Here is a 56954-nt window from a genome sequence, read left to right as displayed (position 1 = left end):
ATTCACGACGGCGGCTTCCGTGGTGCCCTTGAGCGCGTTCACGGTCTGGTTGCTGTCGACGGGGACAACCTTGACCTTGCTGGAGGTGATCTCGGCCGGGGTGGACAGCGAGTTGCCGCCATCCTTGAGCTGCAGAAGTCCGGCAGTCTGCAGGTTCAGCAGGGCACGGGCCTGGTTGGTGGGGTTGTTCGGGATGGCAACCTCGGCATCGGCGGGAAGCTCGGCCACGGACTTGTACTTCTCGGAGTAGAGGGCCAGCGGGTACACGGCAGTGGCGCCCACCGGAACCAGCGTGCCGTTGCTGTTTACGTTGAACTGGGACAGGTACTTCAGGTGCTGGAACAGGTTGATGTCCACTTGGCCCTGCTGGGTGGCGGTGTTGATCTGTGCGCCGTCAGTGAAGTTCTTGACCTCCAGGTCGACGCCCTGGTCCTTGAGCTTGTTCTTCAGGATGGTCCAGTGCTCTTCGGCGCCATCGTCCACCCCGATGACCACCTTGGTGTTCCCGGAATTCGAAGAGCCTCCCGCAGCACCCCCGCACGCGGACAACGACAAGGCGGCAATGAGGCCGACGGCGGCGACTAACAGGCGGTTCTTCATGGTGCTTCTCCGTACAAGGGTATTGATGCGAATGAAAGGTACGGGGTGTTCCCCCTGCCTCACGCTAGGCAGTTGCCGGCACTGGAATCGAACGGACCCGCAACACTTCGACGCCTGCCGTCAAGGAAAGAAACCGCAGGTCACAAGGGGTCACCGGGTTCGATCCGGGAGTGGTGCCGCTGTTGGAATGAGGTCCCAAACAACCTCAAGGAGGCTCCGTTGAGCGCCATCGTCTCCCTGCGCGGAGTCAGTAAACAGTTCCCGGTACCCGGAAGCCGAACCCTGGCAAAGGGCGCCGCTCCGGTGCGCGCCGTCGACTCCGTCACCCTGGACATCGAGGAAGGAACGGTCGTCGGGATCGTTGGTTACTCCGGCGCCGGGAAATCCACGTTGGTTCGGCTGCTCAATGGGCTCGAGCGCCCCACCGAGGGGCAAGTGATCGTCAAAGGCCAGGACATCTCCTCCCTGCCGGAGAGCCAGTTGCGGAAAGTCCGGTCCGGGATCGGAATGATCTTCCAGCAGTTCAACCTGCTCAAGTCCCGCACCGTATACGAAAACGTCGCCTACCCCTTGAAGGTTGCCGGCTGGCCCAAGGACAAGATCCGCCCCCGCGTTGAGGAACTCCTTGAATTCGTGGGGATCGCCGACAAGGCAGGCACCTATCCACGCCGGCTCTCCGGCGGCCAGCAGCAACGGGTGGGCATTGCCCGCGCCTTGGCCAACGACCCCGACATCCTCCTCGCCGACGAAGCCACCAGCGCCTTGGACCCCGAAACCACCCGGGATGTCCTGCGCCTGCTGCGCCGTATCAACAAGGAACTCGGCACCACCGTGGTGGTCATTACCCACGAAATGAACGTGGTCCGCGAGATTTGCGACACCGTGGTGATGATGGAATCCGGGCGGGTTGTGGAATCCGGGCCCACCTACTCCGTGTTCGCAAACCCCCAGAGCCCCTCCACCCAGCGCTTTGTGTCCACCGCGGTCCACGGAACCCCCGAGCCCGAGACGGTCCAACGGCTCTCGGCAGCGCATCCTGGATTGTTGGTCTCGGTTGGCATCTCCGAAGCTGCGCCGACTCCCTTGGTCGCCGCCACGTTTGAGCGCCACGGCGTCGGCTCCAGCGTCGTCTTCGGCGGCGTCACCGAAATCCAGAACCGCATCCTGGGCACTCTCACCTATGAGCTCACTGGCAGCGACGCATCGATTGACGCGGCGCTCGCTGAACTGGGCGACGTCACCGCCGTCGAACGTCAAATTCCGACGGCGGCACCCACCGAAAGTGCCGTACCGAACCTCGCCACTGTTGGAGAGAAAGCATGACCACCGACTGGACCACCCTCCTGCCCGTCCTGGGCGAATCCTTCCAGCAGACCATCTACATGGTGGTCATCACCGTGCTGCTCAGTGGCCTGGCCGGGTTGGCGCTCGGTGTGACCCTGTACGCCACGCGACCCGGGAACCTGTTTGCCAACAAGGCCGTGTTTTCCGTGCTCAATTTCCTGGTGAACATCATTAGGCCGATTCCTTTCATCATCTTCATCACGGCGATCGCTCCTCTGACGCTGATCATCATGGGAACCACCATCGGCACCACCGCGGCGATCCTGCCCATGGCGCTGATGGCTGGCGTCGTGATCGGACGCGTTGTGGAGCAGAACCTGGTGGCCTCCGATCCGGGCGTGGTGGAAGCTGCCCGCGCCATGGGCGATAGTCGCCTGCATATCCTCTGGGCCGTGGTGATTCCCGAGTCGTTGGCGCCGCTGATCCTGGGCTACACGTTCATGATCATCGCGATCGTGGACATGTCCGCCATGGCCGGGTACATCGGCGGCGGCGGGCTGGGCAACTTCGCCATCATGTACGGCTACCAGCAGTTCAACTGGGAAGTCACGCTGGTGACCGTGCTCATCATCATTGTCATGGTCCAGGCAGCGCAGTTGCTGGGCAACTTCCTGGCCCAGCGCATCCTTCGCCGCTAAGTTTCTTTGGAGATTCCTTATGCCTATCGAATTCCTCGGCATGGGTGCCGGCAATGACTCCACGGAGACCTCGCCGGCCACTACGCCCTTCTTCGACCCTTCCTATGCTGTGAAGATCGCGCGGATCCACGAAGACAACAATTGGGACCATGTGCTGTTTGCCTACAACTCGGCGACCCAGGACCCAGCCGTCCATGCCACCTGGGTTGCGGCCAATACAGAGCGGATTAAGCTGCGGTTGGCACACCGGCCCAACGTGTCGCATCCGACGTTCGCTGCGCGGTCCTTCCTGACCCTGGACCACATAGCGCAGGGGCGCTTGACCGTGCACTTCATCACCGGTGGCAGCCAGGCGGACCAAGCACGGGAAGGTGATTTCCTGGCGAAGGATGCCCGGTATGGCCGGACGCAGGAGTACATGCAGATTGTGCGGCGAGCTTGGTCGGGCGATACCTTCAGCTGGGGCAGTGAGCACTACCGCTTTGAAGGGTTTGCCTCCGGGTTGGGCCCATTTGCCGGGAAACGTCCTGGCATTTCCTTTGGCGGCTCATCCGAGGCAGCTTGGTCCGTGGGTGCTGCCGAAGCCGACATCTACGCCCTGTTCGGGGAGCCTTTGGCCGATGCCGCGTCGCAGCAGGAGCAGATCCTCTCGCGGGCCGCAGCTTTGGGCCGTACCTCTCCGCTTCGGTGGCAAATAGCGTTCCGGCCCATCGTTGCCGAGACGGATGCGTTGGCTTGGGAGAAGGCCCGGTCCATTCTGGGTACGTTTGAATCGCGCCGGTCCGCCGGCGAAGTCATCGATCCTGTCCGGCACTACGCTGTGAAGCCGGAAGCTGCAGGAACCCAGCGGCTTTTGGCAGCCGCCGAACGGGGAGACCTGCACGACCGCGCCTTGTGGACGGCCCTCGCCAAAGCTGCGGGAGGCGGAGGAGGAAGCGCGACGGCGTTGGTTGGCTCCTATGACACCGTCACCCAGGCGATCCTGGACTACCACGACCTCGGCTTTGAGATCTTCGGCCTGCGCGGGTACGACTTTGTCCCCGACGCCATCGAGTTCGGCCAGCACGTGATTCCGCAGCTGAAGCAGGAAGTCGCGCACAGGGAACGCGGCCTCAGTGCCGAGGACCGCCGGGCCGCGCACGCCGCTGCCCGCACCCGCACCCTCTCTCACTAAATCCCCCTTTTTCGGCCACGCTCACTCACGTCCCGCGTGTTTGATCCGGTCGCTCGCTCACGTAACACCGGTTAGGTCCGGACGCTCGTTCACGTACGGGGGTGCTTTCCCGGACCCTCGCTCACTGGATCGATCCTTCCGCCCGGTTCACCCGACCCCTTTTCGACGCGCCCGGCCAGCTGATGTGAGAGAGAGTCAGGGGAGCGTTGCGGCGATCCGGCCGTCGATCAGGACCCCGATGACCTCCGCGCCCGCTGCATCTGGCGCCGGGAGGCCGGCCCCAAGCACGCTGTAGGCGAGTCCCGCAGTGACGGCCGGGGCGGCGTCGTCCGCGGCACTCAACGACTCCAGCGTCACTACCGCCACAACCTCCCGTGGGTGCACGGTTCCAAAGGTCTCGCCCCGGTCCAGGACAAGGAAGGCCGGCTCGCCAGGTGCCAAGCCACGGGCGTAAAGTTCGACGGCGGCCTCCGCCGCGGTCAGTCCGCTCGCCAGGAGCTGGACTCCGGCAGGCGCCTCGGTGAGCAGCGCTCGGACGGTTCCTTCCGGCGTCGTGGGTTCCAGGAACCCCAGAGAGGTGAGCCAGTTGTCGTCGAAATAGGTTGAGAGGTAGTTCCGGCCGGAGTCGGGCAGGACCACCACAATGGTGTGGTTCTCGTCCAGGGTTTCGGCGAGCTGCAGGGCGGCCGCGAGTGCTGTGCCTCCGGTCGCCCCGATCAGCAGGCCTTCCGCGCGGGCAGCGCGCCGGGCAGTAAAGATGGCGTCGCGGTCGGTGATGCTGAAGTATTTGTCCACGAGCACGGTGTCGAACGCTTCGGGCCAGACGTCCTCAAGGGAATCCGGGTGAAGGGGATGCCCGGCGCCTTCGGTGTATTTGAGCGAGCCGTTGCCGCCGCCGTAGCGGGAGTGCTCGGGGTCTGCGGCGATGACCTGCACTGCGCCGTCGCTGGCTTGCTTCAGAAACCGCCCGGTCCCGCTGATGGTCCCACCGGTTCCCACGCTTGCCACAAAGTGCGTGACGCTGCCCGCGGTGTCGGCCCAGATTTCCGGTCCAGTGCCGACAAAGTGTGCATCGGGATTGGCCGGGTTGTCGTATTGGAGCGCGAGCCAAGCTCCCGGCGTCGAGGCCGCAAAGGCCGCTGCACGGTTGGCGAGGTGCCCGGGGTCCGAACGTGGCACGAAGTCGGCCACCAAATGGACTTCGGCTCCAAAGGCCTTGAGCAGCCGGATCTTCTCGGCCGCTGTGGCGGCCGGTGCGAAGATCACCGAACGGTAGCCCAACTGCGCAGCAACCAGGCTTAGCCCGATGCCGGTGTTGCCGCTGGTACCTTCAACGACCGTCCCGCCGGGCTTCAAAAGCCCGGCTTCCTCGGCCGCTCGGATCATGGACAGCGCGGCCCTGTCCTTCACGCTTCCGCCGATGTTCTGGAACTCCAGCTTGGCGTAGATGCGTGGCCGGACACCCGCTCCAAGCTTCTGGAGGCGTAGCAGGGGCGTGCCGCCGATGGCGTCGAGGACTGATTCGTGGACGGTCATGCGGCCAACGCTAGGGGTGCGGGAAACACCCGGCAAAAAGCATTGAGAATCGTGTGCTGATGCGTCGCCCGGACCACATACAACAGTCACGGCAGGTCAACGGGAGTAACCCAAATTCATGCCCCTTAACCAGGTGACTCGCGATGCCTTCCGCCGGACCACGCGGGCCTAGAGTCACAAACATGGGTACAAACGCCACTCGTTCCGCCCTATGGCTTTGCCTGGGTGCCGGATTCATCACACTGCTGGATCAATCGGTGTTCGTGCTCGCTGTCCCGGCGATGTCCGCCTCACTCCACGCTGATTCCGGGTCCGTCCAGTGGATCCTCGCGAGCTACTCCCTCGCATTCGGCGTCGCGCTCGTTCCCGCTGGGAGGCTCGGCGACATCGTTGGCAGGCGCACTCTCTTCATCGCAGGCATTGCGGTCTTCGGCGCTTCCAGTTTGCTGGGCGGCCTGGCGACGGACTCTTCGTGGGTGATCGTGGCGAGGCTCCTCCAAGGGCTGGGCGCGGGCACGCTCAATCCCCAGGTCCTTGGGTTGCTGCAGGACATTTACACCGGCCACGACCGCGCCAAAGCGCTGGGCGCCTACGCCGCCGCGGGTGGTTCGGCAGCGGTGTGTGGTCCGCTGATCGGCGGGTTGGTGTTGTCCTTGGGCGACCCGGCGATCGGCTGGCGCATCCTGTTCCTGGCCAACGTCCCGCTTGTGCTGATCCTGGTCCCGCTGGCCTTCGCACTGTTGCCCAGGACCGCCCGCACCAGGGGAGGCAACACCTCAATAGACATCCTCGGCGCGCTTCTCCTGGGCAGCGTAGTGGTGGCCTCGCTCATTCCCACGATTTACGGCGCGGGTGCGGTCGCGGTGATTTGCCTGGCAGTCGGAGCCGCGGCACTGTTGGCCTTCACCGGCTGGGAAATCCTCTACCACCGCCGCGGCAAGACGCCGCTGCTCAGCGCCGCGCTCGCCACCTCAAAGGGTTACGCGCTGGGGACGGTTGTCGCCCTGTGCCAGTTCGGAGTCGGCGCAGGAATGGCCGCCGTGACGTCCTTCTACTTTCTCTCCGGCACGGGTATGGCACCCCTCGCCGCCGCAGCAATCCTCGCCCCGCAAGCCGCCGGTATGCTCCTGGCATCAAGCTTCAGCTGGCGGTTCCTGGCCCGTTACAAACGCGCCGGGATCGTCTTCGCGCTTCTAGCGAGCCTTGCCACCCTGGTAGCCAAGGACGTGTTCGTCCAACGCTTCGACTCCGCCACGGCGGCACTGGCGGTCGCCGTCGTCGGGCTCCTCCAAGGGATCGCGACCGGCCTGGTCGTGGCACCCAACCAGACCCTGACGCTGGGTCACGCACCGCTCGGAGCTGCCGGTGTCGCAGCCGGTTTCTACCAGCTCAGCCAGCGCTTCGCCGCCGCGCTCTGTTCAGCCGCCGCGGCGGGCATGTTCCTGCAAGCGCACGGAGCCGTCACCGGCGGAGCCGCGAAAGAAGCCTTCCACCAGGGCATCCTCCTGTGCTGCATCCTGCTGGGCGTCGCAGTCGTGGCCGGCATCCTCGATTGGCTCCGCGAGGCGCGCCCCACCAAGGCGGCCACCACAAAGGCGGCCAGGCCCGAAAACGGAAGTGCCGCCGTCGTGCCTTCCATAGAGGAAAGCACGACGACGGCAACGGAACCGCTGGCGCCGGGCCGGGATTCCGGAAGTACGACGGCGGGAGGAACCAGCCGTGCGGACGTTACCAAGCCCGTGGACGCCTAGGCGGATTCAGCCGGCGGGGCAGTAGGTCCGGTGGTGGGGACGCCGGCGTCGCGAAGTGCCGGGAAGCCGCCGTCGACGTGGACGGCGTTGGCGTAGCCGAGGACTTTCAGTTTCTCGGCAACAGGACGCGAGCCGTTGACCGAACCGCAGAACACCACGATCTTCTGGTCGGTGCCGGTGACGTAGGGGAGGCGGTGCGCAGATTCGGGAGCGAAGTCCTCTTCCACGTGTTCGCGGTTCACCACCACCGCGCCGGGAACTGCGCCGGTGCTGGCACGCCCGCCTTCGCTGCGGACATCGATCAGCAGGACGCCGTCCTGAATCAGGGCGGCCGCTTCCTCTGCGGTGATGAGCTGGGTATCTTCCTGGATTTCGGTGGTCATTGCTGCTCCTTTAGTAGTTGGGTGATTGGCAAGGTCTAGAGTCCCCAAGCTTCGGCGAGCAACTGGTAGGAGTTCTCGCGGTCGGCGGGGTCGTGGGCAATGGTGGTGATGAGCAGTTCCTGGGCTCCGGTGGCACGTTGGAGGGTGCGCAAGCTTTTGGTGACCTGCCCGGGGTCGCCGACGAACCGGGTGTCAAGGCGGTCCTTGATCAGCTCGGCTGCTTCGGCGTCCAAGGTGAACTCAGCGGCGTCGTCCGGTGAGGGGTAAGGGATGGCACCCTGTCCGCTGCGGATGCCGTGGACCCACTGGGCGTATCCACGGCCGATGCGGCGGGCGCTGAATTCGTCGGGCGCAACCAAGACATCTGCCGAGACGATGACATGCGGTTCCTGCAGCGTTTCCGAGGGCTTGAAGTGGGCACGGTATTCGGCGATCGAGTCCAGCACTGTCGCTGGAGCTACGTGGTAGTTGGCTCCGAACGGCAGGCCCAGCTTGCCCGCGAGCCTGGCACTGGGGCCGGCCGTGGACCCGTGGATCCAGAACTGCGGAGACTGGCCCAGGGCGGGAGTGGCCGTGACTTCCTCACCGTGTTTGGTGCGGTATTCCCCGGTGAAGAAGCCGATGATGTCCTGGACGTCGTTCTCGAAGTTGTCTGTGTCGCCCGGGAACCGACCCAGGAGTTCGCTTTGCAGGCGGAACTTGCGGGGAAGGACTGCGCCGAAAATTGGGCGGGCGGCGGGGACGACGAGACCGTCCACTACGCGCTCCGCCGACTGGTCCGCAGCGGGAGCCGGCTGGCCCGGCGCCGGTTCGCTCGGAGACTTGGGCGGGCCGGAACGGCCAAAACCCAGGTCCAGGCGGTCCGGGAACACCGACGCCAGGGTCCCGATGCTCTCCGCGATCTGCAACGGCCGGTAGTTGCCCAAAAGCGTGGCCGCCGTACCTACCCTGATCGTCTTTGTTGCCGCAGCCACGAGCCCGGCCAGCACATGCGGCGCGGAACCGGCGACGCCGTCATTGAGGTGGTGCTCGGCCAGCCAGTAGCGGGAGTATCCCGCGGCTTCGGCTGCGACGGACAGGGCAACGGTGCTGCGCAGGGCGTCGCCGGAGCTCTGGTTGGCTGACACCGGGCTGAGGTCAAGAACTGACAAGGGGATAACGGAAGGCTTCGGCATGTCACGACACTACGGAGCGGAAGGGGCGCACCAAAGCCCGTTTGTCACCCGGCTCAACTGGACTCAACGCGGCTCAACCCGGCGCAATGGAAGGTCATACGGGCCCGCAGATCCACCGAAAAATGACGAACTTGGCAGCCGCTTGACGCGCTGTTTCCCGCGTTGACGCTTCAAGTCAGGGGCGTTTGTACATTCCTTGGAGCTGCTCCTAGATTCAATTCCAGGTCAAGAGTCAGCGCGCCAAGGACCGGCTCGCGCTGCGGCAACCCTCAGGCATTAAGTGGCGGGGTGCTCCGGAAACAGACCTGGCCGCGACTGCGGCAAGTGAATGTCAACCCGGCCGCGCTGCGGCCTGTGAAAGAGAGAAACATGCCTTCCAAACCTGATTTCCGTTCGCGTGTTGTTGCTTTGGAGCTCGACGGCGATGGAGCCCACCCGGCTGCGTGGCGAAAGGCCCTCCATGATCCGCAGGCACTGTTGGGGGGCCAGCGGATCCGTGAGACTGTCCAGGCAGCAGACATCGCGGGTTTCCATCTGGCAACGTTCAAGGACAGCCGTGTGGTGGATGACGGCACCTCCGGGGTTCCTACCCGTATCGACGCCGTCCAACGCGCAGCTTTCGCCGCACCGATCACCCGCTCCCTGGGGCTGGTTCCGGAAGTGGGAACGCTCTTCACCGAGCCGTTCCACGTCGCCACCCAGCTCGCCAGCCTGGACTACTCTTCCCAGGGACGCGCCGGCTGGTTGGTAAATGCGGACAATTTCGTGGAGGAGGCCCGTTCCGTGGGTCGCGCGCCGCTGTCCCGGGAAGAAACAGCAAGCGAGGCAGCGGACGTGGTCCAGGCCAACCGCAGGCTCTGGGACTCCTGGGAGGACGACGCCGTCATCCGCGACGTTGCCACAGGCCGCTACCTGGACCGCGACAAACTGCACTACGCCAACTTCGAAGGGGAGCGGTTCTCCGTAAAGGGTCCGTCCATCATCCCGCGCCCGCTTCAGGGCCAGCTGGTGGTGTTCGCCCCCACGGAACTGATTCCCGCCGTCGAAGCCGACGTAGCCTTGGTCTCCGCGGACTCCTCCGACGAGCTCGCGCAGGCAGCCCAGGCGGCAACAGCCTCAGGGGCGCAGCGGACGTTGGTCGAGCTCGACGTCGTGCTGGACGCCCGCGGGCAAAGGGCCGCCGAGCGGCTGGCCGAGTTGGATGCCCACGAGCAATGGGTGGGCGGCGCACGCTACGTGGGAGATGCCCGGGGGCTCGTGGAACTCCTCACCGCCCTCTTCGCAGCCACGGACGGCGTTCGCCTGAGGCCGGCCGTCCTCGACATCGATCTGCCGGAACTGGCGTACAAGGTGTTGCCTGGACTGCACGAGTCAGGGCTTGTGACGCCCCCAACGCCGGGCACCACGCTGCGCGAGACCCTCCACCTTCCACGCCCAGTCAACCGCTACGCCGCGGCCTGAAACGCCCGCCAAGAAGCCAGAGAGAGCATCAGATGACCAATCACCACCGCATTGCAGGCAACGGGCAGATCCAGTTCGGAGTCTTCTTCCAGGGCGTCAACCACACCACGGTCTGGAAAGACGAAGCCAGTGGCTCGCAGACCGATTTCGAATCCTTCCGCCGCGTGGCCCAGACCGCCGAACGTGGCCTGTTCACCGCGTTTTTCCTTGGCGAGGGCCTCCGCCTCCGCGAACACCTGGGGAAGATCCACGATCTCGACGTCGCCGGCCGCCCTGACGCGCAGACGGCGTTGGCCGCGCTCGCCGCCATCACCACCAATATCGGCCTGGTGGCTACCCAGAACACCACCTACAACGACCCCGCGGACCTTGCCCACCGCCTCGCCAGCCTGGACCTGTTGTCGGGCGGCCGGGCCGCGTGGAACATCGTCACGACGGACAACGCATGGACCGGAGCCAACTTCAGGCGCGGCGGGTTCCTCAAGCACGAGGACCGCTACGTCCGGGCCGAAGCGTTCGTCCAGACGGCAAAGGCCATTTGGGATTCCTGGGCTGACGGCGCAATCGCCGGGTCCCGGAACGAGCCCCGCTGGCTCCGAGAGGACAGCATCACCCCGGTACAGCGCAAGGACCAGAGCTTCGACGTCGAGATCACTGGCCGCCTTCCGCGTTCCAGCCAACACCACCCCGTCTTGTTCCAGGCAGGCGATTCTCCGGATGGCCGCGACTTCGCGGTCCGGAACGCCGACGTCATCTTCTCCGCCCACCCCGAGCTGGAGGACGCGAAGAAGTTCCGCGAAGACATCGTGGCCAGGACCCTCAAAGCAGGTCGCCCGGCCGATGACGTGAAGATCTTCCCCGGCCAGGAGTTCATCCTGGGTGCCACAGCTGCCGAGGCCGAGGAAAAGCACCAGTGGGTCCGTTCGCAGCAGGTCGGCCCGGAAACCGCGATCGCCTACCTTGAGCAGTTCTGGGGCCGGACCCTCACCGAGTATGACCCGGACGGGCCGCTCCCGGATGTTGACCCCGTGGTCGACGTCACCAATCCCACGCGCGGCAACGCCTTCCACGGCAAGAGCGCCAAGGAACTCGCCGCCCAATGGCGTGCGGAAGCCGAACAGAAGGGCCTGTCCATACGGCAGTTTGTGGCTGCCCGCTCCCGCCTGAACGGCCGTGGACTGGTGGGCTCCTACGACGACGTCGCGGACAAGCTCGCCGAGTACGCCCACACAGGAGCCGTGGATGGCTTCAACATCACCCCTTGGATTGTTCCCTCCGGCCTGGACGACATCGTGAACGAGCTTGTCCCAAGGCTCCAGGACCGCGGCGTTTACCGCACGGAATACGAAGGCAGCAACCTCCGCGAAAACCTCGGCCTCCGCGAGCCCTTCACCCGTCGCGGATCACTCACCAGCACCCAACCCACTGAAAGCGAAAACGTCGCATGAGACTCCCCAAACCTTCCGCAGCCCGCAGCGGAAAGAAGCCCGCCGCCGTCGTCAGCGTCCTGGGAGCCGTTGCGCTCCTGGCCTCCGCGTGCGGTGGAGGGGCCGACGCCGGTGCGCAGCAAAGCGCCGCAGCCTCGCCGGTGGCGGGCGGGAACCTGAATTTCGCGGTCTCCGTGGACCGTGGTTGCATCGACCCGCAGCAGGTAGGCAACAACGACGCGATCGCGATCGCCCGCCAGACCGTGGCCTCGCTGACCGCGCAGGACCCGAAGACCGGCGAAATCGTGCCTTGGCTTGCCGAGAAGTTCGAAAACAACGCGGACGCCACGAGCTTCACGTTCACCCTCCGCACAGGTGCCTCGTATGCCGACGGAACGGCGATTGACGCTGCCTCGGTCAAGACCAACTTTGAAGCCATCAAGGCCCTCGGCGCCAAGGCCACCCTGGGCTCCACGTACCTCAGCGACGTCAGCGGCATCACGGTGAAGGACCCGCAGACCGTTGTGGTGGACTTCTCCAAACCGAACGCACAGTTCCTCCAGGCCACGTCCACGTTCACGCTGGGCCTGTTGTCTCCGGCGTCGGCCAAGCTCTCCGAAGCGGACCGCTGCGCCGGGAAGTTCTCGGGTTCCGGCCCCTTCAACGTCAAGAGCTACACCGTGGACAAGGAAGCCGTCCTGGAACGCCGCTCCGGCTACAACTGGCCGTCCTCCACCAACAGCAACAAGGGTGAGGCCTACTTGGACTCCGTCACGTTCAAGATCATCCCGGAGGCTGGCAACCGTACCGGCAGCCTGCAGTCCGGCCAGATCGATGCCACGGCGGCCATTTCCGCGGCGGACATCCAGTTGTTCAGCGGCAACGGATTCTGGAACGAAACGCGCGCCAACCCGGGCGTCGTCTACAACCTGTACTCCAACGAGTCCAACCCCAAGCTGAAGGAAACCGCAGTACGCCAGGCCATCTCCAAGGCCATCAACCGCGAGGAAATCACCAAGACCCTCCTGACCGAGGCGGACCAGCCGGCCAAGGGCATCCTGTCCCACACCACGCCGTACTTCAAGGACTACAGCTCGCTGTTGGCCCACGATCCCGACGGTGCCAAGAAGCTTCTTGACGACGCCGGGTGGAATCCGGGTGCCGACGGCATCCGCGAAAAGAACGGCGAGAAGCTCTCCTTCAAGGTCACCTACTGGCAGTCACCCAAGGAAGTCCTGGAGCTTGTCCAGCAGCAGCTCAAAGCCATCGGCGTGGACCTGCAGTTGAAGTTCACCACGATTGCCGATGTCACGGCGGCCCAGGCGGACAAGACCTATGACTTCTCCTACGGCAACCTGACCCGAAGCGATCCGGACGTCCTGCGCACTGTCTTTGCATCGAACACGGCCCGCGGCGGCAGCAACCTCCGCGAGAAACTTCCCGTCGACGACACCTTGGGCGAGCAGGCGGCGGCCTTGGACAAGGACGCCCGCCAGAAGCTGGTTGACCAGGCCCAGGAAGCACTGATCAAGGACGCACACTCCATCCCGCTGTACGAACTGTCCACCACGATTTCGGCCAGCGAGAAGGTCCACGACCTCAAGTTCGAAGCTTCCAGCCGCCTGGACTTCTACGACGCCTGGCTGAGCAAGTAGGCATCCCATGATCCGCTACATCGGCCGGCGGTTGCTGCAGGGAGCCTTCGTTCTCTGGGCTGCCTACACCGTGTCCTTCCTGATCCTGTACTTGCTGCCCGGCGACGCCGTGAGCATCATGGCCAGCGGCGACGAACAAAACGCCGTTGACCCCGCGCTCGTGGCCAAGCTGCGCAGCGAGTACGGGCTGGACAGGCCCATCCACGAGCAATACTTCATAGCTCTGGTGAAGGCCCTGCAACTGGACTTCGGCGTCTCCATCAAGAACGGAGTGCCCGCCACGGCCACCGTGGCCGAGGTCCTCCCGGAAACCATCAAATTGGCTATCGCAGGATTCGCCCTGGCCGTGCTGCTGGGCAGCGCCTTGGCAGTGGTTGCAGCCTTCAGCCGCAACCGCTGGATCCGCACGGCATTCTCCTCACTGCCGCCGCTGGGGATCGCGGTGCCGACGTTCTGGATCGGCCTGCTGTTGCTTCAGTTCTTCTCCTTCCGGTTCCGTTTGTTCCCGGCGATAGGGAACGACGGCGGCGAGAGCCTCGTCTTGCCGGCGTTGACTTTGGCCATACCCACCTCGGCCGTGATCGCCCAACTGCTCACCCGGAGCCTGCACCAGACTCTCGGGGAGCCGTACATCGAACAGATCCGGGCCAAGGGAGCCAGTGAAGCACTGATCAACTTCGGCCATGCACTGCGGAATGCCGCCATTCCGACCCTGACCATGTTGGGGATTTTGGTGGGAAACCTGCTGGCCGGAGCCGTGGTGAGCGAGACCGTGTTCTCCCGCGCCGGGATCGGCAGGCTGACTGTCACAGCGGTGAACAGCCGGGATATTCCTGTGGTGCAGACACTCGTGGTCCTGGCCGCAGCGATCTTTGTGATCACCAGCTTGATCGTCGACCTGATCTACCCACTCGTGGATCCGCGCATCAACACTGCGCGCGGAGCCAAGGCCTAGGAGGGCCAGCATGTCGCAGCAACTTGATAACCGGGTGGAGACCGTCCCGGAGCCACAGCCGATCGCTGTTTCTCCGCAAGCGGCCACTCTCCGGGACGATGTCACGGAAGCCGACCGCCCGGCGTCGGGCCTGTTCCCGGGGGTTCGGAAGGCCCTGGCTTGGCGATCTTTGGCACGCCGGGCCGCCGCCCGGCCGGGGCTGGTGTTGTCCGTGCTGGTCCTGGCCATCGTGATCCTGTGGGCCTTGATCCCGACGGCGTTCACGTCGTGGCCACCGGACGCGGGTGTTCCCTCGTCACGGCTCAAGCCGCCGTCCGCCGAGCACTGGTTCGGCACGGACAGCCTGGGCCGGGACCTGTTCTCCCGCGTGGTGCATGGCTCGGCGACGTCCCTCGCTGCAACGGCCGTGGCTGTCGCGGTGGGACTGGTGGCCGGATCTGCGTTGGGCCTGCTCGCCGGTTCCCTCCGCGGCTGGGTGGACGACGCCATCATGCGCGTCATGGACGTCCTCCTGGCCATCCCCAGCCTGCTGCTCTCGCTGGCCCTGATCACGGTGCTGGGCTTTGGAACCATCAATATTGCGGTAGCCGTCGGTGTTGCCAGTGTGGCCAACTTTGCCCGCATCATGCGTGCCGAAGCCCTCCGCGTCAGCACCGCCGTGTATGTCGAAGCTGCCCGTTCGGCCGGGGTGCGCTGGCACAGCATCCTGCTCCGGCACATCCTGCCCAATGCGGCCGGGCCGGTCCTGGCGCTGTCCGCGTTGGAATTCGGCATGGCTGTGCTGTCCATTTCGTCGCTGAGCTTCCTCGGCTTCGGTGCTCCGCCGCCCGCAGCCGAATGGGGCTCGCTCGTGGCCGGAGGCCGCGATTACCTGGTTGCCGCGTGGTGGCTGGTGACCTTGCCCGGCGTGGTGATTGCCGCCGTCGTGCTGTCCACCAACCGCATATCGCATGCGTTCCAGGACGCTGAAAGGAACCGGAAATGAGTCCGTTGCTGAAGGTCGAGGGGTTACGCGTCGATTACCTGGTCAACGGTGAAGCGAAAACCGCCGTGTCCGGTGTGTCGTTCGAAGTCAATGCGGGCGAGGTCGTGGCGATCGTGGGGGAGTCGGGCTCGGGCAAGACCACCACCGCGCACTCGATCATCAACCTGCTGCCGGGGAACGCGCGGTTCTCCTCCGGCAGTATTTCCTTTGACGGGGCCGATCTCACCACACTGACACGCAAGGAATGGCAAGGCGTTCGGGGCAAGGAGATCGGGCTGATTCCGCAGGACCCAACGGCATCGCTCGACCCCTTGCAGAAGGTGGGCGAGCAGGTAGCGGAGGCCCTGACCATTCACCGCCTGCAGCCTCGGAAAGAGGCCCGACGTCGGGCGGTTGAGCTGTTGGGGGAAAGTGGCATCCGTGATGCCGCCACCCGGGCGCGGCAGTATCCCCACCAGTTTTCCGGCGGCATGCGGCAGCGCGTGCTGATCGCGACGGCCCTGGCCGCCCAGCCAAAACTGGTCATTGCCGACGAACCCACCAGCGCCCTGGACGTCACGGTGCAGCGCCAGATTCTGGACAACATCGCCGCCCTGACCGCCGAACGGGGCACCGCAGTCCTCCTGATCACGCACGACCTCGGCGTTGCCGCGGATCGGGCGGACCGGATCGTCGTCATGAAGCAGGGCGCCATTGTTGAGGAGGGGCCCGCCGCCGAGGTCCTGGGCAATCCGCAGCACCCGTATACCAAGCAACTCATTGAAGCGGCGCCCGGGTTGAGCCCGCGGCGGTTGCGTTCAGTGGTTGCCTCCGGCTCCCTTTCCGGTTCTGTGCCGAACGGAAGCCCGACGGCGGATGGTCCGGTCTTGGTGCAAGCCAAGGCTCTGCGGAAGGTCTTTTCCCTGCCCCGCACGGCCGGTGGTGCGCGTTCTTTGACCGCCGTTGATGACGTCTCCCTGGACGTTCGGCGTGGGGAAACGCTGGCGTTGGTGGGGGAGTCCGGGTCCGGAAAAAGCACGGTGGCCCGGCTTCTGTTGCGGCTGGAGAAGCCAACGTCCGGTTCGGTAATGTTCGACGGCGTCGACCTCGCCTCGGTGCGGGGTGAGCGGCTGCGCCAACTGCGGCGGCGGTTCCAAGTGGTGTTCCAGAGCCCCTATGCCTCGGTTGATCCCCGCTTTTCCGTGGAGGACATCATTGCCGAACCGCTCCGGGCCTTCGCCGAGGGGTCTCCGGCAGAGCGGCGTGCCCGGGTGCGCTCCTTGTTGGACGAGGTGCATCTGCCCGCGGACTATGGTTCCCGGCGCCCGGCTGAGCTTTCCGGCGGACAGCGGCAGCGCGTAGCCATTGCCCGGGCCCTGGCCTTGAAGCCGGAACTCGTGGTGCTGGACGAGGCCGTTTCGGCGCTGGATGTGTCCGTACAAGCCCAGATCCTTGCCTTGTTGGTGGAGCTGCAGGCACAGGAATCGTTGAGCTATCTGTTCATTTCGCACGACCTCGCCGTGGTTCAGCAGATTTCCGACCGCGTCGCCGTGATGCAATCCGGCAAGCTTGTCGAGATTGGCGACGCCTCGGACGTCCTGGTGAACCCTGTGGAGGAGTACACGAAGGCCCTGATCTCAGCCATCCCCGGCCGCCAAAACCAACCCTCTCTCACCTAACACCCGCTTCCGGCCGACCCTCTCTCACCTGGTGATAGATGGTCGACGGGAATTTGGTGGTACGTGAGAGAGCGTTGGAGTGAGGCCGAGCTTGTCAGTGCTGGCCGAGCGAACCACCCAGCGGTGGTATGGCACCCGGTCCCCGCCGGCCTTCCGGTCCGGTGGCGTCCTCCGACGTATCTCCTTGGAAGACTCCGGCACCTGATTCGTCCTCGTCCGAGCGCTCGGCCTCGCTGCGGGTGTCGCTCTCAGCCGTGCCGTCCGAGTCGCCCTCAAGGTCATCGGCCAAGCCATTGGTCTGGTCGAAGGGGTGGGTGATCGGATCCAAGGTGTCTTCGCTTGCGGTGGTGCGTTCCGTATCTTTCTCGGTCACGGTGTCCTCCTCGCTGGCTCCAAAATTCATCAGTAAACTTACAATATCCGGATTTGAGGCCGCGGACCAGAGGCTTGGCGCGGCGACCGCCGTCGAACGTCCATGCGTACCCTCCCGACCCGTTTTCGGGCGGCGTCGCGGGAAAGTCAACGCATATCGGTTGCTTTTCGCTTCAAGGCGCGGCAAAGCAGGTGGGGAAGGTACGGGACTTACGACGCCGGGACGGCCGCGCTGCTGCGGGCGTATCGTTAAAGCCCCGGCCGCCTCTCGAAACGGACCAGTGTCATGGCGCGAATCATCATCATGGGCCCTCCCGGTTCGGGTAAAGGCACGCAGGCAGTCCATATCGCCAAGCATTTCGGCGTTCCGGCCATTTCAACGGGAGACTTGTTCCGTGCCCACGCGCGGGAGAAGACCGGACTCGGCCTGGAAGCGGGCGCCTACATGGACCGCGGTGAGTTCGTGCCTGACCACGTCACCACCAACATGCTCAAACAGCGGCTCGAGGAAGTCGACGCGGCCGAAGGATTCCTGCTGGACGGCTATCCGAGGACGGTGATGCAGATCGGTGCGTTGGACGAGCTGCTCGCCGTGAGGGGGCAGACCTTGGAAGCCGTCCTGGCGCTCACCGTGGCGGACGATGAATTGGTGGCCCGAATGCTGCTCCGTGCCAAGGAACAGGGCCGCCGCGATGATACCGAGGACGTCATCCAACGCCGTTTGGAGTTGTATCGGGATGAAACGCAGGCAGTGCTGACGGCTTACTTGCAGCGCGGAATCCTGCTCACTGTTGATGGATCAGGCGATCGTGGGAACATCACGGCCGCCGCCATTGCCGCCGTCGAAAAAGCGTTGGTTCCCTAGCCCGTAGCCGCCGGGAGTTCGCCTCCGAGCACGCGAAGGTAGGCCGCGAAGCCCTCAGGTGCGCGGGCGTGAGTGCGCCCGGACGTCAAGACGCGGGTAGTGTCCGTGGCAACCACGCGGAATCCGCGGCTGCGGAGACGCTCCACCAGCACGCGGTCCTCGTGTGCACGAAGTTTGGGGAATCCGCCAGCCGCCAGGTACGAGGAGCCCCGGACACCCAGGTTCGCGCCGTAAATGTGCTGGTGGTCCTCGCGGAACGGGTGTAGCTCCAACCACCGCCCCAACACCGATGGGTCCAAGTCGTCGGGATCAGGTTCCACGGAACCCAGGATGGCGTCGGCTCCGTCGTTGGCAAGCTCAACCTGGCGGGTCAGCCAGTTCGCCGGAACTGTGGAGTCGGCATCGGTATTCGCGAGCCAAACCGCCTGCAGCTGAGCCGCCTGCAGCTGAGCCGGGTGCAGCGACGCCAGCGCTGCGCGGACGCCTAAGCGCCGGCTGGACCCCGTGCTGCGAAGCGCAACGTTCATTGAACTGAATCGGGAATCGCCCTCCACGTAGGCAGCCGTGATGTCCGCCGAGCGGTCAGTGCAGCTGTCCAGGACAACGGTGATGCGCACCTGAACCTCTGGCCGCGCCTGCTGCAAAGCGTCCGCAGCAGTTCCAAGTGCTGCCAGCGCTTTGCCGAGGTGCTTGTCCTCGTTGTGGGCGGGCATCACCACCGCCACCTGCCGGATGCCCTGCGCTGCCGGAATTGTCATGTCGCCGTGTCCGGAGCGACGAGGACCTCCAGGATGAAGTCTTTTTCGCGGTACAGCCCATGTGTGGGCCACCCCAACTGGGTCCGGGCCATCACGTGCACCGCCTCCGCGTCGAGCTGCCAGCCGGAGATCGGGTGCCGCCAATGGCACAGAAGCAGCGTGCCTCCGGGCCGGGTGGAGGTCTGGATCCGTGCAAGGAGTTCGTTGAGTTCGTCCGGTGAAAGGTAGTAACCGGTCTCGGACAACACCACCAGATCGAAAGTGCCCTCAGGCCACTCATGTGGCACGGTGAGATGGCGGAACCGGGCCGAAGAGTGTTCGGGGAGGCGCTTACGGGCTTCTTCCAAGGCCGTGCTGCTGGCATCGACGCCGAGGAAAGTCCGGCAGCGCTCCGCGAGCTCCTGGCTCAGTGTGCCAATGGAACAGCCCAGCTCCAAGCCCGATTCATACGATTCCTCGGGCAAGGCAGCCAGGGTCAGTGAGCGCTTCCGCCGTTCGTACCAGCTGGTGGTGTAGCTCCAGGGGTCCTCTTCCCTGGAGTGGACCTCATCGAAGATCCGTTCCGCATCCTTGGCGCTGTTGTTGCCAGCCGTTGAGGGGTGCCACACGAAGGTCTCCCACGATCTGCCGAAGTGCTCCAGGAAGGTGCTTGAAAGAAGGGTCTCATCGCCGGGCTCTGCGGACAGGGGTTCCGTTTGTGAGGCGTGGGCGCGCATGGCGTTGGCCTTGGCCTCCTGCTCCGCGGCCGAGAGCGGTACCCGGACCCAGTCACGCCACGATCCGCCGTCCGGGCCCGCCCACAGCCAGTACCAGATGGGGTATTCCAGCAGGCCGTGGCCGCCGGACGCGGCAACCTCCGCAGCCGTCGATCCAAGGGTGTCGTGGTCGGTGTGTCCGTCCGAACGGTAGGGGGCAACGATGGTCACGTTTTCCGCCGGCCGCCCTGATGATGAAATGACCTCCCGCACCGCGGCCGAGATCCGGTCCGCGTTGGCTGCCAGTTGTCCGTCCGGCAGTTCCAAAAACCGCCAGTCCGCGCTGGGAGCCAGCCCGGACACAGCCGAGTCGAACTCTGTGAGCCTGACGGCGGCAAGCTGCTCCGCCGTCGTCGTGGGTGATTCCGGGTGCGACGCCTCCCCGGCTGTGCAGAGCACGAACCTGATGTCCGCGCCCGCAGCGTGCAGTTTGGCGACGAAGCCGCCCGCGCCGAGGGTTTCGTCGTCCGGATGCGCCGCGAGCACTACGAACGTCATGCCCGCGACTTCGTCCTGGTCCAGGGGGAGTTCGGGGAGGGCGGCGACGCCGCTGCGCGCCCAATCGGCCTCGGAGGTGCCGGCATCGGCGTGCGTAAAGGTCACCAACTGCGGTCCCCTTTCAGCGTCAGGGCGCCCAGCTGGGCGTCGTCGCGCATGGCGTGGTGCTGCCGGATATACAAGGACAGGTCCGCCATGCGCTTTCCGTAGGCCTCATCGAACGCCAGCGGGCCGGGGCCCAGGTTCTGCGTCACCAAGGTTTGGACGCGCTCGACGGCGGCGGCTACAGTTCCGCGGACACGCAGGGCATCGCTCCAGGGGCTTGGGTTGTCGTGGCTTGCGTCGTCCGGATTGTCACCGTCCGCGTCGACGGCGTCTGGCTCGCCTGCATACGCCTCGCCTGCATCGATGCGTTCGGCCGTCTGGGCGAGGTGGCCGATGGTCGCGTTGAGGATGCGGTCGATTTCTCCCAGGGCGGCCAACGCAATCTGGTCCGGTTCGCGGCCGTTGGCTGCGGCTCTTGTAAGTGCCGCGGCGAAGTCCCTTGCTACTGCGACAGCGCCACCCAACCAGCATGCGGCCACTCCCATGCCACCCCATGCGAATCCGGGGCGCTTGAAGTACCAGCCCTCGCCGCCGACGGGGATGGCCGGCACGTTGTCGAAGTGGACCGTGCCGCTGGGGATTTCCTGCAGGCCGCGGCTTGTCCAGGCAGGGGTCTCCGCCGTCACGCCAGGGGCCTTCAAGTTCACAGCGAACGCGGCACGCCCGCCGTTGTCCGGAAGGTGCGCGGTGATCACGGCGCCGTCCAAGAGCTGTGCCAGGGAGCACCATGGCTTGGAGCCGCTGAGGACGAAGCTGCCATTTGCGGTCCGCTTGGCTTCGAGTTTCATCCCCGGACCCTCGGCCGCGAAAACTCCCCAAGCACCCGTGGTGTCGGTTTCGATGCCGGACTGGGACAGGATCGCGAGGGCATCCAAGTGGGGCTCAAGGACCCGCCCGGCGGCCACATCCACCGCCGTTACTGAGGCGAGCAGTTCCCATAGCTTGGCCGTGTTGCCTTCACCGGGCATGGGGGCTGTCTGGCCGATTTCTTCGGCGGTGGCGAGTAGGGCCGGGACATCACCCACTGCAGCGTGCACTTGCTGGAGCAACGGCTCCAGGGCTTGGAGCTGTACAGGGACCGAGCTGATGCGTACGGGCTGGGGGTCGGGTGCGCTCATGGACCCAGCCTATTCTAAGGACCCTTAGTTTAGCTGCGCGTGAAAAAGGAACGACGGCCGGGTGGTGCCCGCCGTCGTTCGAAGGGCCACAGCCCCCAACGAGCCCACCCCCTGCAAAAGTTCCCCTTTGTCGCCACATGACACGGCAGCTTCACAAGTTTTGTCATGCGTGTCACATGTTGTTGTCACTTGCCATGACAGATTCCGTAGCTTGGAAGGGTCACATCCCGAGCCAGGAGAACCCAATGCCCCAATCCAACGAATCCGCCACCATCCCCGCCGACTCCCACAGCCCGCCGGGCCAAGGAACCGGCCAGCCAGGCACCAGCCGGCCCAGCACGCGGAAGCCCAGCTTCCTCAGCAACCTCGGCGCCGACCTCCCCGCATCGCTGGTGGTCTTCCTCGTAGCCCTGCCGCTGTCCCTGGGTATCGCCGCCGCCTCCGGAGCGCCCATCATGGCAGGCCTCATCGCCGCCGCCGTGGGCGGGATTGTCGCAGGCAGCCTTGGTGGCTCCCCACTGCAGGTGAGCGGCCCCGCCGCGGGACTGACCGTCGTCGTCGCCGGTCTGGTTGCCGAGTTCGGCTGGCAGGTGACGTGCGCCATCACGGTGGGTGCCGGCGTCGTGCAGTTGCTCATGGGTGTCAGCCGTATCGGGCGGGCCGCGCTGGCAGTGTCGCCAGTGGTGGTCAAGGCGATGCTCGCGGGCATCGGGATCACCATCATTTTGCAGCAACTCCACGTGCTGCTGGGCGGCCAAGCCGCTGGGTCCGCCGTCGAAAACCTCACCGCGCTCCCTGCCGCCGTCACCAACGTCGAGCTGCACTCGGCGCTGCTGGGGCTGGCCGTCGTCGCGATCCTGCTGTCTTGGAAGTTCCTTCCCGCCGCGGTGCGGAAAGTGCCAGGGCCGCTTGCCGCCGTCGTTGCCGTCACGGCGCTGTCCGTTGCGGTGGCGCCGGGCGTGGAGCGGATCAGCTTCAGCGGTTCGATTTTCGACGCCGTCGCCCTCCCCAGCCTGCCCGACGGCAACTGGCGTGCCGCCGTCATGGCCGTCATCACCGTGGCGCTGATTGCCAGCATCGAGTCCCTGCTCTCCGCCGTCGCCGTCGACAAGATGCATGGCGGGATCCGCACCAACCTCAACCGCGAACTCGTCGGCCAAGGCTCGGCGAACATGGTCTCCGGCATGCTCGGTGGCCTGCCGGTGACCGGCGTGATCGTCCGCAGCGCCACCAACGTTGAAGCCGGTGCGAAGAGCCGGACATCCGCCATCCTGCACGGCGTGTGGGTCCTGGTGTTCTCCGCGTTGTTCGCGGGTCTTATCCAGCTGATTCCGCTGTCCGTCCTGGCAGGTTTGCTGTTGGTGATCGGCGCTAAGCTCATCAAAGTGGCCGACATCCGCACCAGCCTGCGCACTGGTGATCTCCTGGTCTATGCCGTCACCGTGGTGTGCGTCGTGGTCCTTAATCTGTTGGAGGGGGTCATTATCGGACTGGCCCTGGCCGCGCTGTGTGTGCTGTGGCGGGTACTCCGGGCACAGATCCAGGCGCACGCCCCGGTCGGAACCGGTCTGCCGTGGCGGGTGACCATCGCCGGCTCGTGCAGCTTCTTCGCGCTGCCCCGGCTCAACCGGGTCCTCCACTCCGTTCCCGAAGGCCAGGACGCCGTGGTGGAACTCAACGCCGACTACCTCGACCACGCTTTCCGAGAATCCCTGGTGGCCTGGGAGAAACAGCAGCGGAACAGCGGCGCAACCGTAGTAGTGGAGGAACACGGCACCACCGCCTTCACCGACGCAGAGCACAACACGCCCCAGCGCCAGGAACCGCGCGAATTTCCGCTTCCCCCGCGCACGACGTGGCAGCCATCGGACGCGGCAGCCCAAGGGAACAACGACGACGGCGACCCGCACCCGCCGCTGCGGTCCATCCTCCTGGGCATCGACAAATACCATCGCCGGCACGCAGACAAGGTCCGGCCGTTGGTCCAGGACCTCACCGAGGGACAAAATCCTGACACTTTGTTCGTGGCCTGCGTCGATTCACGCGTGAATCCCAACCTGATCACCAGCAGCGGCCCCGGCGATCTGCTCACGCTGCGGAACATCGGCAACGTGGTGTGCAGCGATGACCACGACGCTTCGATCGACTCGACGCTGGCCTTCGCGGTGAAGGCCTTGTCCGTGGATTCGATCGTCGTCTGTGGCCACTCCAATTGCGGGGCCATGAAAGCAGTGATCGCCGATGCCGAAGGTTCGGATGCCGGATTGGGTCGCGGGTTCGATACCTGGCTTGAGCATGCACGGCCCAGCTATCAGGCACTCCTTGCCGGACACCCCGTGGCCCGTGCCGCCGAAGCCGAGGGTTTCAGCCGCGTGGATCAGCTGAGCATGGTGAATGTGGCCATCCAACTGGGTAAGTTGTCCGAGCACCCCGTCACTGGACCTGCGTTGGCGTCCGGCCAGGTGCAGGCGACAGGGCTGTTCTACGACATCTGCACGGCCCGCGTGGTCCTGGTAACGCCCGAGGGAATCGAGCAGTTGGACCCGAGCATGGCCGTCCGCTAAGTCAGGCGCGGCCGAGCCCCGGCCCGCCCGTGCCGCCGCCACTCACTTTGGGCACGGAAACTGCCCCGACGCTCCGTACCCACGGCGTGTCGGGGCAGTTTCCGTGGCAAAGCAGGTGGTGGCGGCACCGGCTTCGCCTGTGGTTTCAATGACGCTTCCGTAGGTACGGGATTAACCATTGAAAGGTGCGGAATACTGGACGTAGAACCACGAATTCCGGCAGACGAGGGCTGCCGTCCGAGGAGGTGGCCCACACAGTGAATGACGGGAACAACGCTTTCAGGCGGAGACTCGAGCGCGGAGCGGAACTTCGTGCCGTTCGCGGCTGGGGCGGCAATGCGCAGGAAGACGCCGAGCTCGAAGCCGCGGAGGCCGAGGAACGCGAGAAGCGGCGGAAGGTGGACGATGCCGCCCGCGTTGAATACCTGATCCGCGACGCCATGGACCAAGGGAAGTTCGACAACCTGAAGTACGCGGGCAAACCGATACCAGGGCTTGGCGAGCACTACGATCCCGACTGGTGGGTCAAGGGCCTGATCCAGCGCGAACGCTTGAGCGGGATCGGTCCTCCAGCCATCCTGCTGCGGATTGAAGACGGCGAACTCGACGAAAAGCTGGACCAGCAATACACCGAAAAACAGGTCCGGGACATCCTTGAAGACTTCAACAAGAGGGTCATCGAAGCCAGGCGGCAACTGCAGGGCGGGCCTCCCGTCATCACCAAGCTCCGGGACGTGGACTCCGAGGTCCAGCGGTGGAAGGAACGCAGAGCCGCATCAGCAACGCCCGAGCCGGAACCCGTGACGGAAACCAAACGCACGTGGTGGCAGCGCCTGTGGAACGGTTCCGGCTGATCCAACTGGGTCGCGCACAACAGCAGCCGACGGCGGAACCCGGGTCCCGCCGTCGGCTGCTGTTAGGTTGTGGTGCCGTCAGGCCAGGCTGTCTTCCTTGGCTTCGACGGGCTGGGAAGTGGCAGGCTTCCGCGTGATCAACGCCGACAAGTGTGCCTGCTGCTGGCGGAAGTGGCCGTGCGCGGTGAGCCCGAACTCGTAGGCGGACTCGGCGTGCTGGGTGAGGTCCACTCCGGTGATCTCGTGCTCGTGCGGAACACGGAAGCCGATGGTCTTGTTGATGATCCGGCCGATCACCAGGGTGCCCAGGCCGGACAGGGCGATCGTGATCACCACGGCTATGGTCTGCGCAATGAGCTGCTGTGGGCCGCCGCCGTAGAGGAGGCCGCCGCCAACCCCGTCAACAGGGGTAGCGATGAAGCCGAGGGAAAGGGTGCCGATGACGCCGGCGCCGAAGTGCACGCCAACTACATCAAGGGAGTCGTCGAAGCCGAACTTGAACTTCAAATCAACGAACACGGCGCAGGCGGCTCCGGCCACAAGGCCCAGGCCAACAGCGGCCAGCGGGGTGATGTTGGCGCAGGACGGGGTGATGGCCACGAGGCCGGCGACGACGCCGGATGCCGCACCCAGGGACGTGGGGTGGCCGTGACGGATCTTCTCGACGACGAGCCAGCTGAGCATCGCCGCGGCAGGGGTTACCAGCGTGTTAACCCAGATCAGGCCGGCCTGTTCGGCGGTGGTCGCGGCACCGCCGTTGAAGCCGAACCAGCCGAACCACAGGATTGCTGCGCCGATCATGATGAACGGGACGTTGTGCGGGCGGTGGTTGGGGTCCTTGGCGAATCCGTGACGCTTTCCCACGATCAAGGCGAGGACGAAAGCGGCTGTTCCCGAGCTGACTTCAACCACTGCGCCACCGGCAAAGTCGATCACCTGGCCGAAGACATCGGTGATTGCACCGCCGGCGCTCATCAGGCCGCCGCCCCACACCATGTAGGCCAAGGGGCAGTAGACAACGGTGACCCAGATCGGCACGAACAACGCCCACGCGCCGAACTTGGCGCGGTCGGCGATGGCACCGCTGATGAGTGCCACCGTGATGATGGCGAAGGTTGCTGCGAAGGTTGCCTTGATGAGATCGGGGGTGCCTACGAGGTCCTGCAGGCCGAAGTGCGCGAAGGGATTGCCGAAGAGCCCCAGGAAGCCGTCGCCGGTGGTCATCGAGTAGCCCCAAAGGACCCACACGACGCCCACGATGCCGGCCGAGATGAAGCTCATCATGATCATGTTCAGGGCTGCCTTGGCGCGGGTCATGCCGCCGTAGAACAAACCGAGGCCCGGGGTCATGAAGAGCACCATTGCCGCCGACAACATCATCCAGACGTTCTGCGCAGAGATCTCCACCTGCGTTCCCTTCTTATCAAGCCTGTCCGAAACGGGCTGGACGAATCCGGCCCTCGCTAGCCCCCCGATCAATATTCGGTGAGCTATGTTTCCGACTCAGAAGAGCAAAGTTGCAGATAAGTTACAGAAATCTCCGGTTCGTGAAGATCAGGTCACTGGCATGTTTCAAGGATGTTAACGGCGCTTCTCCCGCGGCCCCGCAGGGTAGCCGCCGCGGCGGCTGGCGATGATCATCGCCAGCGCTATCGCCGTCGGAATCGCAGCTGCCAGCGGAACCAGTTGGGCGCCGAAGCTCGTGAGGGCGAATGCGCCGTACACAGCGCCGACGGCGATGCCCAGTTGGATGGTCACCACGGTAAGGCCGTTGGCAGCGTCCTTGTGCTCGCCGCCCGCGCGCAGGATCGCCGCCTGGTTGTAGATACCTACCGCACCGAACGCGATTCCCCACAACGTCATCAGGCCAAAAGCGCCCACCCAGGTGCCGCCCACAGCCGGCAGCAGGGCGAAAGCCAGCGTCAAAAGTACGACGGCGGCAATCACCGAACGCCGCGGGTGCGAGTCTGCGGTCATGCCGGCAATCCAGATGCCCACCAGGCTGGCCACTCCCACCACGGAGAGGGACAGGCTGGTGGCGGATTCGGGAAGACCTGATGCGAGAAGGAACGGTGCCACGTAGGTGAAGAGCGTGAAATGGGCCAGTAACAGCAGGGGCCAAGCGATGGCGATGGCGACCACACCTGGCAGTTTCATTGCCGCCCGCAGTGACGGAACATTTCGGTTGCCGTGATCATGGGCTCCGGGAAGAAGCCAAAAAGCAAGCACCGCCAAGAGCACACCCACTCCCGCCAGGACGAGGAAGGATGCCCGCCACGTCATCAGCGATCCCATGAGAGTGCCGATCGGGGCTCCCACGGCGAGTGCGATGCTGTTGCCGCTGAACACAACCGCCATGGCCTTTCCAACGGAGTGGGCCGGAACGATTCGTGCCACGAAGGGCGCCATGCTGGACCACAGCATGCCGTGTGCGATGCCGCCAAGAAGCCTGGCACCGATGGCCCACCCCAATGCGGGGCTCAATGCCAGCAGGACATTGCTCAGCGCAAAGGCCAGGACGGTCGCTATCAGCAAGGTCTTCCGGGGCACCCTTCCGGCCAGGAAACGCGAGAGGGGCAGGGCAGTGAACACGATAATCGCCGCGTATACCGCCGTCAGTGAACCTACGGCTGATTCCTCCACGCCCAGGTCCCGGCTGATCTGGGGCAGCAACCCGGAGGGCAGGAGTTCCGTTGTCACCGCGGTGAAGCCGGCAGCTGCAAGCACCAACAGGCCACCCCACGGGATCTTGGCCGGCCGGTGGCTTGCTGACTGGTCCCGGGAAGTCACCTCCTCCGGCCTGGGCGCTTGCTGGGTGTCTGCCGCGGCAGGGTCCTGCGTCAAAGACGTCTCCTTTGGTGTGCGTCGCGTTTCGGGGCGTTAGCGCGAACAATCACAACGCTACGCAACGAACGCCTGCAGAGGGAGTGTCTGTCAGACCCACCCAGCACTTGGAATCTGCAGGCAACCTCCCGCACACTGGGCCTGTGAAGCCGTTCCTTCTGCTGGCCACCCGCGCCGAAGACGCCGCAGCCGATGACGAATACCAGGCCTACCTGCGTTATTGCGGCTTGGAGGAGCCCCAACTTGTCCGCGTCCGCCTGGAATCGAGTCCCATGCCGCCCATCGACCTGGCGAACTACTCCGGGGTGATCGTCGGCGGGAGTCCGTACACATCCAGTGATCCCGTGGAGGACAAGAGTCCGGACCAGATTCGCGTCGAGGCTGAGCTCTCGGCCTTGCTGGACCGCATCGTGGCCGAGGACTTTCCGTTCCTGGGTGCCTGCTACGGCGTCGGAACGTTGGGTGTTCACCAAGGGGCGCTCATCGACCGGCGCTTCGGTGAACCGGTGGGCGCTACGGAGATCAGGCTGACCACGGAGGGGGAAGGGGATCCCTTGCTGCGGGGTCTCCCATCGACCTTCGAGGCGTTCGTCGGGCACAAAGAGGCATGCAGCAAACTCCCGGGCCACGCGGTGCTGTTGGCGAGCTCAGAGGCGTGCCCCGTTCATATGTTCCGGATCAAGAACAACCTCTACGCCACACAGTTCCATCCGGAGCTCGACGCCGACGGCCTCATTACGCGCATCAACATCTACAAGAACGCCGGCTACTTTCCGCCCCACGAAGCCGATGCACTCATTGCATCAGCCCGGGAGACGTCCGTGAACGAACCCATGCGGGTGCTCCGGAACTTCACGCAGCGGTACGCACGCTAGTTGTGGGGCCTGCTTTACGTGCTTCGGAGACACCTTGGGGCGCAGAGCAGGCCTCGCAACGCAGGGTCTCCGGCTTACCGAGCGGCTGGAGGACCAGTGCTGGGCTGGGTCGGCGGCGGGGGAGCCGGCGCCGGGAACGGCCCGCTCGGGTAGAGGGCTGTTGCTTCCATCATGTAGTTGGCCCACTGCGGGCCGGCGATCATGTAGCCGTCCAAGGACTTGTAGAACTTTCCGTTAATGGTGACGTTTTGGCCCGCCCGCTGTTGTCCCGCCGTCGTGTCTCCAAAGAACGACGCCGTGGCGAGCGTCGTCGTGAACCCGGCCACCCACGTGGCACCGTTGTTGTTGGACGTACCCGTCTTGGCGGCTACCGGAACCCTGCTCTGGACCTTCGGTTCGATATAGACGCCGGAACCCAGCTTGAGCACGTCCTGCAGGACAGCGTTGACGCCCCGCGCCACGGCCGGCTTGACGGCTTCGCGGCAGTCGGGCGTTTGGGCTTCGTATTCTCTTCCCTGGGCGTCGCTGATCCCCGTGATGGCGATGGGCTTGCAGTACGTGCCGTCGTTGGCGAAGGTCGCGTAGGCGCTCGCCAGTACAACAGGAGCGACGCCGATGGAGCCCAGGAGGTTGCCGATCTGGTGCATGTTGATCGGTGCGTTATCCAAACCGCTGTGGAGGCCAACAGTGTCCACCATGCGCTGGATTCCGCAGAAGTCCAGCTGCGCCGCCGTGGCGAAGGTTGCCGTGTTGATGGAGTTGTAAAGGCCGTAATTGATCGGCATGGGGCGGTAGTAGCCGGCGTCGTTGTTCTGGAGATCGTCATCCGCGCCGAGGTTCTGTGCCTTCTGTGCGGTGCTGTAGCCGCCCAGGACCTTGCCGCAACTGGAACGCCAGGGGAAGCCAACGGGGTAGACCCTCCGGGAGGCATCCACCACAGCAGTGGGGTTCTTGCCTTCGTTGAGCCACTCGGCGTAGATGAACGGCTTCATGGTGGACCCGGGCTGGAATCCTCCTGCCCCATTGAGGTCGTAACCGTTCTCGTCCTTGGCGTCGACGTTGAAGTTCAGTTGGGTATCGAACTTTCCGTCCTGGGGGACGAAGACCGTGTTTTGAGCCATCGCAAGGATCTTGCCGGTGCCGGGCTGCACAGTGGTCATGGCAGCGCCCCATTTGTCCGGGTTATCACCCGCGGACGCGTCCACTTGTTGCTGTGCGACTGCCTGCAGCCTGCTGTCCAAGGTGGTGGTGATGGTGAGGCCGCCCCGATAGAGCAGCCGCTCACGGTCCTGGACAGTATCGCCGTACGCCTCGTCGTTGAGGATGAGATGCGATACGTAATCACAGAAATAGGTGGCGATCGGAGCTCCAGCGCAGCCTTGCAGGGACGGGGTGATCTGCAATTCCACGGGAGTGGCTACTGCAACGCCATGGTCCACGGCCGTGATCATTTTCTGCTCCAGCATCCGGTCAAGGACCAGGTTCCGCCGTGCCAACGCCGCGGCGGGGTCAACGGTGGGATCGTAGATGCTGGGTCCATTGACCAAGCCGGCCAGCAAGGCTGCCTGGGGCAGCGACAGGTCCGCAGCTGAGGTGCTGAAGAAGTACCGCGATGCGGCTTCGATGCCATAGGCATTCCGGTTGAAGAACACGATGTTCAGATAACCCTCAAGGATCTGGTCCTTGGTGAAGCGCTTCTCCAGCTCCAAGGCAAGCTTGATCTCGCGCAGCTTGTCTCCCACGGTCTTCTCGCCGCTCAGTACAACGTCCTCGGGGCGGCCTTGCGACAGCCGTGATTCGTTCAGCACATTGGTCACGTACTGCTGCGTCAGCGTGGAGGCGCCTTGTTTGGTTCCCTTGGTCAGGTTGGAGGTCAGGGCTCGCATTATTCCGTGCGCATCAACACCGGCGTGCTCGTAAAAGCGGCTGTCTTCGATGGCCACGATAGCTTCGCGGATGAAGGGAGACATGTCCTCCAGAGGAACCTTGACTCTGTTCTCTGCGTAGAACGTCGCGATGAGTTGGCCGTCCGCGGTGACCACCTTGCTGGAAAGGGAGGGCGACTCCACATCCAATTCACTGGGAAGACTCTCGTAGAAACCTATGGATCCGCCCACTGTGGTGCTGGTGAAGGCAACCACCGGGACCACGAAGCCGGAGATCAACACCCCACAGAGCAGGCTCACGAAGAAGAATGCGAAGACCCTCAGAAGGACCTTGCCCAGACCCAGTGATCCTTTGTTGTTCCGCGCCATTTTCGTGCCAATCCGTAGGGATGCCAGGCTGAAAAGTAGCTACAGAATACGTCCGGATCGGCCGTTGTTCCATGGGTCAGGTACCCAATAATGGTCCCAAATCGGACTCAATCAAGCGGCAGCGTTACCCGCACGCTGGTGCCCCGCCCAACGCTGGAGTCGATGTCGACTGTCCCGCCGGCGTCGTGAACTGCGATGGACATCAGCAGCAGCCCGAAACCGTGCCGGCGCCCACTGGGTGCAGCGTGGATCTCGAAGCCGTCGCCATCGTCCGTGATGGTGAGTTGGATGCCGTGGTACACCGCGTTGAGGCGGACGGTCAGTTCAGAGGCGTTCGCGTAGTTCAACGTGTTGCTGAAGGCTTCCTGCGCCACGTGGTAGAGCAGGCCCGCTGCGGAAGAAGAGATTTCGATGCCGTGGTGGGGAGTCTGCCAGTGGACGGTGACCCCGGTGCGGCGGAGCGGTGCGGCGAGCCGGTCTATGCATCCTGCGACGCCCAAAGCGTAGAAGTCCACGGGGTTCTGGTCCTGGATGATGCCCCGGACTGCCCTTACTTCTGTTGGAGCTGCTGCCTGTTCCATTGGTTCCCCCACGTCTTTGTGTTCCATACCGGAAATTCGTTGTCGGAAGGCCTCTGGTTTGGTCTTCCGCTTGAATCCAGCGTGGCGCCGCTATATCAAGGAACCTTTTCGATTAGCTCAATTTCGGATCAAGTTTGCGTGGCGGCGGGCAGGGGACTTGAAGGGTTCGCTAGAGCCGTCCTTCTGCTTCCAGGGCAGCCTGTTCGATGCGCTGACGATGTGCAGCCAGGTCCTCTGCGGTTCGTTCAGGGATGTTGGGATCGTTTGGCCTTTGTCCGGCCTGGCCGTCAATGAGTTCCCGGATGATGTCCGCGTGTCCGGCATGGCGGGCCGTCTCGACACACATGTGGACCAGGATCTGGTGCAGGGTGACGTTCTTCTTTTCCTCGGACCACCACGGGACAACACCGGGGGCATCCAAGGGGAGAACCTCGATGGTTTCGTCACTGCGTGTGGCGGAGAAGTGGTGGAGGTCGATGATGTCCTGCATGCTCTCGGTTGCCGGAACCCACATATCGGCATCGGGCTCTGCGTTGTCGTCGTACCAAGGGAGATCGCGACCGTTGGGGCGTCCGAACGTTTCCCCAAAGTAGCCCAGCTCCACGCTGGCAACATGTTTCACCAAGCCCAGCAGATTGGTTCCCGTGGGCGTCATGGGCCGACGGGCATCGTATTCGCTGAGGCCCTCGACTTTGCCGAGAAGGTCCTGGCGACGGGTTCGGAGATAGTTGAGCAACGTTGCTTTGTCATCCATGGGTGCACTCTACCGAAGTGCCTCGTCCGCGGTTCGGCGTGTTCGCTGGAACGCACGACGGCGGCCCCAAGCTCGAACCCAACTGGGGGACAGCAAACGTCGCTACGAGGGCTCAATGGAGCGTGATCTGTCCCCTAGTTGGGGGCTGGCGCGGCGGGTTAGGCTTGCACGCATGGGGGACAACAACGCACATGGGGAACACAACACACCGCAGCCTGCACGGAAACTGACCGCCGTCGTCGTGCCTTTGTTGGCGCTGATCGCGGTGGTGGTGGGGCTGATCGTGGCGTGGACCAGCCTGAACACGGAGGTGGGGTGGTTCGCCTACGCACCCCTCAGCAACACGACCTTCACAGGAAATGGCGTCGCAATGGTCAGCCAGGGGACACAGATCGGCCTAACCGTGACCGTGCTGGGCCTGCTGGTCCTCGCGTTCTGGGCCGGGCTCGCCGTCGGCCGGCGCCGCTGAACCGTACCCTGAGCCGGCGCCCCTAGCGAAATCGCCGGAAAACGACGAAATCGCCGGAACGCTCCATACGAACTGGCAGCGTTCCGGCGATCTCGGCGGTAAACCAAAGGCTAGGTGAGCTTCACCTGGCGGTTCATGTCCTTGTACAGCAGGTACCGGAACTCGCCCGGACCACCGGCGTAGCAAGCCTGCGGACAGAAGGCGCGCAGCCACATGAAGTCGCCGGCCTCAACCTCGACCCAGTCGTTGTTGAGCAGGTACATGGCCTTGCCCTCAAGGACGTACAGGCCGTGCTCCATGACGTGGGTTTCCGGGAAGGGGATCACACCGCCGGGCTGGAACGTGACGATGTTGACCTGCATGTCGTGCGCGAGGTCGCTGGAATCCGTGAAGCGCGTGGTCTTCCAGACGTCGTTGGTGTCCGGCATGGACGTCGGCTCGATGTCCTTCTCGTTGGTCACGAAGGACTTCGCCTCGTAGCCCTCAAGCCGCTCGTAGGCCTTGCGGATCCAGTGGTAGGAGACGATGTCGTCGGAGACGTTCTCCACGCCCCACTCCGCGCCGGCAGCGAGGTAGGCGTAGCCGCCCTCTTCGAGGTGGTGCAGTTCGCCGTCGAGGGTCAGGTTGAGCTGGCCCTTGGTCACGAACACGACGCCTTCGACGCCCGGCTCGAACTCCGCCTTCGGAGCACCGCCGCCCGGAGCGATCTCCACGATCAGCTGCGAGAACGTGGTGGCGAAGCCGGAGATCGGACGCGCAATGATCCAGGACCGCGTGTTGGTGAAGCCCGGCAGGTTGCTGGTCACGATGTCCGTGAGGACGCCCTTGGGGATCACGGTGTAGGCCTCGGTGACGATGGCCCGCTCGGTCGTGAGGTGGGTCTGCGGCGGCAAGCCACCGGTCGGGTAGTAATAGTTGCCCATCAAGGTGCTCCTAATCAGTGGGAAGTCGGTTGTGCGAGCCGCGGGTGCGCCAGTGCGGTCAGCTGCGGAAGTTCGACGCCGGCAAGCGCCTTGACCTCGTCGGTCCCCACCGCGCCGCACTGGACGCCGCGGAGGACGAAGCCTGCCAGGGCACGGGCGGTGGCGGGCTCGTCCATGACGCCGCCTTCGGTCCGCTCGACGTAGTTGCGCAGGCGCAGCGCCGCTGCCGGCAGGCCTTCGCGGTAGAAAGCGTACGACGCCGAGAAACGGCTCGGAAGCTGGGCGGCGTGGAGATCCCAGCCCTGGTAGTAGCCGTTTTCCAGGGAGCGTCGGACCAAGCGTCCGTGCAGCTTCCAGGCGTCTTCCACTGCGTCACCCACGGGGATGATGTTGGTGGATCCGTCGGAGAGGCGGATGCCCGTGCCCGCAACAGCGAGCTGCATGACTTCCTTGGCGAAGTCGGCCACCGGGTGTTCCATGGACTGGTATTCCGCGGAGATGCCAAGGGACGCGCTGTAGTCGTAGGTCCCGTAGTGCAGGGCGCTGATACGGCCGGGGACCACGTGCGGCAGCTGTGCCACGGGAGAGGTTCCGTCGGCGCCGAGGATGAGCTGTGGGGTTTCCACCTGCACCTCGAAGCGGAGCCGGCCGGAGGGGAGTCCGAGGACTTCCTCGAGGCGGGAGACCGCGTAATCCATGGCCTGGACCTGGGCCACAGTGGTGACCTTGGGCAGGGTGAGGATCAGCCCTGCGGGAAGCTCACCGGCCTCGGCCAACGTGGTAACGAACAAGTCCAAGGTACGCAGGCCACGGGCCCGCGTTGGAGCCTCGAAGCACTTGAAGCGGATGCCGATGAAGGGCGGAGCCGTTCCGGCCGCAACTGCTGCGGCAACGGCCTTGGCGGCAGCAACGACGTCGGCATCTTCTGCCTCATCGCCGCGGTCGCCGTAGCCGTCCTCGAAGTCCAAACGCAGGTCCTCGATCGGCTCGGAAGCGAGCTTGGAGGCAACCCGGGCCGCGACAGCGGCCGCGAGGTCGGGCTCCTGGCCCAGCAGCTGTCCCAGCTTTTCGAGACCGCCGTGAGCTTCCGCCGTCGCGAGTGCCTGGGCGCCCCAGTCCGCCACGAAGGTGGGCGTGAAGCGGTCGGCCGGGACGTAGACGGTGTGGATGGGCTGGCGTGAGCCGTCGTCGCCGGGGTAGTTGCGGTCAAGCAACTGGTCCGTGGCGGCGAGCTGGTCCTCGATGTGGGCCAGATCGGAAGAGGAAAGTGAACTCATCAGCCCACCAGCTCATACGCCGGCGTGGTGAGGAAGTCCGTGTACTCGTCGGAGAGGCAGATGTCCTCGATCAGCTTGGACGCGGGCTCGTAGTACTTGGTGAAGTTCTCGTCGCCGAATTCGATGCGCAGGCGCTCGGTCTCTTCGCCGAGGATGCGGGTGACGAGTTCGCGCGTGACCGTGTTGCCCGTGTCCGCAAGGATGGACTTGTTGCGCAGCTGCTGCCACACCTGGGAGCGGGAGATTTCCGCCGTCGCGGCATCTTCCATGAGGTTGTGAATGGCAACTGCGCCGCTGCCGGAGATCCAGACGCCGGTGTAGGCGACGGCGACATAGAGGTTCAGGCGCAGGCCGGCTTCGGTGACGGTACCACCGGCGGAGGCGACGTCGATCAGCTGCTCAGCGGTGACGTTCACCTCGGGGCGCTGCTTGTCGATCTGGTTCGGGCGGTCGCCGAGGACGGAGTCGAACACTTCGCGACACGTGGAAACCAGGTCCGGGTGGGCAACCCAGGAACCGTCGAAGCCATCATTTGCTTCGCGGGTCTTGTCGGCACGGACCTTTTCGAAGGCCGCGGCGGTGACGTCCGGCTGCTTGCGGTTGGGGATGACGGCGGCCATGCCACCCATGGCGAAGGCTCCGCGCTTGTGGCAGGTCTTGACCAGGAGTTCGGTGTAGGCGCGCATGAACGGGGCTGTCATGGCAACGGTGGCGCGGTCCGGGAGGACGAACTCTTCGCCTGCATCACGGAAGTACTTGATGATGCTGAAGAGGTAGTCCCAGCGTCCGGCGTTCAGGCCTGAGGCGTGTTCGCGCAGTTCGTAGAGGATCTCGTCCATCTCGAAGGCGGCGGGGATGGTCTCGATGAGGACCGTGGCGCGGATGCTGCCCTGGGGGATGCCGAGGAAGTCCTGGGCGAAGACGAAGACGTCGTTCCACAGGCGTGCTTCGAGGTGGCTCTCCATTTTGGGCAGGTAGTAGTACGGACCGTGGCCGTTAAGGACCAACTGCTTGGCGACGTGGAAGAAGTGCAAACCAAAGTCCACCAGTGCGCCGACGGCCGGTTCGCCGTCGATCAGCAAGTGGCTCTCCTCCATGTGCCAGCCACGCGGGCGGGCCACAACAACGGCCAGGGGAGCGTCCGTGCGGAGCCGGTATTCCTTGCCTTCGGGGGAGGTGTAGCTCAGGGTTCCCTGGGCGGCGTCGCGGAGGTTGAGGATCGCGTCGATGACGTTGGGCCACGTGGGGGTGGATGCGTCTTCGAGGTCGGCGAGCCACACCTTGGCGCCGGAGTTGAGGGCGTTGATGGCCATCTTGGCGGGGGTTGCGGGGCCGGTCATCTCAACGCGGCGGTCCTGCAGGGCTGCCGGTGCCTCGGCAACCTTCCAGTCGCCGTCGCGGATTTCCCGGGTCTCCGGGAGGAAGTCCAGGCGGCTCGTCTCGGCAACCTGCTGACGCTTGGCCTTGCGGGCCTGGAGCAGTTCGTTGCGGGTCCCGGCGAAACGGGTGTGAAGTTCCTCGATGAAGGCCAGGGCCTTGGGGGTGAGGATTTCCTCGGCGCGATCGATCGGCCGGGGATCGGTGACTGTGATAGCCATGTGAGCGGATTCCTTTTTCTTGTATGCGCCGGTACTAGAGAGCGCTGGCGGCGTTGGCGTGCGCAGCGTTGGCTACGGCGGTCGCTACATCGGCGGCAACATGCGGATCGAAGACGCTGGGGATAATGTAACTCGCGTTCAGCTCCTCGTCAGCTACCCGGTTGGCGATGGCTTCTGCGGCGGCGACCAGCATGTCCGGCGTGATGTCCGAAGCCCCGGCGTCCAGCAGTCCACGGAAGAACCCGGGGAAGGCCAGCACGTTGTTGATCTGGTTCGGGAAGTCGCTGCGACCCGTGGCAACCACTGCTGCGTGCTTGGAAGCGATCACGGGATCGATTTCCGGCGTCGGGTTGGCCATGGCGAAGACGATCGCGTCCTCGGCCATTGATGCGACCTGCTCTTCGCCGATCACGTGCGGGGCGCTGACGCCGATGAACACGTCCGCACCCTTGAGGGCGTCGTGGAGGGATCCGGAGAAGCCCTCTTCGTTGGTGTTCGCGGCAATCCAGCTGCGGTGTTCGTCGTCGTACTTCTCGCCCGAGTGGATGGCGCCCGAGCGGCCGGCGGCGATGATGTGCTGCGCGCCCTGGGCCTTGAGAAGCTGGATGATGGCCGAGCCGGCAGCGCCGACGCCCGAAACCACGATCTTGACCTCGGACAGCTTCTTGTCCACGACGCGCAGGGCGTTGACCAGAGCTGCGAGGGTGACGATTGCGGTGCCGTGCTGGTCGTCGTGGAAGACCGGAATGTCCAGTTCTTCGCGGAGGCGGTTCTCGATCTCGAAGCAGCGCGGTGCGGCGATGTCCTCCAGGTTGATGCCGCCGTAGACGGGGGCCATTGCCTTGGCGATCTTGATGATCTCTTCGGTGTCCTGCGTGTCCAGGCAGACGGGCCAGGCGTCGACGTTCGCGAACTGCTTGAACAGGGCTGCCTTGCCTTCCATGACCGGAAGCGCGGCGGCGGGGCCGATGTTGCCGAGGCCCAGCACAGCCGATCCGTCCGTGAGGACCGCGATGGTGTTGCGCTTGACCGTCAGGTTGCGGGCGGCGGCCGGGTCCTCAGCGATGGCCATGCAGACACGCGCGACGCCGGGAGTGTAGGCACGCGAAAGATCGTCGCGGTTGCGCAGGGCTACTTTGGGGACGACCTCGAGCTTGCCGCCGAGGTGCATGAGGAAGGTGCGGTCCGAGACGTGCTGGACGGTGACGCCGTCGAGGGCGTTCAGGGCGTCCTTGACGCGGGCTGCGTGGTCGTCGTCGGTGGTGTTGCAGGTGACGTCAACAACGATGGTCTCGTGGTGGGATTCCGTGACGTCCAGGGCGGTGATTGCGGCACCTGCTGCGCCGACGGCTGCTGCCAGTTCGCTGGTAGCGGTGAAGCTCGACGGTGCGGCGACGCGCAGGGTAATCGAGTTTCCGGGGCTCGGATTCGCCATTGAAATTCCTCCTGTAAGGCCCGTTCCCGGGCCGCCGTTCCAAACTGAATGTTTTCGTATTATGGATATTATTATCTACAAAGTGGAAACACAACCCCTTGCTTGGTCATGTTCGGTGTCATCGCAGAGGTGCGCCTCGTGCTGTATCTTGGGTGTTCTAAGCAATTCTTTTCACGATGTGGATAAGAGTTGTCGGAATCTGAGTCATTGGAGACAAGGGAATGGCTGAAAAAGCCTCCGGAGGCGTGCAGTCCGTCGAGCGCGTCTTTGAACTGTTGGAACTGATCACGGACGCGGGCGGCGATGTCACCCTGAGTGAACTTTCGTCGTCCACGGACCTGCCCCTGCCCACCATCCACCGCCTGCTGCGGACATTGGTCTCGCTGGGTTACATCCGCCAGCTGCCCAACCGTCGCTATGCCCTGGGCCCGCGGCTCATCCGCTTGGGCGAAGGTGCCAGCAAGCAGCTCGGCGCTGTGGCCCGTCCCCAGCTGAAGACGTTGGTGGAGCGGCTCGGCGAGACGTCCAATATGGCCGTCCTTGATTCCGACATGGTCATCTACGTGGCCCAGGTCCCCTCCATGCACTCCATGCGCATGTTCACGGAGGTCGGCCGCCGCGCCCACACGCACGACACCGGCGTGGGCAAAGCCATCCTGGCCCAGTTGGACGACGAGCAGGTCCGCGGCATCGTTGCCCGCACCGGCATGCCCACTCCCACGGCGAAGAGCATCGGGGACATCGACTCCCTGCTGGCGGACCTGAAACTCATCCGCGAACGGGGCTACTCCATCGACGAGGAAGAGCAGGAGCTCGGCGTGCGCTGCTTCGCCATGGCCGTGCCGAATGCTCCAACTCCCACGGCCATCTCCGTTTCCGGCCCCATCACCCGCGTGGACCAGAGCTTCGCTGACCGCGCCGTGCCCATGCTCCGTGAGGCCGCCCTGGCGATCTCCGCGGAGCTCAACCAAAACTAGCGTTCCCCTCCCGACCCTGCGCCGAGTTGGCATTTGATGGCAATGTTCCCCGCGAACATTGCCATCTTTTGTCATGTCGGCGGGACGGCGAAAGGCGGCAGTGTCCCCCAAGGAAACACTGCCGCCTTGCTTGTTCGCGTCCGAGCTAGTGCTCGGACGCCGAGGTGCTCTTGAGCGGGACTTCATTGCCGTCCGCGTCAATCAGCTTGCCGTTTTCGAAGCGGTCGCCGTGCTCGAGGCACTTGATGTCCTCGGGCGTGACTACCCGCTCCGTGCCCGCAACGAACACCGACTGGTTGTCAGAGTTGCCGGCCTTGAAGTGGTTGAACAGGATGTTCAGGATGATGGCCATGACTGCGGCGGAGCTGATGCCGGAGTGGAAGATCGTGGAGAACCAGGACGGGAACTGGTCGTAGAACTTCGGGGCGGCGATCGGGATCATGCCGAAGCCGATCGAGGCAGCCACGATGATCAGGTTCATGTTGTTTTTGTACTCGACCTTCGCGAGGGTACGGATACCGCTGGCGGCCACCGTACCGAAAAGCACGACGCCGGCACCGCCCAGGACGGGCGTCGGAACCGCTGCGACAACCCGGCCAAGAATCGGCAGGAGGCCCAGGACAACCAGGATCAGGCCGCCGGCGCTGACGACGAAGCGGCTCTTGATGCCCGTGATGGCCACGAGGCCCACGTTCTGGGCGAAGGCGCTCTGCGTGAAGGAGTTGAACAGCGGGGAGATGGCGCTGGAGAGCATGTCGGCGCGGAGGCCGTCACCGATGCGGCGGGAGTCCACCTTGGTGTCAACGATTTCGCCCACTGCGATGATGTCCGCGGAGGTTTCCGTCAGCGTAACGAGGATGACGATCAGCATGGAGATGATCGCAGCGATTTCAAAGGTCGGGGCGCCGAAAGCGAAGGGTGTGGGGAAAGCGACGATGTCGCCCTGGCCAACCTTGGAGAAATCTGCCATGCCGGCGATCAAAGCGATGATGGTGCCGATGATCATCGCCAGGAGAATCGAGAGCCTGGAGATGGCGGCGTTGCCCACCTTGCTCAGGAGAAGAACCACGCCCATGGTGGCCGCTGCGAGTCCGATGTTGGCCATGCTGCCGTAGTTGTCGGCCTTGGCGTTGCCGCCCATGGCCCAGTTGGCGGCGACCGGCATCAGGGTCAGGCCGATGGTGGTGATCACCGTGCCGGTAACCACCGGCGGGAAGAATTTGATGATCTTGGAGAACAGGGGAGTGATGGCCAGGCCGATCAGTGATGCCACGATCACCGAACCGAACACCGCCTGGATCCCGCCGCCGCCCTGCACGATTGCCACCATGGTGGAAACGCCGGCGAAGGAAACGCCCTGGACCAGCGGGAGCTGGGAGCCGAACCACGGGATGCCGACCGTCTGGAGGATGGTGGCCAAGCCGCCGACAAACAAGCAGGCGGCGATCAACAGGCCGATATCCTGCGAGGACATGCCTGCAGCTGCGCCGATGATCAGCGGCGGGGCGATGATTCCGCCGTACATGGTCAGCACGTGCTGGAAACCGTAGGCGAAGGTGCTTCCGATGGAGAGGCGCTTGTCCTCGGGCCGCTCCGGACGGTGCCGCTGTGGCTCGTTGGACGAGGTGGTATTCGCGGGGCGGGACTTCTTCTTGATGTTCATGGCAGACTTTCTGGGTTCATGGCAGACGTCTTCGTCTGGCTAACTGTGTCTGGCTAACAAATCTTTGGTTGTGGGGGTTTTTGGGGTCGGGTTTTTGTACAGGTAATGCCTCTAAAAGGGGCGCTTAAGGGCATTACCTGTACAAAAACTCCGAAGGGTGGTGCGGTTTAGCAGAAGCCGGCGATGCCGCTCCAGGCAACGGGTGCAGCCTCGATGTTTTCGCGCTGGACAGTTGCTTCGATGAGGCCGTACGGGCGATCCGCGGCGAAGAAGACCTCGTTGGGGTTGTCCAGGCCGAACGGGCTCAGGTCAACCAGGAAGTGGTGCTTGTTGGGCATGGAGAACTTGATCTCGGCAACTTCGCTGTGTGCTTCCAGGACCTTCTTGCCCATGTCGAACAGCGTCTGCTGCAGGGCGTGGGAGTAGTTCTCGGTGAAGCCTTCGAGCAGGAGTGCCTTGATGTCGTCGTAGCTCTTGTTGAAGTCCGTGTCAGCGACGTCCAGGTTGGTGTTGTAGCGCCAGCGGGCGGATACGTCGGTGGCCAGGATGCGGTCGGTGGTCTCCGGCAGGGTGGTGTACTTGTCGCGCGGGTAGCCGACAAAGCCGGACTGCGTGGTCTTCAGGACGGTCAGGTCCTTGAGGCCGGAAATCACGTGGGTGGTTGCGCCATCACGGACGACGACGGCGGTACGCACCTCTTGTCCGTTGCGGACGAAGCTGTGATCGTGACCCTCGCCGTGGGCCTGGATGCGGTCCCATGCGTAGGATTCGGCTTCCCAGCGGCCGCCGGTGACCCAGTCGAAGCCGCCGGTGAAGTGGTCTGCGAGGCGCAGGAGGAAGGATTCGGGGGAGCCGATGCCTTCACGGGCGAACGCGTAGACGGTGTTTTTCTGCGTGTCGGTGGCAACGACGTGGCCGTTGTCGCCCTCAAGGTGTGCGGCCTGGAAATCGCCGCGCAGCTGCGAGGTGACGTTCAGGTCTTCGATGTGGTGGCGATCTGTATCCCGAGTGACCTTGACGACGCGGACTTCCGCTTTGCCGTACTGGTTTTCGCCGAGGACGATGTTGTTGCTCATGGTCATATCCCAACTTCTGTGAGGTGGAACCTAGGTTCCATCAATGAAATTAAGCGCGTGTTTCCACTGCGTTTCTGGTGGCGCCGACCCAACAAAAAAGAGCCGGCATCCATGGATGCCAGCTCATTACGACCCTGCCTGCTGCTCTCAGGTTACGTGACCTACGCCACGAACTCATTCGAGAGTAGCGCATGATTTCGCTCCGTGTATATGGGTCTCCGGGGATCGTTATGAACTATCTGAATGTGACCGGGACAACTTCCCGTGGGTGGTTCGGGGGTCTTGACGGCGCGATTCTCCGTTGCTTAGACTTTCCACATAACAATAAAAGTTTTCCGAAGAGCGGAAACTGTGCACAGGAAAGAGGAGGAACAGATGGACTCGAAGGATACGAACAGCGTCGTGGAATTCCCGGCACCGGGTCAGGAACTGTACCTGCCCTTTGGTGCGACAGATCCGGACTTCTACATTCCGGCCGACTGTGACCGCAAAGCCGGCGGGTTCTCCCGTTGGCTCCGTGCGCTCCCGGTGTTCGGCCGGCAGCGTCCCTGATCTGCAACAGGGGCGCGGACTCTGCGCAACAGAGCCAAGGGCGGGCGACACCTGGGGAGGTGTCGCCCGCTTTGTTGTGCCTGGGTCCTTGCGCCCCCTGCCCCGCCTTCCAAATCGCGGGAAGAGTGCCAAGTCGCCGGAAGCTTCCCTGTGAAATGAACGCTTTCCGGCGATTTCGCGCGCCCGCGGTGCGCCAAGCTGGCCGGAGTTGGCAGGAACGGGCCAGCGTCACATTCCGACAGGGTGTGGTCTAGATCACGTAAGCTGGGCTGACGGCCGCCCTCCGGGTTCTTAAATGGGCCGTTGCGACCCCATTGCGGGCCGCACTTGCTGGCTCGATGGCGCCGGACATTCGTTCGCACGTGTCGTATTGCAGCAGGTCGGGCAAAGACTGACGCTCGTCATCGAGCTGTGCCGGGATGTGGATCCCGGCTGATAAACCCTGCCCTGCAGGAGACAAAGAGAGCCGGGAGTGGGGATCCGGCAACGCAGCAGCTTCGTTTGCGGCTGCTACCCAAAGGAAATCAATGTCATGAAACCCACTATTTTCACGCTCGGGGCGGTGCTCGCGTTGGCACTCGCCGGGTGTACGGACCCCGGAACGCCCCCGCCCACCGAAAGCCCCACGGCAACGTCGACGGCGACGGCGGAACCAACGGCGACCGGCTCGCCTACGGCGGAGCCCACGCCGACGGCGACGCCGACGGAGGAACCGACGGCGACCGGCTCGCCTACGGCGGAGCCCACGGCGACGGCAACGCCAACGGAGGAACCGACGTCGACCCCAACGGTCACGCCTACCGCGACCCCAACCCCAACGGAGGAACCGACATCGACCCCAACGGTCACGCCTACCGCGACCCCAACCCCAACGGAGGAACCGACGTCGACACCCACGCCAACCGCAACACCAACCCCCACGCCCACGCCCACGCCAACCGCAACACCAACCCCCACGCCCACCGCAACCCCCACGCCCACGCCCACCTCAACCCCAACCCCCGGCAACCTCAGCTCCTTGGCCCGGATCCCCTGGGATGGCGGCCCCAGCTACTGGAAGAAGTTCCCGAAAGCTGACGCCGCGGGCTGGGACGATCCAACATTCCTGCCGATCGTGGTCTGGTACGGCTCACCGGGAAGCGACGCCCAGCTGAAGTACGACAAAGCGCTCGGAATCAACACCTACGCGCAAGGCAACCCGGCAACCCCTTCTGCGGGCGTCACGGCCAACGGCATGTTTACTTTGTTCGCGCCAAATGACGCCCCCGCGGGCTGGGCCAGCCAGGTGGGGACCCTCCTGGATGATGAGGTGGACGGCCGGTTCGACACGGCATCGGGCCTGGCGCATATGCGTTCGTTGGCGGCCCAGTCCGATCCCGCCACAACGGGCCGCTTCACCTACTCAAACTGGACGTCGGGAATCCTGACCTACGACCGGTCCATGCAGTTCAGCGTTGACTACTACAACACGGCCAACGTGAACTCGGTAGATCAGTACTTTTACGCCGTACCGCAGTGCGACTGGGGAGACAACCAGCTCCGGTGGCGTACTCCCGCAGGCCAGAACCCCATCGTGACGGGAAACTGCCGGACGGCGTCGAGCTACGGCAAGATCATCTCGCTGCAGAACGAGGTCAATGCGGCCCGCGGGGTCCAGGCTCCCATCTGGGCCCTCCCGACCGTTGTCTCCACGGGCGGATCGACGGGTGGGTACAGGCAGCTCACGCCTGAGCAGACCAAAGCCCAAGTGTGGGCGAGCATCATTCACGAGGCCCGCGGAATCGTCTGGTTCAGCCAGTCGCCTGACCAGCAAAACATCAATAACTGCATCAGTGGGGACGCCTTCGCAGATGCGCGGCTCAAAGGTACCCCGTGCCTCAAGGATCAAGTGGCAGCGGTCGGGGTAGTGAACAACCAGATCAAGGAGCTCGCCCCGGTGATCAACACACAGTCGTATGTGTGGAACTTCGGTGACGGCATCGACTCCATGTTGAAGGTCAAGGATGGCTCGGCGTACGTCTTCGCCATGGGCAAGGACGGCAGCACGGGCTCCAAAACCTTCACCCTGCCTGCTGGAATCACGGGCACGCAGGTAGAAGTTGTGGGTGAGGCTCGCAGCATCCCGGTCCAGGGCGGCAAGTTCACGGATACTTTCGCGAACGAGTACACGCACCACATCTACAAGATCACGATCTAGCCGGGCCGCGTCGACGCTGGAGATCGACGCGACCCCACGCGCGAGACCGCTGGAAAGCTGCGAAAACGCCGGAACGTTCCCTGCGAAATGGGCGCGTTCCGGCGTTTTCGCGCGCAGGCTACCCAGCCACCAGCTTCCGTGCCGCCGCGGAGTGCCCGGCGATCAACCCGGCTACGTCCAGGTCGGGAATCGCCCCGTCAACCACGCGCCACGAACCGCCGATCATCACCCGGTCGGCCCGGTCTGCGCCGCACAGCAACAAAGCGGCAACGGGATCGTGGCTGCCGGAAAAGCGCAGGGAATCGAGCTTGAACAGGGCCAAATCAGCCTGCAAACCCGGTGCCAACTGACCGATATCCGAGCGCCCAAGCACCGCGGCAGACCCCCGCGTCGCCCAGCCAAGTGCGCGGGACACGGGAACGGACGCCCCGTAGCGAAGCCGCTGCAGGTACAGGGCTTGCCGGGCTTCGAGGATCATATTCGAAGCATCGTTCGACGCCGAACCATCCACCCCCAGCCCCACCGGAACGCCCGCTGCCTCAAGTTCCAGCACACGCGCGGTTCCGCTTGCGAGCCTCATGTTGGACGTCGGGCAATGCGCGACGGCGGTGCCCGCGGCTCCCAGCCTGGCGATCTCCTCGTCGTTGAAATGGATTCCATGGCCCAGCCAGGTCCGCGACCCGAGCCAGCCAACCGATTCCAGGTAGTCCACAGTCCGCAGGCCGAACATTGACCGGCAGAAGTCTTCCTCGTCGATGGTTTCGGCAAGATGGGTGTGCAGCCGGACGTCGAAGCGTTCGGCCATGACCGCGGATTCGGCCATGATTTCCTTGGTCACGGAGAACGGCGAGCACGGAGCCAGCGCGATCTGAACGGAGGCGCCGGGATCGGTCTCGTGATACGTGCGAATCAGCCGTTCGCTGTCCGCAAGGATCGCCTCAGGTGACTGGACCGTGGTCCGGGGCGGCAGCCCGCCGTCGTCCTCTCCCAAGGTCATGGAACCGCGCGTCAGGGTGGCCCGCATTCCCATGGAGCGGACGGCAGAGACCTCGATGTCGATCGCGTCTTCCATGCCATCGGGGAAGAGGTAGTGGTGGTCGGCGGCCGTGGTGCAGCCGGACAGCAGGAGCTCGGCCAGCGCAACCTTCACGGCCAGCTCCAGGCTCTTGGGGGTCAATCGCGCCCACACCGGGTAGAGGTTCTGCAGCCAGGGGAAGAGCGGAACGTCGGCCACCGGTCCCCACGCGCGGGTGAGCGTTTGGTAGAAGTGGTGATGGGTGTTGATCAGTCCCGGCAGGACCACGTGCCCTGAGGCATCGAACTCGGTGCAGGGGAGGGAAGGCCGCCCGCCCAACGGGACAAGTTCAACGATCGTTCCGTCGTCGGAGACCACCAGTCCGTTGCCGGCGTCGAGGTCGTTTGCGGTGAAGATTCCCAGCGGGTTTTTGATCCAAAGCATGCGCAGGTTCCTTGTCTGGTCGGCATGTATGCGTTCCAGCTCAGTTAGGGCCTGTCTGCTGATCCAGGCACCGGGCGCCAGAGAGGCGCCGGTCCAGAAATCGTAAAAGGCTCGACGGCGGCAGTCAACGCCTGCGGCACGGACCGCCGGTCACATTGGCGCACCAAACGGAGGTGAGGCACGCTGAATAAGTAATTTCGCATGACGAAATTAAACTTTCAAAAAACTATGGCGCGGCTCACAAACGTGGTGCTACGCTTTCAACTGCCAAAGGCGGGCACCCGGACCTCGGGAAGCTATCTACCAGGCGCAACTTAACCTTCATCGCACATGCTGAAGCCTGGTAACCAAGCTAACTGGAGCTCTTTTTGCAGCGCCCCCAACAGGTCACCCGGCTTCCACAGCACTAAGGAAGTCGCAACATGAGTACAACCGTCACGGCCGAGCAATTCCTGGCCACCTCCATTGAGCTGGCAACAGCCAATGTCCTGAACAGTGGTGGCCCTTTCGGCGCCGTCATTGTCACCGCGGACGGACGAGCCTTCGAAGGCGTCAACCGCGTCACCGCCTCGAACGATCCCACAGCACACGCAGAAGTCACGGCCATCCGTAACGCCTGCCGCGAACTCGGAACCTTCGACCTCAGCGGAGCAACCCTCTACACCAGCTGCGAGCCATGCCCCATGTGCCTGGCTTCCGCGCTGTGGGCACGCGTGGACCGCGTGTTCTTTGCCGCAGACCGTCACGACGCCGCATCCGTTGGCTTCGATGATGCTGTCTTCTACGAGTACTTCGAGAACGACAACCGGGACGCGCTGATGCCGGTAGCCAAGCTGGAACTGGGCGACCCCCAGGCTCCGGAGGCCCTCCAGCCGTTCAACACATGGAACACGCTTGATTCCAGGATTGACTACTAGGGCCCGGTGGCTGACATGACAATCCTGGATAATTCCGCTGAAAAGCAGACAGCAGCTGAAAAGCAGGCTGCGCTCTTTCCCAACGGGGAAAACAGCGCAGAGCCCACAGCAGCAAAGCACACGGCAGCCGGTCCCGCCAACGGCAACGGCCAGAAGCCGCCGAACTTCCTGGACAAGTTCTTCCAGATCACCAAACGTGGCTCAACTCTGGCCCGGGAGTTCCGAGGCGGCCTGGTCACCTTCTTCACCATGGCCTATATCGTTATCCTCAACCCCCTGATCCTGGGCGGCTTCTCCGCGGAGAATGCACCCACGGATGTTGCCGGGGGCTGGCTCTCCGCAGCCCAGGTCGGTGCCGTCACCGGCCTGACCGCTGGTGTCATGACGATCGTCTTCGGTCTGGTCGCCAACCTTCCCTTCGGACTCGCGGCCGGCCTGGGCATCAACTCGTTCCTGGCTGTCGCCGTGATCCAGGAGGTCACGTGGCCCGAAGCCATGGGTCTGGTGGTCATCAACGGCATCCTGATCGTCCTCTTCGGAGCCACGGGCGCCCGAACGGCGATCTTCAAGGCAGTACCCAAGGAACTCAAGGCTGCCATCACCGTCGGCATCGGCCTGTTTATTGCCTTCATCGGCTTCGTTGACTCCGGCTTTGTCCGTCCCACCAAGGGCGGCCCTCCAGTCCAGCTCGGCAATGATGGATCCATCACTTCCATCCCTACCCTTGTCTTCATTGTCGGATTGCTGGTCATGGGTATCCTCGTGGCACGCAAGATCCAAGGCGGCCTGCTCATCGGCATCGTCGCTACAACCGTCCTCGCCGCTGTTGCCGAGGCCGTGTTCCGGATCGGTCCCGGCACCGCGGACAACCCCGGCGGCTGGCACCTCAACACTCCGGTGCTCTCGGGCCAGTTGGTTTCCGTTCCGGACCTGAGCCTGGTGGGCCAGTTCGACCTCTTTGGTTCGTTCGCCCGGATAGGTGGCCTGGCCGCCACCATGCTGGTCTTCACCTTGGTGTTCACCAACTTCTTCGATGCCATGGGCACCATGACCGGCCTGGCCAAGAGCGCTGGCGTGGCCCACAAGGACGGCACGTTCCCCAAGCTGAAGTCGGCGTTCATCGTCGAGGGCATGGGTGCAGTGGTCGGTGGCGCAACCTCGGGCTCGTCCAACACTGTCTACATCGACTCTGCGGCAGGCATCGGTGAAGGCGCCCGCACCGGCCTGGCCTCCGTGGTCACCGGCCTTCTGTTCCTGGGGTCGATGTTCTTCACCCCGCTCACCTCCGTGGTTCCGCTTGAAGTAGCGGCGGCAGCACTGGTGGTGGTGGGCGCGATGATGATGGCGCAGATCCGCGAGATCAAGTTCACCAAGTTCGCGATCGCGCTCCCGGCTTTCCTGACCATCGTCACGATGCCGCTGACGTACTCGATCGCCAACGGGATCGGCGTCGGCTTCATCTCCTTCGCGGTGATCAACGCGGCATCGGGGAAGGCCAAGAAGGTCCATCCGCTCATGTGGGTGGTCACGGCCGGCTTCATCATCTACTTCGCCCGAGGCCCGATCAACGCCCTGATGGGGATCTGACCGGAGCCGCAACACCGGGCCGGCGGGTTTTTCCGGCACTCTGATCGGCGGTCCGCCGGACCCACCGCACGAATAGGCGTCCGTCGTCGTGGTCCCTTTCACCGGGCACGACGGCGGGCGGCGGCCGGGTGCCGACGCTCCGTCAGGGAACGGGGGCAGGGAGATGAAGCCCTTGCCCCCGTTCCTATGGAATCCCAGTTCCAATGAACTCTTATCGAATTGCCGCGACTACCCCTCAACACCCTCTGCGAATGAGAACATGGGGCAAGATCGCGCACTGCTCCGGCCGGGCCATCCCGGCCGGGACACCTGGAAAAAGGACGTGTTGCCATGCTGGATCTGATGCCCTCACTGGGCGGCTGGCGCCCTGCGGTCTCGGGCCAACGCCTGGCGGTGGCCACGATCGTGGGCAGCGGCGGCTCCGTGCCGCGGCCCCTGGGGACCTCCATGATGGTCTCTGAAAACGGCGATATCCTGGGCAGCTTGTCCGGTGGTTGCGTTGAGGGCGCCGTGGTCGAGGCTGCTTTGGAAGCCATGCGCGACGGCGGTTCGCGCCTTGAGTCCTACGGCTGCAGTGCCGAGGACGCGTTCGCCGTCGGACTTACCTGCGGGGGCGAGCTGGAAGTCCACATCCAGCCTTTCGGCGCCGGAGCGCCTGAACTTGCCGTCCTCGCCGGGGAGCGACGCCCCGCGGCCCTGATCCGCCGGCTCGATGCCGGGGGAGGGGTCATGGTGGTCGATGATCCTGTGCGCTTCCGGGCCATGGAATCCGAGGAACTGGCCCTCCTGGTGGGCGACCATCCCTCCACACTCTTCGCAGCCGCTGCCCAGGTTGAGCCGTTGCTCCAAGGTGGCCGTGCCGGCCTGGTCCGCCTGGCTCCTCCCGAGGGCTGCATTGATGGCTGGGTCACCACGGAAAGGTTGGCGGCCCCGCCCCGGGAAGAGGAAGAGCCGCAGCCCATCACGCTGTTTGTGGAAAGTCGTTTGCCGGCGGCACGCATGCTGATTTTCGGTGCAAACGACTTCGGGGCGGCATTGCTCCCGGCCGGGCAACTCCTGGGCTACAACGTCACCCTCTGCGATGCGCGGCCCGCGTTCGCTTCCCAGACCCGTTTCGCAGGCGCTGAGCAGGTGGTCACCGACTGGCCGCACCGTTACCTTGAGGCCGAGGCCGCCGCCGGTCGCCTCGATTCCCGGGCTGTAGTCTGCGTCCTCACCCACGACCCCAAATTCGACATCCCCTTGCTCAAGGCTGCCCTCCGGCTGAACCTGTCCTATGTGGGCGCCATGGGTTCACGCCGCAGCCACCGGCAACGGGTGGACGCCCTCGTCGAGGCAGGAACTCCCGCCGAGTACTTGGAACGGCTGCATTCGCCCATCGGACTGGACCTTGGTGCTGTAACTCCCGCCGAAGTAGCGGTCTCCATCACGGCCGAGATCATCGCTGAGCGGGGCTCAGGTCCCAAGACCAGCGGCTTCCCTTCCCTGAGGGACAGCACCGGCCCGATCCACCCAGCACCTCAACACCTCACCCAGGAGGACCCATGGACATGAACACCATCGAGGCCGTGGTCCCCACCACGGACCCGGCACAGTGGCGCGACGGCGATGCCTGGCTCGCCGGTGGAACGGTTCTTTTCTCCTATGGAAGCACCGTGCTCAAGCGGCTCCTGGACCTCGGGAACGCAGAATGGCCCGCCATCACTGTCACTGACGAAGGCATTGAACTTGCCGCAACCTGCACGGTGGCGGAGCTGTATTCACTGCCTGACTCTGCCGAAGTGGCTCACCGCGAGTGGCCCGGAGTGGCCTTGATCCGGCCCAGCTGCGACTCCTTTGTGGCCTCCTTCAAGATCTGGAATATGTCCACAGTGGGCGGCAACCTCTGCACGTCACTGCCGGCCGGGCCCATGATCTCGCTGTGCGCCGGTTTGGATGGTGTCGCCACCATCTTCAGCCCCGACGGCACCAGCCGCACCGTCCCGGTAGCGGACTTCGTGACCGGGGACATGGAGAACGTCCTGGCTCCGGGAGAGTTGCTTCGCAGCATCCACCTTCCTGCCGAGGCACTGTCCGCCCGAGTAGCTTTCCGTCGACTGTCCCTGAGCAACCTTGGACGCTCCGGCGTGCTCCTGACAGGCCGGCTGGACCCCGTTTTCGGCTTGGTCGTCACCGTCACCGCGTCCACCAAACGTCCGGTGCAGCTGAGGTTCGCCGCAGACCAGGTTCCCGACGCCGCCGCGTTGGCTGCCGCCGTCGAACGTTCCATCCCGCAGGCGCTGTACCACGACGACATCCACGGCCTTCCGGCATGGCGTCGGGACATGACCGTGAAGCTTGCCGAGGAGATCAGGGCGGAGCTGTTGGATGAGTCGATGACGGTGTCCGGCGATTTCTGGCCGCCGCACGCCACCTCGGCCCAGCCGTCCACGCAACCCGAAACTCCAGGCACCCAGAAGGAGGCCTCCCATGGCAATTGAGATCAACGGCGCTGCCTCGCAGGCCACACCCCGACCCGGCCAGTGCCTGCGTACCTTCCTTCGCGAGCAGGGCAACTTCGGCGTCAAGAAGGGCTGCGACGGCGGTGACTGCGGTGCGTGCACCGTGCACGTCGACGGCACGCCTGTGCACAGCTGCATCTACCCGGCTGTTCGCGCCGAGGGCAAAGCCGTCACCACCATCGAAGGCCTCGCCTCTGCTGATGGTCTGCACCCTGTGCAGGAGCAGTTCCTGGAGGCCCAGGGTTTCCAGTGCGGATTCTGCACCGCCGGCATGATGATGACCGCAGCCACGTTCGACGACGAACAACGCGCCAACCTGCCGCGAAACCTCAAGGGAAACCTGTGCCGCTGCACCGGCTACCGCTCGATTGCCGACGCCGTGTGCGGGCATGGTGGCGACCACCAGCATGGCGAGGATCAAGGCGCGGGCCAGCTCGGGGACAACGTCCCCGCACCCGCCGGTCGGGCCGTGGTCACCGGCACCGCCCGCTACTCACTCGATGTCCCGGCTGAGCAGCTCCCGGGCCTGCTGCACATGAAGCTCCTGCGTTCGCCGCACCCGCATGCTCGCATTGTGTCGATCGACAAGACCCCCGCATTGGCTGTTCCCGGCGTGGTGGCGGTGTTCACCCACGAGGACGCTCCGCAGCAGCTCTTCTCCACGGCCCAGCACGAGAACTACACGGACGATCCCGATGACACCCGCGTCTTGGACAACGTGGTTCGCTTTGTTGGGCAGCGCGTTGCCGCCGTCGTGGCCGAATCCATAGGCGCAGCGGAAGCAGGTGCCCGGGCGCTGGAAGTCCACTACGAACTCATGGAACCGGTGTTCACTCCCCAGGAGGCCATCCTTCCGGGAGCCCCCGCGATTCACGGCGGGAAGGACGGCGTGTTCTCCCGCATTTCACGGCCGTTGCAGAACGTTGTGGCGGAGGTGCATGCCGAACTGGGCAGCGTGGAGGACGGATTCGCAGCTTCCGATTTCATCCATGAGCACACGTACCAGACGCAGCGTGTGCAGCACGTGGCCATGGAAACGCATGCCTCCATCGCCTGGGTGGATGAGGACGGCCGCCTGATGGTCCGCTCGTCCACGCAGGTTCCGTTCCTGGTCAAGCGAACGTTGAGCCGCCTGTTCAATCTCGCTCCGGAATCCATCCGTGTAGTTGCCGGACGTGTGGGCGGCGGCTTTGGCGGTAAGCAGGAAGTCCTGACCGAGGACTTGGCAGCATTGGCTGCGTTGGCTCTTCGCAGGCCGGTGCAGTTGGAGTTCACCCGGACCGAGCAATTCACTGCCACCACCACGCGGCATCCATTCACCATCCACCTCAAGGCCGGGGCCAACCGTGACGGCTACCTCACTGCCCTGCAATTGAACGTCCTCACCAACACAGGTGCCTACGGAAACCACGCTCCCGGCGTGATGTTCCACGGTTGCGGTGAATCGTTGGCTGTCTATAAGTGCGTGAACAAAAAGGTGGACGCGCACGCTGTGTACACTAACACGGTTCCCGCCGGTGCTTTCCGCGGGTATGGCTTGAGCCAGATGATCTTCGCGATCGAGTCGGCCATTGATGAGCTCGCTGTCGGCATTGGCATGGATCCCCTGGAGTTCCGGCTCAAGAACATGGTCCGGCCCGGTGACCACATGCTCTCCACCACTCCCGAGCCAGAAGAGGACGTGCACTACGGAAGCTACGGCCTGGACCAATGCGTGGCGTTGGTGCGGGACGCTTTGGACCGTGGCAAGGAACGCTACCGTGCCGCCGGAATGGATGACCTCGGCCCGGAGTGGGTGGTGGGGGAGGGCTCAGCCCTGTCCATGATCGACACTGTCCCGCCCCGCGGCCACTTTGCCCACACCCGCGTAAGCCTGGAAGCGGACGGAAGGTTCGCCGTCGACGTCGGTACTGCGGAATTCGGGAACGGCACCACAACCGTGCACGCGCAGCTGGCTGCTACCGCGCTCGGGACCACTGCCTACAAGATCCTGGTGCGGCAATCGGACACCGATCTGGTGGAGCACGATACCGGAGCGTTCGGCTCGGCCGGGACCGTGGTTGCGGGCAAGGCGACGCTCGGTGCGGCGCTGGAGCTGGCAACCCGCGTCCAAACTGTCGCGGCTTCGCTCACCGGCGTTCCCCTGGCGGAGTGCCGTCTGGTGGACGGAGCTGTTGAGTGCGGGGACCGCTCGGTGCCGCTGAAGGAAATCGTCGACGCCGCCAGGCTCCAAGGCGTCCGGCTTGCCACCGATGGGAACTGGGGCGGAACGCCGCGCTCTGTCGCGTTCAACGTGCATGGTTTCCGCGTTGCTGTTAACAAGGGCACGGGCGAGCTGCGGATCCTGCAGAGCGTGCAAGCTGCTGACGCCGGGGTAGTGGTGAATCCGCGGCAGTGCCGGGGCCAGATCGAGGGCGGCATTGCACAGGCCCTCGGCGCCACACTGTATGAGGAAGTGAAAGTGGACGACGCCGGCCGGGTCACCACGGACATCCTGCGGCAGTACCACATCCCGTCGTTCGCTGACGTGCCCCGGAGCGAGGTGTATTTCGCCAAGACCAACGATTCCACCGGTCCGCTGGGCGCCAAGTCCATGAGTGAGAGCCCCTTCAACCCGGTCGCTCCCGCGCTGGCCAACGCGATCCGCAACGCCACGGGAATCCGCTTCGGCGAGCTCCCCATCGCGAGGGACAAGATCTACCTGGCCCTCCGCAACCACACCCTCATCCCCAACTGACCCAAGCAACCCAACTGACCCAACTAGGGGACAGCAAACGTCGCAATGGACGCCCATAGCGACGTTTGCTGTCCCCTACTTGGGTTGAAGGGGGAGCTCCATGAACACGCTGTTGGGGTCCAGGGTGTAGGCGGCGAAAGGAGCGCACTCCGTGAAACCGTGCTTGGCGTACAAACGCCGGGCCGGAGCGAAGTAGTCCTCGGTACCCGTTTCCAAAGCCAACCGTGAAAAGCCCCGGTTCCTGGCTTCGGCCACAATGTGCTTCAACAAGAGTGTTGCCACGCCCCTGCCGCGTGCCTCCGCGGCAGTGCGCATCGATTTCAGCTCCGCGTCGCCCGGCGCGCCGAGAACCTTCAACGCACCGCAGCCCAGCAGGACGCCGTCTTCCCGGGCCGTCCAGAACGTGATCGACTCGTGGGACAACGCCGAGTGGTCCAGGGCATGCACGCTCTCCGCGGGAGACGTGGCGAACATGTCAGCCAAGTGCTCGCTGAGGAGTGCGTGGACGTCAGGGCGTGCGGGATCGTCGGTTTCAATGCGGATCATGGACCCGAATTTACCGGGTTTACATTTCCAGCAAGTGAAGCTGGTCCTTGGTATCCAGGTCCTCGCCCGAGCACAGGTCGCTGCAGTCCACCAGATCCACCAACCCCGGATGTGCTTTGAGAAACGAGCGTGCGCCGGTATCTCCATGGGCGGCTGCTGCCGCCTGGGAGCGGAGTCCGACGTCGAAAATCACCGGGTGCCTCCGCTTCAGGCGGCCTGACTCATCAGGGTAGGCGGCTGCGGTGACCCGACCGGGATGGTGGCTGCCCAGCAGCCTGCTCACCGCCGTCGGGGTTAGTCCGGGCTGGTCCACCAAAGCGACCATGATGCTGTTGCCCGAGGCCGCGGCGTCGATGCCTGCGCGGAAGGATCCTGCCATGCCCTTGGCCCAGTCCGGGTTTTCCACCACCGTGTAGGCGCTCAGTTCCGTGCTGGTGCGGATACGGTCGGCCTCTGCCCCGAGCACCACCACGACCTCGCTGCAGCCGCCGTCGAACAGGGTGTCGGCCAGGACTTCCACCAGTGTCCGGGCGCGGTGGGGCAACATCGCTTTGGGCCCGCGGCCCAAGCGCGTGCCGGCGCCCGCGGCGAGCAGGACGCCCGTGGTGGGCGCCGTGCCGGTCTGAGTCATATCCTCACCATACGCGCGGGGGTCCATGCGGTCTCTAGCTCCCTGCTGGCTTTCCATTTGATCTACCTATATCGGTTGCAAACTACTGCTGAGTAGGGCTTTTGAGCCCGTGAAATGGCCGTTATGGTCGATGAGGAGTTATGAAGTCAGCTCGAGAACGCAACGACGCGTGAAAGAACAGGGGACATGGCGGGCACTTTCGAAATCCTCACGTCAGGGAGCAATTCATTCCGTTTCCGGCTCACAGCAGACGACGGCACAGTAGTGGCAACGTCGCCGCAATTTCCGAACCTTAAGGCAGTGGTGGCCGGCATCAACGCAGTCCGCGAAAATGCGGCGACTGGCTTCGTGGTCGATCGGCGGAACCTGGGCACCTGATGTTCCGCGTGCGCAACGAGAAGTGGCGGCAGCGTTCATGAAGAACACTGCCGCCACTGCTGTTAAGGAGACTTAGGCGTCGCCGCCTGCGCCTCCCGTGGTGCCGGCGTTCACATCCAGCAACTTGTAGCGGTCAATGGCGTACGACGGCGCGCCCTCCTCGACCTCGCCCCTCGCCGCCAGCATCTGGAGGGTTTTGGTGACGATGGAGTGGGTGTCGTTTTTGAAGTAGCGGCGGGCGGCTTGGCGGGTGTCGGAGAAGCCGAAGCCGTCTGCTCCGAGGGAGGCGAAGTCGTTGGGGATGTATTGGCGGATTTGGTCGGGGACGGCTTTCATGTAGTCGGAGACGGCGATGACGGGTCCGTGGTGGCCGGTGAGTTGTTCGGTGATGAACGGGGTTCGTGGGGGTTGGCCGGGGTTGAGGAAGGCGTGGTCGTCGGCGTCGAGTCCGTCGCGTCGGAGTTCGTTCCAGGAGGTCACGGACCAGACGGTCGCGGCGACGCCCCAGTCCTCGTTGAGGATGCGTGCGGCGTCCAGGGCCCAGGGCACGGACACGCCGGAGGCGAGGATTTGTGCGGTGGGCCGGTTGGTGTCTCCTTGGGGGGCGTCAGCGAGTTTGTAGATGCCTTTGAGGAGTCCGTTGGTGTCGAGGTTCTCGGGTTCGGCGGGTTGGGTGATGGGTTCGTTGTAGACGGTGAGGTAGAACATTGTGTTCTTATCCTCGGAGTCGTCGCCGTACATGGTTTCGAGGCCGTGGCGGATGATGTGGCCGATTTCGTAGCCGTAGGCGGGGTCGTAGGTGCGGACGGCGGGGTTGGTGGAGGCCAGGATGGGGGAGTGTCCGTCGGCGTGTTGGAGTCCTTCGCCGGTGAGGGTGGTTCGTCCTGCGGTGGCGCCGATGATGAAGCCGCGGGTCATTTGGTCGGCTGCGGCCCAGAAGGAGTCGCCGGTGCGTTGGAAGCCGAACATGGAGTAGAACACGTAGATCGGGACCAGGGGTTCGCCGTGCGTGGCGTAGGAGGTGCCGGCGGCGGTGAAGGCTGCGACGGCGCCGGCTTCGTTGATGCCGGGGTGGATCAGTTGTCCGGCGGGGGATTCTTTGTAGGCCAGGACGAGGTCGCGGTCCACGGAGAGGTAGTTCTGGCCTTTGGGGTTGTAGATTTTCGCGGTCGGGAAGAACGCGTCCATGCCGAAGGTGCGGGATTCGTCCGGGACGACCGGGACGAGGCGGTGGCCGAAGTTTTTGTCCCGCATGAGGTCTTTGAGGAGCCGGACGAAGGCCATGGTGGTCGCGGCTTGTTGTTTGCCGGAGCCGCGTTTGGCGACGTCGTAGGATTTGGCCTCGGGCAGGGTCACGGGGGTGTGGGTGCGGCGGCGTTCGGGCACGAACCCGCCAAGTTCTGCCCGGCGGTCCATGAGGTACCGGATTTCGGGGGCGTCCATGCCGGGGTGGTAGTACGGGGGCCGGTAGAGGTCCGCGTCGAGTTGTTCGTCCGTGATGGGGATGCGGAGGTGGTCACGGAAGGCTTTGAGGTCTTCCATGGTCAGTTTCTTCATCTGGTGGGTCGCGTTGCGGCCTTCGAAGTGCGGTCCGAGGCCGTAGCCCTTGACCGTTTTGGCCAGGATCACGGTGGGTTTGCCCTTGAACTCGGTCGCTGCCTTGTACGCGGCGTAGACCTTGCGGTAGTCGTGGCCGCCGCGTTTGAGGCCCCAGATCTGCTCGTCGGTCAGGTCCGCGACCATGTCTTTGGTCTGCGGGGACTTGCCGAAGAAGTGTTCCCGGACGAACCCGCCGGATTCGGCCTTGTAGGTCTGGTAGTCACCATCGGGGGTTTCGTTCATGATTTTCACCAACGCCCCGTCCTGGTCCGCTTCGAGCAGCGAGTCCCATTCCCGGCCCCAGACGACCTTGATCACGTTCCAGCCCGCGCCGCGGAAGAACGCCTCGAGTTCCTGCATGATCTTGCCGTTGCCGCGCACCGGGCCGTCCAGGCGCTGGAGGTTGCAGTTGATCACGAAGTTCAGGTTGTCCAGGTTCTCGTTCGCGGCGAGCTGGAGCAGGCCACGGGATTCGGGCTCGTCCATTTCCCC

At 64.3% G+C, this 56954-nt stretch carries 48 protein-coding genes and 1 riboswitch (1 of these 49 running past the window's edge); of the genes, 25 read left to right on the top strand and 23 right to left on the bottom strand.

Annotated elements, in window-relative coordinates; all coding sequences use genetic code 11:
* Window positions 1-600: the 5' portion of a MetQ/NlpA family ABC transporter substrate-binding protein gene (locus ACFVSI_RS04955; protein WP_387820301.1), read on the bottom strand. 285 nt of this gene lie to the left of the window's left edge; 600 of the gene's 885 nt are visible here — the first part of the coding sequence; the start codon lies at window positions 598-600; its stop codon lies beyond the left edge, outside the window.
* Between the two features lie 219 nt (window positions 601-819).
* Between ACFVSI_RS04955 and ACFVSI_RS04950 the strand changes: the two genes are divergently transcribed.
* From ACFVSI_RS04950 to ACFVSI_RS04940, 3 genes are read left to right on the top strand one after another with little or no spacing between them, the layout of a single operon-like run.
* Complete coding sequence (locus tag ACFVSI_RS04950; RefSeq protein WP_387820299.1) at window positions 820-1923, top strand: methionine ABC transporter ATP-binding protein; 1104 nt, start codon at window positions 820-822, stop codon at window positions 1921-1923.
* On the top strand, window positions 1920-2582 hold the full coding sequence (locus ACFVSI_RS04945) for a methionine ABC transporter permease (RefSeq protein WP_387820297.1): 663 nt from the start codon (window positions 1920-1922) through the stop codon (window positions 2580-2582). Before ACFVSI_RS04950 ends, ACFVSI_RS04945 begins: the two co-directional genes overlap by 4 nt.
* Window positions 2583-2601: 19 nt before the next feature.
* A complete protein-coding gene (locus tag ACFVSI_RS04940) occupies window positions 2602-3756 on the top strand; it encodes an LLM class flavin-dependent oxidoreductase (protein WP_387820295.1) in 1155 nt (384 codons plus the stop codon).
* Between the two features lie 195 nt (window positions 3757-3951).
* Here the strand turns inward: ACFVSI_RS04940 and ACFVSI_RS04935 are convergent, their stop codons facing one another.
* On the bottom strand, window positions 3952-5292 hold the full coding sequence (locus ACFVSI_RS04935) for a PLP-dependent cysteine synthase family protein (protein WP_387820293.1): 1341 nt from the start codon (window positions 5290-5292) through the stop codon (window positions 3952-3954).
* Between the two features lie 182 nt (window positions 5293-5474).
* Here ACFVSI_RS04935 and ACFVSI_RS04930 point away from each other — a divergent pair, with 182 nt between their 5' ends.
* Window positions 5475-7043 (top strand): MFS transporter, encoded by a 1569-nt coding sequence (locus ACFVSI_RS04930; RefSeq protein ID WP_387820291.1) that lies wholly within the window; start codon window positions 5475-5477, stop codon window positions 7041-7043.
* On the opposite strand, the gene ACFVSI_RS04925 is transcribed toward ACFVSI_RS04930, so the two are convergent.
* Together ACFVSI_RS04925 and ACFVSI_RS04920 are read right to left on the bottom strand one after the other, a co-directional pair.
* Window positions 7040-7426 (bottom strand): rhodanese-like domain-containing protein, encoded by a 387-nt coding sequence (locus ACFVSI_RS04925; protein WP_387820290.1) that lies wholly within the window; start codon window positions 7424-7426, stop codon window positions 7040-7042. The two genes, ACFVSI_RS04930 and ACFVSI_RS04925, sit on opposite strands and share 4 nt — an antisense overlap.
* A gap of 35 nt (window positions 7427-7461) precedes the next feature.
* Window positions 7462-8601, bottom strand: a complete 1140-nt coding sequence (locus tag ACFVSI_RS04920; RefSeq protein ID WP_387820288.1) for an LLM class flavin-dependent oxidoreductase — start codon at window positions 8599-8601, stop codon at window positions 7462-7464.
* A 223-nt stretch (window positions 8602-8824) separates the two neighbouring features.
* Window positions 8825-8934: riboswitch (SAM riboswitch) on the top strand.
* Between the two features lie 36 nt (window positions 8935-8970).
* Between ACFVSI_RS04920 and ACFVSI_RS04915 the strand changes: the two genes are divergently transcribed.
* The 6 genes from ACFVSI_RS04915 to ACFVSI_RS04890 are packed head-to-tail and all read left to right on the top strand — an operon-like array spanning window position 8971 to window position 16742.
* The gene (locus tag ACFVSI_RS04915; protein WP_387820286.1) at window positions 8971-10062 is read left to right on the top strand and encodes an LLM class flavin-dependent oxidoreductase; all 1092 of its coding nucleotides are present in this window, start codon (window positions 8971-8973) and stop codon (window positions 10060-10062) included.
* Between the two features lie 32 nt (window positions 10063-10094).
* Window positions 10095-11510, top strand: a complete 1416-nt coding sequence (locus ACFVSI_RS04910; RefSeq protein ID WP_387820284.1) for an NtaA/DmoA family FMN-dependent monooxygenase — start codon at window positions 10095-10097, stop codon at window positions 11508-11510.
* Window positions 11507-13144: an ABC transporter substrate-binding protein gene (locus ACFVSI_RS04905; RefSeq protein ID WP_387820282.1), complete on the top strand. Its 1638-nt coding sequence runs from the start codon at window positions 11507-11509 to the stop codon at window positions 13142-13144. Before ACFVSI_RS04910 ends, ACFVSI_RS04905 begins: the two co-directional genes overlap by 4 nt.
* 7 nt (window positions 13145-13151) lie before the next feature.
* Complete coding sequence (locus ACFVSI_RS04900) at window positions 13152-14099, top strand: ABC transporter permease (protein ID WP_387820280.1); 948 nt, start codon at window positions 13152-13154, stop codon at window positions 14097-14099.
* 10 nt (window positions 14100-14109) lie between these two features.
* A complete protein-coding gene (locus ACFVSI_RS04895) occupies window positions 14110-15084 on the top strand; it encodes an ABC transporter permease (protein WP_387820278.1) in 975 nt (324 codons plus the stop codon).
* On the top strand, window positions 15081-16742 hold the full coding sequence (locus ACFVSI_RS04890; RefSeq protein WP_387820276.1) for a dipeptide ABC transporter ATP-binding protein: 1662 nt from the start codon (window positions 15081-15083) through the stop codon (window positions 16740-16742). The genes ACFVSI_RS04895 and ACFVSI_RS04890 overlap by 4 nt, the downstream gene beginning before the upstream one ends.
* A 94-nt stretch (window positions 16743-16836) precedes the next feature.
* Here ACFVSI_RS04890 and ACFVSI_RS04885 read toward each other — a convergent pair whose 3' ends face one another.
* Window positions 16837-17115: a hypothetical protein gene (locus ACFVSI_RS04885; RefSeq protein WP_387820274.1), complete on the bottom strand. Its 279-nt coding sequence runs from the start codon at window positions 17113-17115 to the stop codon at window positions 16837-16839.
* 285 nt (window positions 17116-17400) lie between these two features.
* On the opposite strand from ACFVSI_RS04885, the gene ACFVSI_RS04880 reads away from it, so the two are divergent.
* Complete coding sequence (locus tag ACFVSI_RS04880; RefSeq protein ID WP_387820272.1) at window positions 17401-17979, top strand: adenylate kinase; 579 nt, start codon at window positions 17401-17403, stop codon at window positions 17977-17979.
* On the opposite strand, the gene ACFVSI_RS04875 is transcribed toward ACFVSI_RS04880, so the two are convergent.
* The 3 genes from ACFVSI_RS04875 to ACFVSI_RS04865 are packed head-to-tail and all read right to left on the bottom strand — an operon-like array spanning window position 17976 to window position 21213.
* Complete coding sequence (locus ACFVSI_RS04875) at window positions 17976-18737, bottom strand: glycosyltransferase (protein WP_387820270.1); 762 nt, start codon at window positions 18735-18737, stop codon at window positions 17976-17978. The two genes, ACFVSI_RS04880 and ACFVSI_RS04875, sit on opposite strands and share 4 nt — an antisense overlap.
* On the bottom strand, window positions 18734-20098 hold the full coding sequence (locus tag ACFVSI_RS04870; protein WP_387820269.1) for a PIG-L family deacetylase: 1365 nt from the start codon (window positions 20096-20098) through the stop codon (window positions 18734-18736). The genes ACFVSI_RS04875 and ACFVSI_RS04870 overlap by 4 nt, the downstream gene beginning before the upstream one ends.
* Entirely contained in the window at window positions 20092-21213 is a 1122-nt protein-coding gene (locus ACFVSI_RS04865) for an acyl-CoA dehydrogenase family protein (protein ID WP_387820268.1), read from the bottom strand. The genes ACFVSI_RS04870 and ACFVSI_RS04865 overlap by 7 nt, the downstream gene beginning before the upstream one ends.
* 245 nt (window positions 21214-21458) lie before the next feature.
* Here ACFVSI_RS04865 and ACFVSI_RS04860 point away from each other — a divergent pair, with 245 nt between their 5' ends.
* A complete protein-coding gene (locus ACFVSI_RS04860; protein WP_387820266.1) occupies window positions 21459-23777 on the top strand; it encodes a SulP family inorganic anion transporter in 2319 nt (772 codons plus the stop codon).
* A gap of 257 nt (window positions 23778-24034) precedes the next feature.
* Window positions 24035-24631 carry a DnaJ family domain-containing protein gene (locus ACFVSI_RS04855; protein ID WP_387820264.1) on the top strand — a complete coding sequence of 199 codons (597 nt, stop codon included), beginning with the start codon at window positions 24035-24037 and terminating at the stop codon, window positions 24629-24631.
* Between the two features lie 78 nt (window positions 24632-24709).
* On the opposite strand, the gene ACFVSI_RS04850 is transcribed toward ACFVSI_RS04855, so the two are convergent.
* Together ACFVSI_RS04850 and ACFVSI_RS04845 are read right to left on the bottom strand one after the other, a co-directional pair.
* A complete protein-coding gene (locus ACFVSI_RS04850) occupies window positions 24710-26038 on the bottom strand; it encodes an ammonium transporter (RefSeq protein ID WP_387820262.1) in 1329 nt (442 codons plus the stop codon).
* A gap of 174 nt (window positions 26039-26212) precedes the next feature.
* Window positions 26213-27421 carry an MFS transporter gene (locus ACFVSI_RS04845; RefSeq protein WP_387820886.1) on the bottom strand — a complete coding sequence of 403 codons (1209 nt, stop codon included), beginning with the start codon at window positions 27419-27421 and terminating at the stop codon, window positions 26213-26215.
* A gap of 197 nt (window positions 27422-27618) precedes the next feature.
* Here ACFVSI_RS04845 and ACFVSI_RS04840 point away from each other — a divergent pair, with 197 nt between their 5' ends.
* Complete coding sequence (locus ACFVSI_RS04840) at window positions 27619-28350, top strand: glutamine amidotransferase (RefSeq protein WP_387820260.1); 732 nt, start codon at window positions 27619-27621, stop codon at window positions 28348-28350.
* A gap of 74 nt (window positions 28351-28424) precedes the next feature.
* On the opposite strand, the gene ACFVSI_RS04835 is transcribed toward ACFVSI_RS04840, so the two are convergent.
* The 3 genes from ACFVSI_RS04835 to ACFVSI_RS04825 all read right to left on the bottom strand — a co-directional run bounded on the left by ACFVSI_RS04835 (window position 28425) and on the right by ACFVSI_RS04825 (window position 31940).
* A complete protein-coding gene (locus ACFVSI_RS04835) occupies window positions 28425-30605 on the bottom strand; it encodes a transglycosylase domain-containing protein (RefSeq protein WP_387820258.1) in 2181 nt (726 codons plus the stop codon).
* Window positions 30606-30712: 107 nt separating this feature from the next.
* A complete protein-coding gene (locus ACFVSI_RS04830) occupies window positions 30713-31186 on the bottom strand; it encodes a sensor histidine kinase (RefSeq protein ID WP_387820256.1) in 474 nt (157 codons plus the stop codon).
* 169 nt (window positions 31187-31355) lie between these two features.
* The gene (locus ACFVSI_RS04825) at window positions 31356-31940 is read right to left on the bottom strand and encodes a DinB family protein (RefSeq protein ID WP_387820254.1); all 585 of its coding nucleotides are present in this window, start codon (window positions 31938-31940) and stop codon (window positions 31356-31358) included.
* A gap of 172 nt (window positions 31941-32112) precedes the next feature.
* On the opposite strand from ACFVSI_RS04825, the gene ACFVSI_RS04820 reads away from it, so the two are divergent.
* A complete protein-coding gene (locus tag ACFVSI_RS04820) occupies window positions 32113-32409 on the top strand; it encodes a hypothetical protein (RefSeq protein WP_387820252.1) in 297 nt (98 codons plus the stop codon).
* Between the two features lie 110 nt (window positions 32410-32519).
* Here the strand turns inward: ACFVSI_RS04820 and ACFVSI_RS04815 are convergent, their stop codons facing one another.
* Genes ACFVSI_RS04815 through ACFVSI_RS04800 form a run of 4 tightly spaced genes read right to left on the bottom strand, consistent with a single transcriptional unit; the run spans window position 32520 to window position 37642 of the window.
* Window positions 32520-33332: a bifunctional allantoicase/(S)-ureidoglycine aminohydrolase gene (locus ACFVSI_RS04815; protein ID WP_144661365.1), complete on the bottom strand. Its 813-nt coding sequence runs from the start codon at window positions 33330-33332 to the stop codon at window positions 32520-32522.
* Between the two features lie 14 nt (window positions 33333-33346).
* Window positions 33347-34609, bottom strand: coding sequence for a DUF6986 family protein (locus ACFVSI_RS04810; RefSeq protein ID WP_387820250.1), 1263 nt, complete (start codon window positions 34607-34609; stop codon window positions 33347-33349).
* Window positions 34609-36207 carry a malate synthase A gene (gene aceB / locus ACFVSI_RS04805; protein WP_387820248.1) on the bottom strand — a complete coding sequence of 533 codons (1599 nt, stop codon included), beginning with the start codon at window positions 36205-36207 and terminating at the stop codon, window positions 34609-34611. The genes ACFVSI_RS04810 and aceB overlap by 1 nt, the downstream gene beginning before the upstream one ends.
* Window positions 36208-36241: 34 nt before the next feature.
* Window positions 36242-37642, bottom strand: coding sequence for an NAD-dependent malic enzyme (locus ACFVSI_RS04800; protein WP_144661368.1), 1401 nt, complete (start codon window positions 37640-37642; stop codon window positions 36242-36244).
* Window positions 37643-37863: 221 nt separating this feature from the next.
* Between ACFVSI_RS04800 and ACFVSI_RS04795 the strand changes: the two genes are divergently transcribed.
* Window positions 37864-38619, top strand: coding sequence for an IclR family transcriptional regulator (locus ACFVSI_RS04795; RefSeq protein ID WP_224088895.1), 756 nt, complete (start codon window positions 37864-37866; stop codon window positions 38617-38619).
* A gap of 145 nt (window positions 38620-38764) precedes the next feature.
* Here ACFVSI_RS04795 and ACFVSI_RS04790 read toward each other — a convergent pair whose 3' ends face one another.
* Together ACFVSI_RS04790 and pucL are read right to left on the bottom strand one after the other, a co-directional pair.
* Complete coding sequence (locus ACFVSI_RS04790) at window positions 38765-40282, bottom strand: nucleobase:cation symporter-2 family protein (RefSeq protein WP_387820246.1); 1518 nt, start codon at window positions 40280-40282, stop codon at window positions 38765-38767.
* A gap of 167 nt (window positions 40283-40449) precedes the next feature.
* A complete protein-coding gene (gene pucL, locus ACFVSI_RS04785) occupies window positions 40450-41364 on the bottom strand; it encodes a factor-independent urate hydroxylase (RefSeq protein WP_387820244.1) in 915 nt (304 codons plus the stop codon).
* Window positions 41365-41733: 369 nt separating this feature from the next.
* Between pucL and ACFVSI_RS04780 the strand changes: the two genes are divergently transcribed.
* From ACFVSI_RS04780 to ACFVSI_RS04770, 3 genes are all read left to right on the top strand, one after another.
* A complete protein-coding gene (locus ACFVSI_RS04780) occupies window positions 41734-41910 on the top strand; it encodes a hypothetical protein (protein ID WP_018778855.1) in 177 nt (58 codons plus the stop codon).
* Window positions 41911-42495: 585 nt separating this feature from the next.
* On the top strand, window positions 42496-42987 hold the full coding sequence (locus tag ACFVSI_RS04775) for a hypothetical protein (protein ID WP_387820242.1): 492 nt from the start codon (window positions 42496-42498) through the stop codon (window positions 42985-42987).
* On the top strand, window positions 42929-44107 hold the full coding sequence (locus ACFVSI_RS04770) for a hypothetical protein (protein ID WP_387820240.1): 1179 nt from the start codon (window positions 42929-42931) through the stop codon (window positions 44105-44107). The genes ACFVSI_RS04775 and ACFVSI_RS04770 overlap by 59 nt, the downstream gene beginning before the upstream one ends.
* A 118-nt stretch (window positions 44108-44225) precedes the next feature.
* Here ACFVSI_RS04770 and ACFVSI_RS04765 read toward each other — a convergent pair whose 3' ends face one another.
* On the bottom strand, window positions 44226-45566 hold the full coding sequence (locus ACFVSI_RS04765; protein ID WP_387820238.1) for an 8-oxoguanine deaminase: 1341 nt from the start codon (window positions 45564-45566) through the stop codon (window positions 44226-44228).
* 422 nt (window positions 45567-45988) lie between these two features.
* Here ACFVSI_RS04765 and ACFVSI_RS04760 point away from each other — a divergent pair, with 422 nt between their 5' ends.
* The 5 genes from ACFVSI_RS04760 to ACFVSI_RS04740 all read left to right on the top strand — a co-directional run bounded on the left by ACFVSI_RS04760 (window position 45989) and on the right by ACFVSI_RS04740 (window position 53308).
* On the top strand, window positions 45989-46483 hold the full coding sequence (locus ACFVSI_RS04760; protein ID WP_018778860.1) for a nucleoside deaminase: 495 nt from the start codon (window positions 45989-45991) through the stop codon (window positions 46481-46483).
* 15 nt (window positions 46484-46498) lie between these two features.
* Window positions 46499-48070 carry an NCS2 family permease gene (locus ACFVSI_RS04755; RefSeq protein WP_387820236.1) on the top strand — a complete coding sequence of 524 codons (1572 nt, stop codon included), beginning with the start codon at window positions 46499-46501 and terminating at the stop codon, window positions 48068-48070.
* A gap of 330 nt (window positions 48071-48400) precedes the next feature.
* Window positions 48401-49624: an XdhC family protein gene (locus ACFVSI_RS04750; protein WP_387820234.1), complete on the top strand. Its 1224-nt coding sequence runs from the start codon at window positions 48401-48403 to the stop codon at window positions 49622-49624.
* Entirely contained in the window at window positions 49615-50550 is a 936-nt protein-coding gene (locus tag ACFVSI_RS04745; RefSeq protein WP_387820232.1) for an FAD binding domain-containing protein, read from the top strand. The genes ACFVSI_RS04750 and ACFVSI_RS04745 overlap by 10 nt, the downstream gene beginning before the upstream one ends.
* Window positions 50540-53308, top strand: a complete 2769-nt coding sequence (locus ACFVSI_RS04740; RefSeq protein WP_387820230.1) for a molybdopterin-dependent oxidoreductase — start codon at window positions 50540-50542, stop codon at window positions 53306-53308. Before ACFVSI_RS04745 ends, ACFVSI_RS04740 begins: the two co-directional genes overlap by 11 nt.
* Window positions 53309-53383: 75 nt before the next feature.
* Here the strand turns inward: ACFVSI_RS04740 and ACFVSI_RS04735 are convergent, their stop codons facing one another.
* A complete protein-coding gene (locus ACFVSI_RS04735) occupies window positions 53384-53854 on the bottom strand; it encodes a GNAT family N-acetyltransferase (protein WP_387820229.1) in 471 nt (156 codons plus the stop codon).
* Window positions 53855-53873: 19 nt separating this feature from the next.
* Window positions 53874-54512 (bottom strand): nicotine blue oxidoreductase, encoded by a 639-nt coding sequence (gene nboR, locus ACFVSI_RS04730; RefSeq protein ID WP_387820883.1) that lies wholly within the window; start codon window positions 54510-54512, stop codon window positions 53874-53876.
* A 159-nt stretch (window positions 54513-54671) separates the two neighbouring features.
* On the opposite strand from nboR, the gene ACFVSI_RS04725 reads away from it, so the two are divergent.
* The gene (locus ACFVSI_RS04725) at window positions 54672-54863 is read left to right on the top strand and encodes a YegP family protein (RefSeq protein ID WP_387820227.1); all 192 of its coding nucleotides are present in this window, start codon (window positions 54672-54674) and stop codon (window positions 54861-54863) included.
* A 72-nt stretch (window positions 54864-54935) separates the two neighbouring features.
* Here ACFVSI_RS04725 and aceE read toward each other — a convergent pair.
* Window positions 54936-56954: pyruvate dehydrogenase (acetyl-transferring), homodimeric type (gene aceE / locus ACFVSI_RS04720; RefSeq protein ID WP_387820225.1), on the bottom strand; the 2019-nt coding region annotated here is incomplete at its 5' end.

Source organism: Paenarthrobacter sp. NPDC057981 (assembly GCF_042886835.1).
Classification (GTDB): domain Bacteria; phylum Actinomycetota; class Actinomycetes; order Actinomycetales; family Micrococcaceae; genus Arthrobacter.
This window is presented reverse-complemented; position numbering and strand designations above follow the sequence as displayed.

Bases quoted from the DNA above. Each gene is read 5' to 3' on its own strand.
- ACFVSI_RS04945 (WP_387820297.1), top strand. From the start codon at position 1,920: ATGACCACCGACTGGACCACCCTCCTGCCCGTCCTGGGCGAATCCTTC.
- ACFVSI_RS04940 (WP_387820295.1), top strand. From the start codon at position 2,602: ATGCCTATCGAATTCCTCGGCATGGGTGCCGGCAATGACTCCACGGAG.
- ACFVSI_RS04935 (WP_387820293.1), bottom strand. From the start codon at position 5,292: ATGACCGTCCACGAATCAGTCCTCGACGCCATCGGCGGCACGCCCCTG.
- ACFVSI_RS04930 (WP_387820291.1), top strand. From the start codon at position 5,475: ATGGGTACAAACGCCACTCGTTCCGCCCTATGGCTTTGCCTGGGTGCC.
- ACFVSI_RS04925 (WP_387820290.1), bottom strand. From the start codon at position 7,426: ATGACCACCGAAATCCAGGAAGATACCCAGCTCATCACCGCAGAGGAA.
- ACFVSI_RS04920 (WP_387820288.1), bottom strand. From the start codon at position 8,601: ATGCCGAAGCCTTCCGTTATCCCCTTGTCAGTTCTTGACCTCAGCCCG.
- ACFVSI_RS04915 (WP_387820286.1), top strand. From the start codon at position 8,971: ATGCCTTCCAAACCTGATTTCCGTTCGCGTGTTGTTGCTTTGGAGCTC.
- ACFVSI_RS04910 (WP_387820284.1), top strand. From the start codon at position 10,095: ATGACCAATCACCACCGCATTGCAGGCAACGGGCAGATCCAGTTCGGA.
- ACFVSI_RS04905 (WP_387820282.1), top strand. From the start codon at position 11,507: ATGAGACTCCCCAAACCTTCCGCAGCCCGCAGCGGAAAGAAGCCCGCC.
- ACFVSI_RS04900 (WP_387820280.1), top strand. From the start codon at position 13,152: ATGATCCGCTACATCGGCCGGCGGTTGCTGCAGGGAGCCTTCGTTCTC.
- ACFVSI_RS04895 (WP_387820278.1), top strand. From the start codon at position 14,110: ATGTCGCAGCAACTTGATAACCGGGTGGAGACCGTCCCGGAGCCACAG.
- ACFVSI_RS04890 (WP_387820276.1), top strand. From the start codon at position 15,081: ATGAGTCCGTTGCTGAAGGTCGAGGGGTTACGCGTCGATTACCTGGTC.
- ACFVSI_RS04880 (WP_387820272.1), top strand. From the start codon at position 17,401: ATGGCGCGAATCATCATCATGGGCCCTCCCGGTTCGGGTAAAGGCACG.
- ACFVSI_RS04875 (WP_387820270.1), bottom strand. From the start codon at position 18,737: ATGACAATTCCGGCAGCGCAGGGCATCCGGCAGGTGGCGGTGGTGATG.
- ACFVSI_RS04865 (WP_387820268.1), bottom strand. From the start codon at position 21,213: ATGAGCGCACCCGACCCCCAGCCCGTACGCATCAGCTCGGTCCCTGTA.
- ACFVSI_RS04860 (WP_387820266.1), top strand. From the start codon at position 21,459: ATGCCCCAATCCAACGAATCCGCCACCATCCCCGCCGACTCCCACAGC.
- ACFVSI_RS04835 (WP_387820258.1), bottom strand. From the start codon at position 30,605: ATGGCGCGGAACAACAAAGGATCACTGGGTCTGGGCAAGGTCCTTCTG.
- ACFVSI_RS04830 (WP_387820256.1), bottom strand. From the start codon at position 31,186: ATGGAACAGGCAGCAGCTCCAACAGAAGTAAGGGCAGTCCGGGGCATC.
- ACFVSI_RS04825 (WP_387820254.1), bottom strand. From the start codon at position 31,940: ATGGATGACAAAGCAACGTTGCTCAACTATCTCCGAACCCGTCGCCAG.
- ACFVSI_RS04820 (WP_387820252.1), top strand. From the start codon at position 32,113: ATGGGGGACAACAACGCACATGGGGAACACAACACACCGCAGCCTGCA.
- ACFVSI_RS04815 (WP_144661365.1), bottom strand. From the start codon at position 33,332: ATGGGCAACTATTACTACCCGACCGGTGGCTTGCCGCCGCAGACCCAC.
- ACFVSI_RS04810 (WP_387820250.1), bottom strand. From the start codon at position 34,609: ATGAGTTCACTTTCCTCTTCCGATCTGGCCCACATCGAGGACCAGCTC.
- aceB (WP_387820248.1), bottom strand. From the start codon at position 36,207: ATGGCTATCACAGTCACCGATCCCCGGCCGATCGATCGCGCCGAGGAA.
- ACFVSI_RS04800 (WP_144661368.1), bottom strand. From the start codon at position 37,642: ATGGCGAATCCGAGCCCCGGAAACTCGATTACCCTGCGCGTCGCCGCA.
- ACFVSI_RS04795 (WP_224088895.1), top strand. From the start codon at position 37,864: ATGGCTGAAAAAGCCTCCGGAGGCGTGCAGTCCGTCGAGCGCGTCTTT.
- ACFVSI_RS04790 (WP_387820246.1), bottom strand. From the start codon at position 40,282: ATGAACATCAAGAAGAAGTCCCGCCCCGCGAATACCACCTCGTCCAAC.
- pucL (WP_387820244.1), bottom strand. From the start codon at position 41,364: ATGACCATGAGCAACAACATCGTCCTCGGCGAAAACCAGTACGGCAAA.
- ACFVSI_RS04780 (WP_018778855.1), top strand. From the start codon at position 41,734: ATGGACTCGAAGGATACGAACAGCGTCGTGGAATTCCCGGCACCGGGT.
- ACFVSI_RS04765 (WP_387820238.1), bottom strand. From the start codon at position 45,566: ATGCTTTGGATCAAAAACCCGCTGGGAATCTTCACCGCAAACGACCTC.
- ACFVSI_RS04760 (WP_018778860.1), top strand. From the start codon at position 45,989: ATGAGTACAACCGTCACGGCCGAGCAATTCCTGGCCACCTCCATTGAG.
- ACFVSI_RS04755 (WP_387820236.1), top strand. From the start codon at position 46,499: ATGACAATCCTGGATAATTCCGCTGAAAAGCAGACAGCAGCTGAAAAG.
- ACFVSI_RS04750 (WP_387820234.1), top strand. From the start codon at position 48,401: ATGCTGGATCTGATGCCCTCACTGGGCGGCTGGCGCCCTGCGGTCTCG.
- ACFVSI_RS04745 (WP_387820232.1), top strand. From the start codon at position 49,615: ATGGACATGAACACCATCGAGGCCGTGGTCCCCACCACGGACCCGGCA.
- ACFVSI_RS04740 (WP_387820230.1), top strand. From the start codon at position 50,540: ATGGCAATTGAGATCAACGGCGCTGCCTCGCAGGCCACACCCCGACCC.
- ACFVSI_RS04735 (WP_387820229.1), bottom strand. From the start codon at position 53,854: ATGATCCGCATTGAAACCGACGATCCCGCACGCCCTGACGTCCACGCA.
- nboR (WP_387820883.1), bottom strand. From the start codon at position 54,512: ATGGACCCCCGCGCGTATGGTGAGGATATGACTCAGACCGGCACGGCG.
- ACFVSI_RS04725 (WP_387820227.1), top strand. From the start codon at position 54,672: ATGGCGGGCACTTTCGAAATCCTCACGTCAGGGAGCAATTCATTCCGT.